This window comes from Paraburkholderia sp. J11-2, from assembly GCF_905220185.1.
GTDB lineage: Bacteria > Pseudomonadota > Gammaproteobacteria > Burkholderiales > Burkholderiaceae > Paraburkholderia.
In genome coordinates this window covers 1-56,541 of the sequence record NZ_CAJMYY010000038.1, presented here as the reverse complement: position 1 = coordinate 56,541, position 56,541 = coordinate 1, and the positions used below count along the sequence as shown (strand labels likewise).

Here is a 56,541-nt window from a genome sequence, read left to right as displayed (position 1 = left end):
CGTTTGCCATCGTGGAAAGACCTTGCCTCGCAGCTCGGGGTGGCGCGCGGGACGGTCCAAGCGGCCTATGACCGTTTGTCTGACGCGCAGATGATCGAAACATTTGGAGCGGGAGGAACGCGGGTGGCCCCGCGCCTTCGCGCCGCCACAACTCAGCGAAAGGCGGCGCGGCTCGGGTCGTTTATGAGGTCGTACGAGGAAATGAACGCAGGGCCGGCGATTTTTCAACTCGGTATTCCGGCGTTTGAAGGGCTACCCGAGAAGCTTTTTTCGCGGGCTCGCTCCTCCAACCTGCTAAAGACCGGATGCCTGTCGTCGCTGCTCTATCCTGATCCGAGAGGTGAGTTCGAACTGCGCAGAGAGATCGCGGGCAATCTCTCCATCGCGCGAAACTTCCACTGTCACCCGGAACAGGTTTTCATCACGTCCGGATACAGCGCCGGCTTAGGCTTGACGCTTCGGGTGTTAGGTTTGGATGGCAAGAAGGTTTGGATGGAAGAACCCGGTTTCATGATCACTCGCAAGGGGCTGGAACTGGCTCGCCTGAACATCGTGCCGATACCGGTAGACGCGGACGGTATAAACGTAGACTACGGCATCGAGACTGCCCCAGACGCTGCGTTAGCAGTCTTGACGCCCGGTCAGCAGGCGCCTCTAGGCTCGACTCTGTCGTTGAGGCGACGCCTTCAACTGCTTGAGTGGGCGGCTTCGAACGATTCGTGGGTCATTGAAGACGATTACCTCGGCGAACTACAACTGGAAGGCAGGCCGGCGCCTGCAATGGCGTCGCTTGATGACGGCAAGCGGGTCATCCACATCGGCTCTTTCAGCAAGACTGTTAGCCCGGCTCTACGTCTTGGATTCGTCGTGGTGCCTGCCGAATTGGCCAATGCATTCGCAGAGGTAGCAGCAACACTCGCTCCCGCGCCGTCACCCGTTATTCAAATCGCCACGGCTCAATTTATGCGGGAGGGCCACTACATCCGGCGTATACGCCGACTCAAGCGTCTATATTCCGCGCAACGAGACGGTCTATCAGAACAGTTACGTATGCGGAACGCGCAATGGGTCAATGCGGGCCTGGCCGTGCTTCTTCGCCTCCCGGAGGGCGCCTCCGATGTGCGCATCGTGCGCGAGGCGATGACTGCCGGTATCGCGCCCTCGCCTTTGTCGGCGTGGTTCGCGAATCCGTCGTGGACTGTGTCCGGCCTTTTGCTCGGGGTTGCAACGGCGCCTGAAGAACACGTCGCCAGGTCATGCCAACGATTGTTCGAGATCATTGACGGATATTGCTGACGAAGCGGGTCGCCGGGCGATTTGAGGTGGGCGTGAAGCACAAAAACGTGACGCGCTTTCGGTGTCCGTCTGGCCACCATTTCCGACGAGAACCCTATGCCGATCGCAGATCCATAATCGCGCTGGCTTTATCGTTGAAAACTTACAAATCGGGGGGCAGGGGAAACGGCCGTTAGAACGCTCGCAACGGTCATCCGACCGCCAGTGGTCCGAAGGGCAGAAGTGGGTCGATATGACCCATTCGCTCTCGGCAGAAGCACATTGGCTTTGCTGCCTGGCGGTTGGAGATCAACGCACTCACCTGGAAGTGCCGGATTCTGCGGGCACACCTGTTCGCCTGCCGAATGGTGACATTACAGATCGAATGTCGATGGCGGATCGTCGCCAGACCGATATCGGGTGCCGGCCCGGCAAGCAATTCCGGCGTGGAGCGCCCGCGCAGATCTTGTTGCGCGGCAATCGTACCTGGTATAACGAGCGCACCTGCGTCATGCCTGCGAGGCAACGCCTGGACCGATAATTTCAGACGGAAAAGAGCAGTCCGTTCGATGTATTATCCAGCGCATCGGACCGTTCCCGGTCCGTGCAGAACACAAATTCGAGCATGGCGCGTAAGCTGTTCCGGGATTCGTTGAAACTGAATGCGACGACACAGCTTGGACGCGTGACGCTCTCCAGCCCCGTCAGATAGCCGCGACGTACGGCCTGACAATCGAGACGGTCTGTGTCAGCCCCTGGGACGCGAGTGTGTCGAGGTATTCATAGGCCGACTTTGGTGGATTGCGGAGTGAGCGCCGATGGTCCGCCATTGCCCGCAGGACCAGCATCTGGTTCAGGTTGAACAGGCCGGCCACAAAATCGTCCGGATGCTGAACCTCGATGCCGAACCGCGCCAGCACGTCAGATGGAAAGTCCTTGAGGTTAAGCGTAACGATCGTCGATGCATGGCAGTGAATGGCGGCGGCCACGACATGGGCATCATCCGGGTCTGGCAACTGAACCGCAGGGATCAGCGGCTCGTAACCGGTAATCTTCGCGTCCCGCACGTGCCTGTCCATCAGGTCACGCGTACGATGGATCATTGACGGATCCAGGTCGGGACGGTCCTCGATCAGGTTACGCGTCCATTCGTCGTGTATCGCGTCCGTCCAGCGTGCGCGAAACAGATCGGTGAGCGCGAGATGCATCATCAGGTTGCGCAACGCTGCGGGGTAGAGAACGCAGGCATCATAGATCGCGGTGAAACTTGATGCCATTTATTCCAGTCCCATTTCCTGATCGAGCGCAGCAAGTTCTTCAAGCGCTGCACGACGATCGGCGTCGACGCGATTCTTGTAGGCCATCACGTCGTCGTAGCGGATGCGCCGATGTGTATTCACCTTCCGGAACGGAATCTCTCCCTTGTCCAGCAGTTGGATAAGGTACGGGCGCGAGACATTAAGAACATCAGCCGCCTCCTGTGAGGTCAGTTCCGCGTGGATCGGGATGATCGAAACCGCGTTGCCTTTTCCGATTTCCGCGAGGGCGTCGACCATCAGCCGGACAAATGACGTCGGCAGCGTGACCGTGCGAACCTCCCCCCTGTCATCCCTGAAGTCGAACTGCTGGTTTTCTGCCCGGCTCGACAGCACAACCGACAGGTCCCGGCCCGAGGTCCTCGCAAGTTCTGCTTCCTGCTCCGAGGGGAGCGTCGTAGGGTGCATGGTGGTGTTCATAGGCGGCTCCTGACTCAATACGACCAATTCTAAATCGAAATATTCGAAATCGCAACAAACGAAACTAGCGTTGCCCCACATTGCCGACGCGTCGCGCTCACGCTCCGCCCAGAAGGCCATCCTGGACGGCTAGGCGCGACATCATCGTTTCCTGCCGATCTCGTTGCACTTCATTCGTTGCCGCCGGAAGGCGCTGGTCGGGACGAGAAAAAACAGATAGTTAGTTGCATCCAATGTACCTGCCATGCGCGTTGGCACGCACGCAAAGTCGTACAACAGTGCGTAACTGGCGAGCGCCACCATCGCAATGCCCGGAGCGGGTGACGAGCAGATAGCAAGGACGCTACGCCCCGATTCAACTTGACTGGCAATACAGATAATGCCGAATGCGTAGCGTTGCCCTCCTCCCGAAATGCTTTCCGCATACAAACTTAAAACAATTTCCGCGCAAACGTTTGAATTAGTAATGCGTGGTTAAGCAATTTGAAATACTCGCCGATAATGAGGCAATGTCACCAGCCTTTCCTTCGCTGCTTCGAACCGGAAGCATGACATCAGTTGTACTAACCATGAAACGTCGCGGGGAGAACGATATCCATGAACGGCAGCTTTCATAACACCAGCATCGGCATACGACTTGGTGCGGGCTTTGGCACCCTCCTCCTGCTGCTATGCATGACAGGTGCGTTCGCAACGTACCAGGCCTCGCGAATCTACGGAGAAGGCACCGTCAAGATTGCGGATGACTGGTTGCCCGGCGTTCAGACACTTGGCGATATCCGCGCCTACGCCAACGGCATACGCAGGACATCACTTCGTCTCGCGATGGAGCCGGACAAGGCCGCGAGGCAAGGACAACGTGCCCAGCACGACAACGCGATCACGAAGCTCGAGATCGCGATGCAGGCTTATCAGAAGCTCATTGCATCGCCGGAAGAAGTTCAGCTTTATCAGCGCTTCCAGCAGGCGTGGAGCGAGTACCTGACGCACGACGCCGCGGTGCTCCAGATATCGGAGGCCGCAGATGAAGCTGCCTTTGCTCGAGCGCGCGCAATTGCGAACGGCGAAGCCGCCCACACCTTTCAGAACGCTCTGGACCTGATCGAAGAAAGCGTTCGCGTCAACAGCCACGGTGCGGAAGTGGCACGCGAAGTCGCGGCTGCGACCTATCGCACGGCATTGACCACAACAGCCTTGATGATGGCATTCGCCGCGATATTCGGCATAGCTACAGCGATTGTGGTCACCCGATCGATCACCACCCCACTGCGCACGGCGGTTACAGTCGCACAAACCGTTGCACGTGGCGACCTGACATCGCAGATCGACGTTGCGGGGCGCGACGAGACGGCACAATTACTGCACGCACTAAAGGACATGAACACGAACCTGGCTGGGCTGATCGGGCGAGTCCGTGCGGGCAGCGAAAGCATCGTCACGGGCTCCGCACAGGTCGCAACTGGCAGCGCGGACCTCAGCACCCGAACCGAAGAACAGGCGGCATCACTGGAAGAAACTGCGTCAAGCATGGAACAATTGACCGCAACTGTTCGACAGAACGCGGAAAGCGCGAAGCAGGGTAATGCGCTGGCAATCAATGCATCCGAGATTGCCGCCCGTGGTGGTTCGGCGGTAGGTCGCGTAGTTGAAACCATGCAGGAAATCTCGGACAGCTCCGCCAAGGTCTCTGAGATCATCGCCGTGATCGAGGGCATTGCGTTTCAGACGAACATCCTGGCGCTTAACGCCGCCGTCGAGGCCGCGCGAGCCGGCGAGCAGGGGCGCGGTTTCGCAGTGGTCGCCGCGGAAGTGCGCGCACTGGCTCAGCGCAGCGCCACCGCGGCGAAAGAGATCAAGACGCTGATCGACGAATCCGCTGAACGCGTCAGCGCCGGCACCAGACTGGTTGACGAGGCGGGACAGACAATCGAAGCTGTTGTGCGATCCGTCGCGCGCGTAACCGACCTGATGGGTGAGATTGCGGCGGCTTCTGGCGAGCAGCACACTGGCATCGAGCAGGTCAACCAGGCTGTAGTCCAGATGGACCAGCTTACGCAGCAAAACGCAGCGCTGGTCGAGGAGGCATCCGCAGCGGCACAGTCGATGAACGATCAGGCTACGGAACTGCGCAATGCAGTCGCTGCATTCAGGGTCACGTGAGAAGAAGGACGCAGTTCGTCGACCAGCAGCCTTTCGGGCTCGGCACAGTCGCGGCGCCCCCCACCTTCCCGGCGTCCAGAGTTAGCCTGCGTCGCCCCTCGGCCAAGGAAAACCGACAACTGGGAAACCTTCTGATTGCGCACCTGAGGCGTCCATCCGTCGCGAATGAATGGTGCAATAGCCGCCGGATCGCTTTTACCCGCACCCGGTGCCGCAACCGGATAATGTTAAGGCGTTCCTAAGGGCGTACACGTACGATCGCGGCGTTGAAATCGACGTTCACGGATACCATGAATCAGTTGCTGATCGTCATAGGCGTTTGCTTGTTTGCGCTCTCGCTCCTGGTACTACTCGCCACACTGCTCCTCGGGAGCCCGGTGTGACAGTTCTTCGCCTGCGACGGCGGTCGCGAACCCGTTCCTGGACCGATAACCCGCTATCAGCGCGCGAACAGATCGGTAGTTGCAAGGTGCACCAACAAACCGCGTTCCACTGGTAGGTAACGAAGACACGTGTACGGGAAACACGAGCCAGGATTCCTGGTCAGTCTCTGCATACCGTTGTCGAGTGAGACTATCGGGCGATCAAGCAACGCACGCGGCCACTTCTGGCTTCAGCAGCTTTCGTTGCAACCGCATCCTGTTAAGTGGCAGTCCTACCTGCATTACCGTTTTTTCGTCGTCCCGACTTCACCACGACAGCCATTCGTATTTCACGGCCCCATTTTCGCGAGACATTGCTTAACGCCTGTTTCGCAGGATCAGCTGATTCGACACCGACCTGACTCCGCGCACTGACCTTGCCGCGTTGCCGGCAAGCCCGATCTGCCGTCTCTCCGGTACCCATCCCGCGAGCGTAACGACGCCAAGGCGCGCCCTGACCCGAATCCCTGAGGCATCCACGCCCGGTGTGCGCCAGAGGGCGCTGCGGACATCACGAGTCACCGCACTATCTGGCCTGTTCTGAAGTCGCGACGTCGAGTACGCTGCCCTTTGCACAGTCGCGCCCGGCCGAGAGTTCACGCCCGTTTGCGCGTTCGCGTGGATCGCGCTACTAATCGTGATGACGATAGCGAGGATTACGCCGATCTTGCTGCTCACACCGTTCACGTTCATGCTCCCCTCTCTGCAAAAGACGACAGCCCGGCCCGCGTCAACGCACGGCGCTGGAACAAACCGGTGAGTTCCATCGTTTACTCATCAGGTAACTACGCCCCGAACGGCAGGCAACTTCGGGAGCTACCGCCGTGGCGTAATTTTGGGCACGCATACCGACGTGCTGGGTGACGCCACTCGCACGACGTCGAATGCGTCGGGAATTCATGCAGCCATTCATCATGGACAACCCGCTTCGTTTCGGGACATTGCTCGTCTGTCTCGGCCTTGCTGCGCCTGCGCTCGCTCAGACATACGACGAGTCATCCGTGTCCGACTATGGCACGAATTGCCGTGCGGTTGCCGGGCAGGCAGAAATAGATGGCACGACGCAGCAGATGGTCGGCCGGGCCTGCCTGCAGAGTGACGGGACCTGGCAGATCGTGCAAAACCCGGACGGCAGCGTGCTTTGGTATCCAGTTACGGCCTATCCCTATCCCGACCCCTGGCGGTGGGGGCCGCCGTTATTCATTGGCGGGAGCGTGATCTTGATCTTTGTTGATCAATTTCATCACTTTCACCGCTTTCGCTTTGTTCATTTCCATCAATTGGATCACGGCCATTTCGGTGCACCAATCGGAGCGGGATTTCACCGTGCCCCGTTCCCCCGCGGTGGTCTACGTAGCTTCGGTGGCATGCGTGTCTTCGGCGGAATGAGGGAATCCGGCGGTATGCACGGGGACGATGGAGTGCATCGGCGTTAGTACAATTTTCGCTTAGGGCTCCTCTCGCTAATCTCATGCGGGATCGTCCAACGGGGCCGGTCAGAATCGCGGCCCAAGGGAACTCGCATCGTCACTGCGCGTGAGGAATAAGGCGTCGACGCGCTGCGTTTGATGACTATATCAGCGCCCGCGTTCGCGATGAATCGCGCGGCGCGTCGCAATGCTCCCGCAGTTCGGCATCGTCGGTAACACTGCGGCTAACGGCTTGCGGGATATCCCGTCGCGGAAGTTCCTGCGGGCTTCCACCAGGAGGAAATCATCATGAAGTTGCTTCGAGTGGTTCTTGCGTGTCTCGTTTGCCTCGGAATGGCTGCAGCCTCTGGATCCGTGGCCGCGAGCGGCGATACGGATCAAGGCGGCAACGCTGCCTCGAGCAGTTCAACCAGCTCATCTGGGGGTGGTTACTGACCGCCGCGCGCCGTACTGCGCTGTACGTCGCCGTGCGCTCCTTGCGATCCACGGCATACGCGTTGGGCGCGCCCGGCGATGGATCCGCGGGCAGTCGAACGACATTACGTGTTTTCGAACACGTTCGCCGGACTCCGGGTGTGACCGCTTGTACGGACGTCGCTCCGCAGGCCGGCAAACAGTATTACTGCCGCCCCAACAATAGTTTGTCTTTGAACGCTGAACCCTCGCGCTGGATGACGTTGCGTGCGACGTGTTCGGTCGGGGATAGCCGAAAGGAGATAGCAGATGAATGTTACCAGGTTCAGGCGCGCCATTCGCGCGCTTGCCGGCGTCGCTTGCGCCGCAGTGGTGAGCGTGGCGCTTGCCGCGCCCATGTCATTCTCCGTACCGCTCAATGGATCAGAGCAGGTGCCTCCCATACAAACCAGGGGCATGTGTGAAGCCAGGCTCATCTACGATCCCGACACACGCCAGGTGACCTGGAACGTAACGTGCACCAACCTCTCGAGTCCAGTGACGATGGCGCATTTTCACCTCGGGACAGCAGGAAAGAACGGCGAAGCTGTCGTCTGGCTGACGAAAGTGGGTAGCACTAGCACTCCCATTGACGGCCCCATCCAGGGTGTGAGCACACTCACGCCAGATCAGGCAAAGGACTTCGTCGCCGGCAATTTATACATCAATGTCCACACGAAGGACCATCCGGATGGCGAGGTCCGCGGTCAAGTGTTGGTGCCGAAGTAGTAGCCGATGAAGGTGCCGCAGCCGAGCACGCCGGACTGTACGCTGCTCAGATGCCACTGTGCACGCAGCACCGGCAGCGCAAAGGCCAGCACGGCTGCATCCATCGCATCGAATACGTATCTTCGTAGTGGTTTGGCGAACGCGCGCTGATTTGGCGTAGGCCGTCGTTGGGCGGCATCAACGTAAGCGAATGTGCGAACACGCACAGCAAGGCTAACTGCCTGCAGATTCCGACTACATGCCGCCTACATCGGACTAACGCCCGCGGCAAGCGAGACCGAACTGGGCTGACTTTAGCGGCCAGGTCCACACCGGTCACGCTGATGACAGCGTCCCCGGCGAAACTTGGGGACGATTCGTATAGAGAATTTTCGACATCCTTCATGTAGCGGCTGCATGCAAATGCTGTGTTTTTGACCGCTGGCATGCTGGTCGGCTCTTTGCGTTCCTCGTGCACAGCGGCTCTCAAGTCGACACCCCGCCCTCAACCCTGCGCGACAGCGAACCCGGGGCGCACCCGTTGGACATCCAGCCAACTGGCAAGCGAAGACATCTCCGGGTGCGTAGCAAGCAACGCGTGGAAGCGATCGTTGAGTCCATACCACCGGTGTGCGGCCAGCGTGACGACGAGATCGGCGAGCGTAAACCGGTTCAATACCAGGTAGTCCCGCGTCCGGAGTCGCTCGTCCGCAATACGGAGGAGGCGCGCCGATTCGGCAAAGGACGCGCGAATCGCTCCATAGTCGCGTTGCGGTTCCACCGTGCGCGTCAACCCGAGGAACGCGACGCGCAATGTCGCCCATAAAGTGCCCAGTTGCCAGTCCATCCATCGTTCAACTTCCGAGCGCCCTGCTGCGTCCAACGGCAGCAGGTGGTCGGCGCCACGGGTCGCCGCGAGGTAACGAAGGATCGCGTTCGATTCCCAGACCACCTGCTCGCCATCGACAAGCGTCGGCACCAGGCCGTTTGGATTGAGCTCCCGGTACGCCGGCGTATCGACGACACCGAACTGCAATCCCGCGTCGATGCGCTGAAAATCGGCGCCTTCCGCGAGTCCCACTTCACAGAGACACCAGAGCACCTTTTGCACATTGATCGAGCTACGTCTTCCATAAAGCTGCATGCAATTCTCCCTCAATGGATCTTGCCCGCCAGTACATTCAACAGGCCCGCGGCAACGAGGACGAACAACGGATTGATGCGAGAGCGCGACATGAACACGGCCAGTGCCGCAAGCGCGAGAACCCAGATCGACCATGTCGGTGACGCTGCACGCAACACAGCCAGCGAGCTTGCCAGGATAAGTCCCGTCGCGACCGGCGCGAGCCCTGTTTGAGCGTGCCGATGCCACGGGTGGCGATTGTGCCGGCGCCACACCAGTGTTGCCGCAAACGCAAGCAGCGACGAAGGCAGAAAGAGCGCGAGCGATGCAATGACCGCGCCACTCCATCCTGCCTCCTTCCATCCGATCAGGGTGGCCAGCAACGAGCCTGGACCGGGCGCCGCGCGCGAAATCGCAAACAGGTCGACGAACTCGCGCTGCGTCAGCCAGCCGTGAATGACTACGGCCTGCTGGTTGATGTCAGCTATGACACTTTGTCCGCCGCCGACGGACAGCAGTGATAGCGGTGCGAACACCGCTATCAGTTGCAGATAAATGTTGTCACGCATCCGGCGCTGTCCTTCGCGAAAGCAGCACGCCAGCCGTGCCTGCGACGACCGCAACCGGCACGAGCGGCCAGCGCAGCACGCCGACCGCGACGAACACTGCGATGCTCAGCACGAGCGGCCAACTCCGGACACCCGTGGCGGCATGCGCCGCACGCACGCCGACCGACGCCGTCATGCCCACCGCGGCTGCCGCGACCCCCTCAAGAAATTCGTGCACAGCCGCGCCCCGTATCCATAGGCTGAACGCGCTCGTGAACAGCACGATCACGATCATCGGCGGAGCGAGCAGCGCGATGACTGCCACCAGGCTGCCCGGCAAACCGCGCATCCGGTAGCCAACGTAGACAGAAAGATTCACCACATTGGAGCCCGGCAAGATCTGCCCGAGTGTCATCGCGCTGAGAAACTCCCCTTCTTCGAGCCAGCCGCGCTGCGTGACCACCTCGCGGTAGAGCCACGCGGACAGCCCGCCGCCGAAGCTCGTCAGCCCGACGCGGGCAAACAGCGCGGCAATGTCCACGCACGAGACTTCATGCATCGGTCGGCTGATTTCCGAATTCATCAGGACTCCGATAAGCATTCTTCGAGCCGCATTCCGGCACTCAATGGCGGTCCTCGGCAAACTGGTGTTCTGTCAATTGCTCCTGGGCTTCCTGAAAAGCCTTCGGCGGTTGCCGGCGGCTCCAGATCGATGCGCCGACACTGATGCACGCGCACAACAGCAGGCCAGCGGAGATCGGACTGCGAACGAACACGGTCGGATCGCCGTCCGAGATAGTCAATGCCTGGCGGAACGATTGCTCGAGCGTATGGCCGAGGATCAGCCCGAACAACAATGGTGCCTTCGGAATGTCGAGCTTGCGGAACGCGTAACCAAGCACGCCGAAACCAAGCGCCATGTACAAGTCGAAGGGGTCGCTGTTGAACGAGTACACCCCAGCCGATGCGATCACGAGAATCAGGCTCAGCAGCACACCCGGCGGAACGTACAGGATGCGCGACAGGATGCCGACGAGGGGCAGGTTCAACAGCAACAGCATGATATTGCCGATGTACATACTCGCAATCAGCCCCCACACGAGGTCCGGCTGCGTATGGAACAGCAGCGGTCCCGGCTGGATGCCGTACATGATGAACGCGCCCATGATCACCGCGGTCGAACCGGAGCCCGGCACGCCCAGCGCCAGCAGGTGGACGAATGCGCCGCAGGTGTCGGCATTCGTTGCCGCTTCGGGCGCGGCTACGCCTTCGATCGCGCCGTGGCCGAATTCTTCGGGATGCCTGGAAATTTTCTTTTCCAGCACGTACGAGAGCATCGACGCAAGCGTGCCGCCGAGACCGGGCGCCGCGCCGCACAGGAAGCCGACAAACGTTCCGCGCAGCGCTGCCGGACGCGCGCGGCGCCATTCGTCGCGCGAGAACCACAGTTTGCCCTCGACACGCACGGTGTGCAGCGTCCCACCGAGTGTCCCCTCGACCATGCGGCCCACTTCGGAGATCGCGAACAGGCCGACTACCACGACGAGGAAGTTGACGCGGTCCTGCAGTTCGGTGAAGCCCAGCGTGAAGCGCGGAACGCCGCTTTGCAGATCGATCCCGACGGTGGCGAGTCCAAGACCGAGGAACACCGAAATCATTCCCTTTGCAAGCGACTCGCCGGTGAGCGCACTGGCCGTCGAAAGTGCGAAGCAGATCAGCGCGAAGTATTCAGTTGGCCCGAAATGCAGTGCCACGGCGGCGAGCGGCACCGCCACGAAGGACAGCAACGTCACACCGATCATGCCGGCAATGAACGAGCTGGTCGCGGCGATCGCGAGCGTGGCGGCTGCGCGACCTTTTCGCGCTAGCGGATATCCGTCGAGCACAGTCATCACCGCGGCGGCGTCGCCGGGCGTGTTGAGCAGGATTGCCGTTACCGCGCCGCCATACATGCAGCCGTAATAGATTCCAGTCAGCATCATCAATGCTGACGTCGGGTCCATGCCGAACGTCACCGGAATGAGCAGCGCGATGCCGGCCGACGGTCCGATTCCGGGCAAGTGGCTGATCATCGTGCCGATGAAGACACCGATCAGCGTATAGAGCAGGTGGGTTGGCGTGGCAGCGATCGACAACCCATGCAGAATGCCTTGCAGACTTTCCATCATGCGGGCCTCAGAATGGCAGCAAACCCGTCGGCATCGGAACGCCGAGAAGCTTGGAGAAGACAAGGTCGAACGCCAATGCCACACCAAACGCCACGATCACATTCATCAGGTGACGCTTGCGGTTAAAGTAGCTGAGCAGACCAAGAAGGAACACGCTCGTCGAGATCAGATAGCCGACCGGCTCGAAGCATGTGTAATAGATGATGGCCCAGAGGATCATTCCGATCAGCACGAGCGGCTGAACCTTGGGCGCCGGTTCGACGTGCGCTGCCACTTTGCGCGCCTCGGTGTTGGGACGCGTCCTGCGTTTGCTGCGCGTTTCGAGCAGCAACAGCAATGCCGATGCAATCAATCCTACGCCAACGAGCGCGGGGAAAGCCTTCGGGCCGAGCGGATCGCTCAGCCTGACTTCTGGTAGCCGCATGTTGAGCACCAGATAGCCCGCCGCCAAGACGATCACGCAGACAGCGAGGCCTACGTCGCCCTTGATAGATTTCATGTCTCCTCCAGTTCTGCGGCCGCACCGCGCGCGGCGTGGGTGCCGGAGACAAACCCGCCCATCATGGCGTGGTTCCTCTCCGGCGCGGGCCGGCTTACTTCTCGTTGTAGCGGCCGGGCTTGACGACCTCGGCGATCGTGCCGTCCGGCGCACGGAACTTCAGCGCGCCTTCGCCCTTCGCCGAGAGAATTTCGCCGCCGTACTGGCGAATCTTCTCAGCGGCCACTTCCTGGTCGTCGACCGTCACGCCCCAGTGATGCAGACGCGGGCCTGGGCCGGCCAGTTGCGCCTCATGCGATTCTTCACTGTCGTACTTCATGAGCGTGAAGTCGATATGGCCGTCGGTCATGTGACGCGAGATGTGCTGACGATTACGACCCGTCTTGACTTCCGTGAAGCCAAAGACCTCCGTGTAGAAACGGGTTGCCTCGTCGAGGTCGAGGACTTTGACGGCGAGGTGAACGATGCGGGACATATGATTCTCCATGTCGATATTTACAGCGATGAAAAAATAAAGCCGAAATCGGCGGCAGCCGGGGTCGGCTGCCCGACCGGCCGGCAAACCGGCCAATCCATTCCCTGACGATTAGTTCCGCGCGAGACCCAGCTCACCCATGAGCGGGCCGAGGCGCCCGGCTTCATCGTCGAGAAACTGCTTGGTCTGCGTGCTGTTGCGATACGCAGCCGTCCATTCGTTGCGTTTGACCGCCTCGGCCCATTCGGGCGACGAAGTCGCTTTCTGCAACACGTTGTCCCACCACGCGATCTCGTCGGCACTCATCCCCTTCGGTCCGACCAGCACTCGCCAGGTGGTGAAGTCCACGTCCAGCCCCTGCTCCTTCCAGGTCGGCACATCAGCCAGCACGCCGCTGTCGCGCTGACCGCCGGCGACCGCGATCATGCGCGTGCGGCCGGACTGGCTCGGTCCGATCACCGTGCCGGCCGGTGTCGCCGTCACGGTCACATGGCCGCCCATCAGCGAGGTCACCGCTTCGCCGCCCGAATCGAAAAACACGATCTTCAATTTCCTGGGATCCTGGCCGGCCGCCTTGACCACGAGCGCTGCGGCGTCGTGACTTTGTCCGCCGGGCGAACTCGATACGCCGATCGTGACGCTTTGCGGGTTCTGCTTGAGCATCGCGATCAGGTCCTTGCCGGTCTTGATTGGCGACGACGCGGGCACCGAAAACACCACCTGCTCAGTCACGAACATGCCGAGCGGTGTCACGTCGCCGATGCCGACTTTCGACAGGCCGGTGATCTGGTTTGTGACGAGCGGCAGCGCCTGGACACTGACGTAGTGCCCATCGGCATGGTGGTTATTGATGTACGCGAGGCCGACCGTGCCGCTCCCACCCGGACGGTTCAACACCGTGATCGGCTTGCTCGACAGCTTTTCCTGCACGATGGCGTTCTGCAGCGTGCGCGCCACGAGGTCGAGGCCGCCGCCCGCCGCGCTGGGCACCACGATCTCGATCGGCCGGTGCGGCGCCCAGGCGTCGGCAGCGAGGGCCGGCAACGCTTGTGCACCGAGCAACGCCGTGCACATTGCGAGTACGGCACGAGATGAAGTCAGCCTCTTTGTCATCAATCGTCTCCAGTTATATGTTGTATTGCGTATTGCGAGAGGTGTTGCGAGAAAGCCTAGAAACTAAATCCGTCAAAGGTGCTCACGGCAAACAACTGCTCAATCGGCACCGCGCCCGCGATCAGACCGTCATCGGTCGCATAGCGCTGCAGCGTGTCGATGTCGTGCCGGTTGCCGGCCATACCGTAGCGCCAGTAGTCGTCGCCCATTACCCCTTTTATTCGCTCCACTTCGGACACGATCCAGGGATGCATCACACGCAGCGTGTCGGCGGTGACGATTTCCTGCATCGCAATCTCGTGCGCCTTACGAAACGCCTGATAGACGTTCACGGGCAGCCATGGGTGCCGCTCGACCAGCGAGCGGCGAATGCCGACCATGTGCATCGGCGGGAAAAGACCTGTCTTGCGAACCCATGCTTCTTCCGCCGAACGGAAGTCATGAAACAGGCGTTGCACCTTCGCGTTGCGCCCGAAGCACGACGGCGGTCGCGGCGCGATCACGGCGTCGATGTCGCCCTCGTCAAGCAGCGCGGCGAGCGTCTGGTCCGGCCCAACCGGTTCGATGCGCAACTCGGGCGGCAGGTTCACAGGCATGCGAGCCTCACGTCCGGTCTGTTCGAGACCGCCTGTCACCCATGTCACGTCGCATCGGTCAAAGCCATATTCGTCGGCAAGCATGCCCCGGACCCAGATGCCCGCGGTCTGCTGGAAATCGGGCACGCCGATGCGACATCCCTTGAGCGCTTCGGGCGAATCGATGCCGCGGTCGCTGCGCACATAGATTGCCGAATGGCGGAACGAGCGCGACAGGAACACCGGAATGCCGATATAGCGACTCTGGCCACGCGCCGTCGTGAGAATGTGTGTCCCGAGTGACAGCTCGGAAATATCGAATTCCTCATGACGAAAAGCGCGTTGAAACAGCGCTTCCGCCGGACCGTCGATAAAGTTGATCCGGCAGCCCTCGATCCGTACGCGTCCATCCAGCAACGCGCGGCTGCGATCAGTGTTTTGGCATGCTAGCGATAGCTCAAGCATAAGAGATGGAAAGTAGCGTTCCTGGTGTGTTGACATGCCCGCCAGGCAAGCCGGGCATGAATCGTGATTCTGCTTTGCACTGCGAAGTAAATAATCGGGTCCGCGCTCGACGCCCGGACCTTTCAACCTGTTCACCGTACGCTCCAAACGGCGGAGCGCAGGTCATCGCCGGGCGACTTCGCCGATTGCTCCGCTGGCGCCTTCTGCGTTCTTCGTCATGCCGTCGAGCGAAACAAGCATGCGCTCCTTGCCCCGCGAAACATGTCCGAAGCTCGTGCGGTAGCTCAGTTCGGCGTCCTTCGCCTTCAGCGCGGCCACGATCTCGCGGTGCTCCACGTTCGACTCCAGCAACGCGCCGCGTTGCACCAGCCCGTGAACGCGAAACAGGTGAAACTCCTTGACGAAAGCGCGATACAGCCTGATCAGCCGGGAGTTACCGGTCGAGCACACGATGTAGTCGTGGAACTCGAGGTTAAGCGGATCGAAGTGCGCAAAGTCACCCTTCTCGGCCGCGTCCTGCATGTCATCGACGTAGCGTTCCAGCTGACCGGCCATCTCCTGCGTCAGCATCGGCGCGAGCAGCGACGCCGACAGTGCGGTTAGACCCGTGCGCAAGTCGTAGACCTCGATCGCGTCATCGCGCGTGACGCGCTTGATGAATACGCCGCGATTTGGAACGAGATAGACGAGACCGAGTTCGGTAAGTGCACGGCACGCTTCACGCACGGGCCCCCGACTCACAGCCAGCTTGTCCGCGACAGCTTTTTCGTTCAGACGTTGCCCTGGTGCGAGTTCGCCACTCAGGATCATCCGTTCGATTTCGCGTTGCACGACTCCCGTGAGCGTATGCGCACGAAACTCGGCGACGGTGACGGTGGAGGAATTCAGTTCAGTGTCCATGTGCAAATTCTAATTGCCGAATGAAAACTGTCAACACTTTTCATTTAACCATAGGGTCTTCCCCAAGCAACGTCGCGTACCACGACGCACGGAACCTGGACGCTCAAGCTATGACCAGCACGTGCGCATCGCCGCGAGACAGCACTGGTAGACTCGCCTGCCAACGCCCGACGTAACCGGTCGAGCGGCAAACTTCCGGCGACATCGCGGATTGCGGCCACGCAAACCCGTGACGCAGGTCCTTCGCCTGCGCGCATATTTGTCGCCAATCGCACAGGTCCCGGGACGTCGAGACCTGCGGTGTTTCCCGCTCAAAAAGCCCGACACTACTGCCCGATACGTCACGCCCTCGCCTGCTCCGATCAAAAAAGAAAAATGTTGACAGTTGGCGTATTGCATTTTACATTGCCGCATCGAGACCCAAGACCGTTGTTCGGGATCGGCCACGCCCTCTCGAGTCAGTTCGCGCAGCAAGCGCCTTGCGACTTAATACGTAGTACGAATTAACTATTGGAGCACCTGATTTGCAGTAACTAACGCGCGAATCACCGATCTCGAAACGAGATCGCTCTGATTCGCCTCAATAACATTGGAGACAACATGCGACCTTTCTTGCGGATGGGACTTTTTGCCGTTGTTGCGGCTTGTACCTTGTCTGGAATCGCGAAGGCGGAGGGGCAATCGCACTACAAACTTGTGAAGACCATCGACTTGCCTGGCAAAGGCGGCCACGGCGACTGGGTGGTCTATGACTCACCCGCCAATGAGGTTTGGCTGGCGCAAGCGCCTAACCATTCCGTGGTGGTCATTGACGCAAACGGTCTCAACGTGAAGGCCACTATTGGCGGCATAGAGGACGCCAACGGGATCGCATTGAGCGACCGTTACGCGTTTGTCGCCGACGCGACAGCGAACAAACTGGTAGTGATCGACAAGAGGTCCTACAAACAGGTGGCAAGCGTCGACACAGGCGGGAAGGGCTCCGACGGGGTCAGTATCGACACTCGTGCGGGGCGCGTCTATGTGGGCAACGACGACAGCGATACCGAGTCCGTATTCATGGATCGGCCGCCATTCAAGAAGATCGGCGACATTGCCCTGACGCCCAATCCCGCGAAACATGGGCCCGACGTCAATCTGTACGTGCCAACTCTCGCACGCGTCTACCAACCCGTCGACAACGTCGTCGATGTGATCGATCCGAAGACGCAAAAAGTAGAAGCTGTCTGGGACTTCAACCTCAAGAAAGATGCAAAGCCGATGGTCTACGACAGTCAAGGCAAACATCTCATCATCGGAAGCCGTGACAAAAAGGTCCTTGTGGCCGATCCCGATGGAAAACTCGTTTCAAGCATCCCGTTCGAGGGTGGCAATATCGACCAGATCGCGATCGATGTAAGCGCGCGGCGCATTTTTCTCGGAGATAAATCCGGCCAGCTCGAAGTGATCGATCTCGACACGAACCAGGTCGTGGATCACCTACCTGCGGAAAAGGACACGCATACGTTGACAGTCGATCCTCATACGCACCGGGTCTTCGTGTATCTGGACTCGAGCAACAAGGTTGCCGTCTTCGAACCAGCATAAATTTTCGACCATACATTTAGTAATCCAAAATATAAAGGAGACATGATGGACCGTCAGAAAATCTTGGCAGGCATAGCGACTATTGTACCGACGCTAACACTTGCGCCGTGCGCTCACGCCCAAAGCACGGTCACGCTGTACGGCGAACTCGACGAGGCGCTAACCTACTACAACAAGGTCGGGAATCATTCGCTGATTGAATTGCAAGGGGCAAATCTGACTTCCAACAAGTGGGGGATGCTGGGCAAGGAGGACCTCGGCGGCGGGTTGAAGGCTATTTTCAAGCTGGAAAGCGGATTCAACATCAACACGGGAAAGTCGAGCCAGGGTGGGCGGCTATTCGGAAAAGACGCCTGGGTTGGTTTGGCTAGCGACAGCCTCGGGACCCTGACGATGGGCCGACAGCTGGATACCACCGTCGATCTTGTTCAACCGCTGACGGCTGATAACTACGGCCCGGCATTCACAACACCGGGCGATGCCGACAACAACGACAATTCCTTTCGTCTTCAGAACGCGATCAAGTATGCCAGCCCAACCTATCGCGGCCTCCAGTTTGAGTTGATGTATGGATTAGGCGGCGTAGCCGGCGATTTCACGTCGCAAGGCGCATCGTCCGCCTCCGTTGCGTATACGAACGGGGGCTTTGGCGCCGCAGCGGGTTATGTCTATGCGCGCAATGACGGCCCTGGCGGCGTGGGCACAGCGGATCAGACCCAGAACAGCTCGGTAACGCCACTTTTCGGCGACACGCCGTTTGTCGGTTCGCGGATGATCGTCCACGTCGCAACGCAGTACGAATTTGGCAAATTCACCGCCAACGTTCGTTATAGCAATGCCCAATGGAAACCGTACGTCACCTTCGCGGCATTCAATCGTACGCAGACGTTCAATACGGCGGCGACCTCGCTGGCCTACCAGATGACCCCGGCATTCCAGATGATGGCTGGGTATACATACACAAAATCGAGCGGTGGTTCCTCGGCGACCTATAACAATGTCGCGCTGGGTGCCGAGTATTCTTTGTCCAAACGCACCATGCTTTATGCGATCGGCGCGTACTCGCATGCGCATGGCACCACGTTCAGTGAAGACGGCAACAGCCTTGTCGCCGCTGGCGGTACGGTCGGCGACCTCACGTCAAGCTCGAGCACGCCGAACCAGATTGTCCTTATGGTGGGCTACACAACAAAGTTTTGAGGTGGTGTAACAGGTTAATGATCGACGCCTTCGCACCCGACTCGTGACGGGACCCATGCTACGTGCCCGCCCGGACACGTAGCGGCCGGCGAAAGGGAGCGACTGTCTGCGTCGCCTGCTCCGGGGCGCAAGTGCGGCGAACCCGTACGGCAGGAATGCTTTCGTGAGCGTCTCCCCTCTCACGTCCGAAGCCCGCGCCGGTCTAATGCCGGGAACCGGCTGGTGCAAGATGCGCAGAAAAAGTAAAGTGTTGACATTTTCCATGCGCACTCATAAACTCCGGCTATGGATATTGAGAACCCTTCGAGTACCGTCTCCCTCGCCGACTTCCGGGCGCACACGCTGACTGGCGTTGTGCAGCATGAGATCGAGCGAATGATTCTGAGCGGTGAGCTAAAGCCGGGCCAGCGACTCAACGAAAAGGCCGTCGCCGACAAGCTTGGCGTGAGTCGAGGTCCCGTACGCGAGGCATGTCGCACCCTGGCCGAACTGGGGCTCGTTTATTTGATTCCGCAGCGCGGCGTCTTCATTCAGCGTGTGACGCGCGACGACGCTGCCGAGGTTTATGACCTGCGCGCGGGGCTCACTGCGTTGTCTGCCTCCCTCCTCGCTCCGCTTTTGACGACGTCAATGGAAAAGCAACTCGACGGCTATGTCGACGAGATGCAAGTGGCCGCGGAAAAAGGTGACTTCGCCCGGTTTGATCACGTGAACCAGGAGTTTCACGATTTCATCGTTCGCTCAACCGGCAATTCCCGTCTCCTCAAGGTTTACCGTGCGTTCGTGAAAGAGTTTCATCTCTTCCGCGTGCATGGACTCGTTCAGAGCGGCGCTTTGCTGGAGTCCAACGAAGAACATCGACAAATCGTGAACGCCCTGAAGTCGCGCAACGTCGACCTCAGTTATGAAACGAGCTTCAGCCATGTGTCAAAGGGTAAGGAGCGGATGCTGCAGGCACTTGATCGTATGGCCAGTATCGACGCCGACGTCGATGAGCGCAAGGTCGGTGCCGACGTGGACTAATCTTCGCGAGAGGCGAACGGGAAGGCGGATGCGCAGCACGTATTCCGCTGATCTGACGCCGCTCCAATACTTTCCAGACGCGACCAGATAATTTCGTGATCCGGTTAATGCGCCGGCAAAGCGCGACCTGGACGTTCCCCATACTCGGTCAGGAGCGGCGCAATCGCCGCAAGGCCGCTGGCACCGCGCACCGCCAACTCGATTGGCGGAGTCGACCGGAATAAAAGGGCTGCGCATCTTCAGGCCGGTTGCGGCGATACGCCACCATGCGCCCGAGGGCGTGCCGTATGGGTTTCAGCGACAACGCCCAATTTGGACGCGCAGTACCAATCCTGTATCCTTCGGTCATTTACGCGCGCTCCCCAAACCGCTGCGTACTCCTTGACCCCAAGCCCTCTTCCGCTGAACCCATGCCAGGAATTCGCAACTCAGGCGACCAGCCGCTGTATGAAATCGTCCGCGCAGGGATTCTCGAGCAATTACGCATCGGCAAATGGGCGGCTGGGGAGAAAATCCCCACCGAGCCACAATTGGCCGAGGCGTTCGGCGTCGGCATCGGCACCATCAGGCGGGCGGTCGAGGAACTGGTGGCGGAGCGCCTGCTGATCCGCCGTGCGGGCCGTGGCACGATCGTCGCGAAGTTCGCCGACGAGCACGCGTTCGATCAATATTTTAACTTCGTCGATCGCGATGGCAACGCCGTGCATGTCACCGCCCAGTTGTTGCGCTTCGGCAAGGAGCGCGCAACGCCCGCGCTCGCGTCGGTCCTGAATCTCGAGCGCGGCGCACGCCTCGCGAGCGTACAGAACTTGCGCCTGCGCGACGGCGTGCCTGTGATGCTCGATCTTCTGTGGATGCCGTTCGATCTCTTCCCGGATCTCAGCGCCGAGAGTTTCGCCGCGCGTCGCGGTTCAATCTACGGCTTCTATCAGGAAAGCTTCGGCATTTCGGTCGTGCGCGTGGTCGAAGACCTGGGCGGCGCGATCGCCGACGAGCCGATCGCGCTCGCGCTCAACGTACCGGTCGGCACGCCCGTGCTGCGCATCGAGCGCACCGCCTACACGTTCAAGGACAAGCCGGTCGAGTACCGCGTGCGTTTCGTCGAATCGAGTCGGTGCGTCTATCGCAACACCCGCGGTTTGCAGGACTAGGAAGCGGTTCGAGCGCCTGGCGCAGCTTCGGCAGCACACGCGCACGCCCGCGCCGCCGCTTTCCGGTCGACCACTCCGGCATCCCAACGCAGGCGTGAGAACGTCGCCAGGGTAAAGCCCCGTGTCACGATGCGTCCATCTGCGGCGCAAGTGGGCCCGCTGCGTGCTCCGCGTTGGCCGTCCCAGGCTCACCGAGGTACGGACGGTCCGGACGAATCCAGTTCGCGGCAATCGGCCCGAGCGCAAGAAAGAACATCGAGAGCGCAAACACTGGCTGCCACGAATGCGTTACGTCGACCAGCCAGCCGACGAGCGGCGGCGACACGGATGCTGCGATGCCGAGGCCCGTATTCATGATGCTGCTGGACGTCGCCGCGTGATTCGGCGCGAGGTCCATCGCCACGGCCCACAGTGGCGCCGTCACGAGTTCGGAGAGAAATAGCGCGGTGGCTAGCGAGAGGCCGGCGACCGTCGCCGATGGATGCAGGAACATCGGCACGAAGAACACAATCGGCGCGAGAAAGCCGACCGTGATCACGGTCTGCCGCGAACGCCGGATATTGCCTGTGCGCCTGAGCAGCAAATCGCTGAGCGTCCCGCCGAGCGTCGTACCGACCACTCCGCTCAGAAAAATGCCGGAACTGAAGATCGCTGAATGGCGGATGTTCAGATGATAGGCCTGTGCGAAAAATGACGGCATCCAGTTCAGAAAGAACCACAAGATCCACCCGTGGCAAAAACTCACGACCGTCGCGGGCCAAAGCGAGCGTAACAGCGGCTTCCAGCGCATCGGCACGCGCGCTTTGCCGACTTTCGCGGGCAACCGCGCGATTTCCTCCACTGTAATGGCGGGATGGTCGGCGGGATGGTCGCGGTAATACCAGATCCAGAGCGCGACCCACGCGAGACTCGCCACGCCGAGAATCACGAATGCCGCATGCCATGAAAACGCGCCGATGAGGGCGGCGACAAGAATGGGCGTCGAGGCGTTGCCCAGACGCGCGCATGCGTGCGTGATGCCTTGCGCAAAACCGCGTTGATCAGGCTTCATCCATGCGGTAAGGGCGCGCGCGGTGGCTGGCACGATCGGGCTTTCGCCGATGCCGACGACAAAGCGCGCCAGCAGCAGCGTAAAAAAGCCCCCGGCGAAACCCGTGAGCAAGGTGCCGACGCCCCAGAGCACGCCGCAGATGGCGAGCATCTTGCGCGCCCCGAGCCGGTCACCAATAAAGCCGCCTGGGATCATCGCGACTGCGTAAGTCAGCGCGAACGCAGAAAACACGAGCCCCAGCTGGACGTTGCTCAACTGGAGATCGCGCTGGATTGCCAGTGCCGCCGTGGAAATATTGGTGCGGTCCACGTACATCAGGAACGACATGATGCACAGTACGAACAATACGCCGTTCGTGGCGCTCAACCGTCTCGTGGAACGGGTGGATGCCATCGTCTGTCTCCTGTCGACAGGACCTGGCGCCCTGGCGCCTGGCCCTATCCCATGCTACGCCTGCGCGCCCATTCTCGAGGACGCGTCGTTGTGGCTACGCGCTCACGCCGATGTCGTCGCGACGCGGGCGGGCGCGCCGCGAAACCGCCGTTATTCGAGCACTTCGCCGTGAACGCCGGCCGCGAGCGTGTCCTTCTCCCAGCGCTTCATCGGCACGACCTCGGCGACGGGGCCATTCGGCGAGCGAAACTTGACTGGCAAATGGCCGGGCTCAGTAAGAATCTGGCCGCCGTTGGCCTTGATCTGCTCGATAAATGCCTCGAGATCTTCCACTTCCATGCCGATGTGATGAATGCACGGCGCCGCGCCCGCGAAATCCGCTTCGTCCGAATTCGATGACTCGTAGTGGATCAGGGTCAAATCCATGTAGCCGTCGCTCAGATGATGGGAGATGTGGTCGCCATTTGCGCCCTTGCGGCGCACCGTATTGACGTGCTTATAGCCAAACACGTTCTCGTAAAACGCACGCTCTTTCTCGACGTCCTCGACCTTGAACGCGATGTGCTTGATGAAATTCGGCATCGATATCTCCTGTGGGTGGCGCGCGGAGCAGGTCCCGCGATGAAGGCAGTCTAGAACTATGGCGCGCCAACGTCAATCGAATCATTCGAATGATTCGATTGACGTTGATTGAACCTGGATACAGCGTTCAGAACTTGGTCCGGGAACAAGTAAATTCGCGTTTGCGTGCCGCCGTTCGCTGGCTAGGTAGCATCGATAATGGGGTTTATCGCGGTCAGCTGTACCAAAATTTGGCCTCGGTTTCTACGTGTCCTGGCTATCTATAGACGTTATGTTTTGACCTCTGGCCTCTTGGTTGGCTCGTGAGAACTACGGAGCCGGCCATGCAACCAGACGAACTAGTGACACTGACGAAGCGTGAGCGTCGCCACCCCCAGGGAATTCAGGCCTCGAAGCAAATCCCCTTCGAGGCCGCAATCGATTCAACGAAACGAGAGAGATACACCGACTTCTCGACCGCCGCTAGCGGCACCTTCGAGCACAGAAGTGCCTTGATGCCCTGCTGGACGACCTGGCCGTCCTGATTCACGACCTGCACATCGAAGAGCGCGATGGCCTGCGTGGGTTTGGACTTGCTGTCGCGCAATTCATTGATCGTGTAGTTGACGAACATCGTGTCGCCGACGAACAGCGGCGCCACGAACTTCCACTCGTTGATGCCGAGAAAGGCAATGGCGGTCTCGCGTAGCTCGCCCGTACGCGCCCACATCAGTCCATGCGCATAGGCGAGCCCCAGCATTCCGTGTGCGACACGCCGCCCAAACTGACTGTTCTTCGCATACACGTCGCTGGTATGCAATTCGGAAAAATCGCCGGTCAGCCCTGCGAAGCCGACAAGGTCGGCATCGGTGATGGTTCGACCGGGACTGCGAAACTGCATGCCCACGTAGAGATCGGGGTAGCTATACCCAGTGCGTCTTGCATCGCTCATGATTCGAGTTGACGGCCGCCTGGTTGACGCTGGTATGGTCGGCGACCATGCGTTCGGCGAACGCCTTGACGTCTTTCGACTGCGTTTTCGACCCGGCGAGTCTGCCGGCATCGATATCGGCCTGGTTCGCCGCGACGACGATAGCGGCAATCTGGGGATCGGTCGGGCCAGAACCCTGCGCCAAACCGGTAGCGCTTGCGAGCGCAAGCGCGGCGAGCAACGGCCAGCGGAAGCTTTTCATCTGAGTCTCCTCGACGGGCGGACGGCTCGTCCGGCGCACTGAGCGTTCGACGACCATCCTGCACTCGAGGAAATAGATGTTGCGAGCCGCAAGGCTGTTCCCGAATCCGGCACGATCGAGCTATGCGGTTCGACCGGCTGAAATAGAGCGCAGCGCGAATCGCTTATTGGGTTCCGTATTCGGGGACAGGCTCGTCGGTGCGATCGCCCTCAACTTCGCCCCCCCTTCGAAACCCTTGTGGCCTTCGCGTGGCGCTTCGCAAACGAATGGACGCGCCAGGAACCCGATCAATGGGGTAGCACGCGCATGAGAAATTCCTTCGCTCGCTCCGATTGCGGATCCTCGAAAAAGGCGTCCTTGTGAGCGTCCTCGACGATAATTCCCTTGTCCATGAACAGGACACGGTGCGCCACCTTCTTCGCGAAACCCATTTCGTGCGTGACGCACATCATCGTCATGCCTTCCCGTGCAAGTTCGATCATCACGTCGAGCACCTCGTTGATCATCTCGGGGTCCAGCGCGGACGTCGGCTCGTCAAACAGCATCGCAATCGGATCCATCGACAGTGCCCGAGCAATCGCAACACGTTGTTGCTGGCCGCCGGACAACTGCCCGGGATACTTGTCGGCGTGTGCCCGAAGCCCAACCCGGTCAAGGAGCGCCAGGCCCTTCGCGGTCGCGGTCTCGCGATCCCGGCCGAGAACCTTGATCTGCGCAAGCGTCAGGTTTTGCGTGATAGACAGGTGTGGAAACAGCTCGAAATGCTGGAACACCATGCCGACCTTCGCGCGCAGTTTCGACAGGTTTGCACGCTTGTCCCCAACCGACTGACCGCCAACGACGATCTCCCCTTGCTGGAACGGCTCGAGGCCGTTCACCGTCTTGATCAGCGTCGACTTGCCGGAGCCAGACGGACCGCATACGACAACCACTTCGCCCTTGTTGACTTCGGTCGTGCAGCCAGTCAGAACCTGAAACGATCCGTACCACTTCGACACATCTTTCAGTGCAATCATCAAAATATCCTCGTGATCCGCGGGCAGCCTGGTTTCCTCAGCGCACATGCGCCTGCGCAAGCCGTGCTTCTACGTGACGCTGGCCCCACGACATAGCGGTACTGAGCAGCCAGTAAATCGCCGCCGCTGCCAGATAGAGTGGTAACGGCTGAAACGTGGACGCAATGACTTCCTGTGCCGCGCGCAGCATCTCAGTCACGGTGATCACTGAAACCAGCGACGTGTCCTTGATCAGGCTGATCAATGTATTGCCAAGACTTGGCACAGCGATCCTCAAGGCCTGAGGGCAAATGACGTACCGCAGTGTCTGCAGGTGACTCAGGCCAAGGCTGTGTGCCGCACTCCACTGACCTCGACCGATACCGAGAATCGCACCGCGCATACTTTCGGAAAGATAGGCGCCAGCGTTGGCCGTCAACGCAAGAATGCCTGCGCTCGTCGGATCCAGAGAGATGCCTAGACCGGGCAACCCGTAGTACACGAGGAAAATCTGTACGAGTAGCGGCGTGCCGCGCATGAGGCTGACGTATCCACGGGCGACGCCGGCGACCAGCGGCTGCCCACTGATTCCCATGATAGCGACGACGACACCGACGCACAGGCCAAGGACAGCGGCGGCCAGAGCGAACTTCAAGGTGACCATCGCGCCCATCAAGAGAACGGGCAGAGCGTGAATGACAAGATCAATTGGTGTCATGCGATAAATAGCCTAACGTGCGCGCCACTCCGGCAGGAAGCGGAGCGGCGCAGCAAATTGAAGGGGCGCTTACTGCGAGACGGGTTGCGTTACATCAGTGCCAAACCAGTGCATGGAGATCTTCTTCAGCGTGCCGTCCTCCTTCATCGCGCTGAGTGCACCGTTGATTGCCTTTTCGAATTCCGGATTTCCCTTGCGGAACGGAATGCCCATTTCCTGGTCGGCTCCCTTGAGCACTGCGCCAGCACGCAGCGGCAGATGCGACGTCTTGATGATGTACGGCAGCATCAACCGGTCATCGAGCGTCGCATCGATTCGATTCGACGCGAGATCACTCAGCTTTTCCGCCGCACCCGGGTACGTCTGCGCATTAATACCTGTCACGGCCCTCGCCATCTGGTCATAGTTCGTGCCAAGGGTCACTCCCAGCTTCTTGTCCCCCTTGAATTCATCAAGGGACGTGAAGTCGCGTTTGTCATTGGCCCGCTGGATCAACTGGGCGGCGGAGAACGTATAGGGCTGGCTGAAATCGAGCGCCTGCTTACGCTGCGGGGTGATGGTGACCTGATTGACGATCACGTCAAACTTTCCAGCTTGCAGGCCCGCGAGGATGCCGCTCCACTCGGTGGGTATGAATTGCACCTTGACACCTAGTCTGTTTGCGAGCGCCTTTGCGACATCCACATCGAAGCCTTCGAGTTCGCCGGTCGCGTTGCGGTAATCGAACGGCGGATAGGTACCCTCCAGGCCAACGCGCAGCATGCCGTTCGATTTGACTGTTTCGAGCAGGTTCTGGGCGTGGGCGCTTGCGCCTACGAAGCTGAACGCAGTCGCGACGACCGCACCGCGCAAAAGCTGATTGATAAGGCGTTTGAAGTTCATAGTCTCCTCCTGAGTGTTGGTTACTCGTTCTACCTGGTATGCCGAACGCGGAATACCCTCTCCAGCTCATTGACAGAACCACATTTCGGCTTGAATGCAACGACAGGCCGAGAAGCCAGGCATTGACACGACAGGTGTACGGGTACTCGCGGTGCGCTCGATGCTGCCACTGAGCCGCTGAAACGTTAGAGGATTTGTCAACCATATTCAAACTCAGGTTAAACCCTCATTCGGTGGCGCTCTCACACCTGCGCAGCGAACGAATTGCGTAGCGCTCCTGGCATCAACTCGTGTCTTCGCGCTGGCCTTGTGTGGAAGCAATCCTAAGGGGGCCGAGAGAGAATTTTTTTTTAAATACCGTCCTGTTTATCCCCTAAGAGGAAGAACGAAATTCTCCCTGTCGCAGATGGGGGAATCTGGCAACTGCAACGGGAACGACGAACGGTGAGGCCTGCTCGTGCGCCTGCGTCGTCGTCACATGATGTCTGGACGCGGACTGAAGCAAGGCATCAGTTTCGGTGTCAACCATCACCATTCAATTGGTCCAGCACGCGCGACCCTGATCCAATAGAGAACTATTTCCTTCAATTTAGGGGGAAGATGGTAGGAAGAACAAAAAAATATTCTCCTTTTGCTTTCGTACGATAACGGACTTCGAAGGTTGGATGCGATGCAGCGAAGCGGGAATCGCATCCGCCGACATTGCCTGACGACAAGCGAAGAGGTCTCATCCATGATCACCCTGCTCCGACTTTTTCGCGAGCATCCCAACTCGGTCGACGAGACGTACTTCCAGCACATGAGGATGTCGTTCTCGTTCAGCGTTCCCATGTTTCTCGCATCTCTTGCCCTGTTCGTCCACGCGCTGTTTCCTTTCCTGTTCGTGTGTACGGGCAGCAAGGTGGTGACCGCACTGCATGACCGCATGGTGGCATCAAGGAAAAGACGCGGTTCAACAGACTGAGCGATAACTGTCGCTCCTGCCGCGCATGCGCAATACGGTTGTGACAAGGCACGACTGCGTGCGAGCTTTCGCTGGGTTGCCTCGCGAACTTTAATATTTTGCAGATCCAACGAATAACAGTCGGCCGCCGAAATCGTTCGACAAGGAACAAACATGCATTCTGAAACCGTTTTACTCCATGGTGCCTATGATCCGGAGACGTTCGGCGGTGTGGTGAATCCGCCTGTTTTCCGTGCATCGACTATCGTCTTCCGCGACATGGAAGACATGGAGACGAGAGCCAGAGCCATGTCCAGCCCGGACGGGCAGGAACTATGGTACGGGCGAAAAGGCACACCGACCACGTTCGCACTCCAGGAGATGCTGGCGCAACTCGAAGGCGGATACCGTTCGTTGCTGGTTTCATCGGGCCTTGCTGCCTGTACTAGCGCGATCATGGCATTCGTCAAGTCCGGTGATCACGTACTGATCTGCAACAGCGTGTATGGGCCGACACGGCATTTTGCCGATACTGTCCTGCGACGCTGTGGCGTCACGGTGACCTACTATGACTCGACGGCAGGATCCGACATTGGCGCGCTGTTCAGACCCAATACGACTCTCGTTTTTCTCGAGTCACCGGGCTCCCAGACCTTTGAGGTGCAGGACGTCCCGGCGATCTGCGCTCAGGCTCGTAAGAGAGGCGCAAAGGTTGTGATGGACAACACGTGGGCGACGCCACTGTTCTTCAAACCTTTCGAGCACGGCGTCGACGTATCTGTGCACGCGGCAACGAAATACATAGTGGGCCACTCAGATGCGACGATGGGCGTAATTACCGCCAACCGTGAGGCGTGGGCGACCATACGCGAGTATGTGTATGCCGCGGGACTTCACGCCGGACCCGATGACGCCTACCTCGCCCTGCGGGGTCTACGCACGATGGCAATTCGCCTGGAGCGGCATTTTCGCCATGGCGTGGATATCGCTAACTGGCTGGCCAACCGGCCGGAAGTCGAGCGCGTACTGCACCCCGCGCTGCCAGATGCGCCGGGACACCTGATCTGGGCGCGTGACTACAAGGGCGCTTCGGGGCTGTTCAGTGTAGTGCTAAAGCCGACGTTTTCCCGCGACACATTCCGCTCGTTTATCGACAATCTTCACCTGTTCGGGCTGGGCTTCTCCTGGGGCGGATTCGAGAGCCTCGTGATGCCGTTCGATCCCCGCCATGAGCGACCAGACGGCAACTGGCCGTACGATGGATTTGCGTTCCGCCTGCATATCGGCCTCGAAGCAAAGGAGGATCTGATCGCCGACCTGGAGAATGCGCTGCGCTTTCTGCACGCGCAGTAAGTCGGCGAACACAACACACTACTCACCCTCTCGATGGAATCCTCGCCTCGATATCGCTTCGAGATAAATAACATTCGGGGGCAAGCCGACGCATAACCGTCGTCAGCATGTTGCCCCCTCATTCATTTGCCTGATTCGACTGCCATGTCTCTCGACCCACTCCAGCTCGCTGCGCTCGCCGAACGCCACCGCACCCCGCTTTGGGTGTACGACGCCGAGACGATTCGTGACCGCATCTCTCGCCTGCGGCAATTCGACGTGATCCGTTATGCGCAGAAGGCATGCTCGAACATTCACATCCTGAAACTCATGCGTGACGAGGGAGTACTCGTCGACGCAGTATCACTGGGTGAGATAGAGCGTAGTCTCGCTGCAGGATTCCGGCCGGACGGTGACCCCGAAGGCGTTGTTTTCACAGCTGATCTGATCGACATGCCAACGCTTGAGAAAGTGCTGGCTTGCGGTATTACGGTCAACGCAGGCTCTCTCGACATGCTCGCGCGCATCGGCCAGCATTCGGCTGGCCACCGCGTCTGGCTGCGCATCAACCCAGGCTTCGGGCACGGGCACAGTCGCAAGACCAACACCGGCGGGCCGCGGAGCAAGCATGGGATCTGGTTTGAAGACGTCACGCGCGCTATCGCAATGGTGCGTCAGTATCAGCTAGAGCTGGTCGGCATTCATATGCACATCGGCTCGGGCGTAGACTATGAACATCTTTCGGAAGTGTGCGATGCAATGGTCAACATCGTCGAAGCGCTCGATCACGACATCGAGGCGATTTCGGCAGGTGGTGGTCTTTCGGTACCGTACCGCGAGAGTGAGCCAGGCGTTGATGTTGATCACTATTTCCGCCGGTGGGATGCCGCGCGCAAGCGGATCGAGCGGCATCTTGCACACACAGTGCGAATCGAGATCGAGCCGGGTCGTTTTCTGGTCGCCGAGGCTGGCACGCTCGTGACGCAGGTACAATCGATCAATCATCGGCCCGATCACGACTTTGTTCTGATTGACGCAGGTTTCAACGACCTTATGCGGCCGGCAATGTATGGCAGTCATCACGCCGTGACCGTTTGCGCTTTGGACAGCACCTTTGCCGAAAGCCGACAACTCGCGAGCGTCGCGATTGCGGGCCCGCTCTGCGAATCGGGTGACGTGTTCACGCAGGACAGTACTGGAGTCGTTACGCACCGGCAGTTGCCGCGCCCCCAGATCGGCGACCTTCTGTTCTTCGGTAACACCGGCGCGTATGGTGCGTCGATGTCGTCTAACTACAACAGCAGGCCACTCGCGGCCGAAGTGCTCGTGGACCGGAGCGTGCCTCGGCTCATCCGACGTCGCCAGACTATTGACGAGTTGCTTGCTCTCGAATTGCAGGTGTAACACTACGCTAACGCGATGCAGCCCTGGCGTTACATCGCTCGCTGTGGGTTTGCTGTGATTCGTGTGCAAACGCCACGGCCTCCTCGAACAATTGGTCAAGCGCCTCGAAGGCCGGGCTTGTCACCGTGAAGGCAAGCCAATGCGGTGATGCCATTTGTCCGAACGGCTGGAGCGATCGGCAACCGGGCGTCTGCAGTAATGCAGCGACCGAGAGTTCGGGGAGCTTGAGGGCGATCAGATTTCCAAAAGCGCAGGCCGTTATGCCCCCATGCAGACTGAACGCAGTGCAGCCCGCCATTCTGAGTTCGCTGATACCGTTATATTTTCCCGCTTCAGCCCTCAGCGCGACCAGCAACCGGAGGTCTTCCTGTTCGTTGGATTCCTTCATGGCACGCCCCTTTTCGTCCACTTGCTAACCGCTTCCGAGACTCGAGCACTGCGTCTTCGCGAAGTGCTTCAGCTATACGAACCATCGGGCAGCGTTATTCCAGCCATGTGTTGGCGTGACCACATTCGGCCTAACGGAACGCGGCGCAAGCAGGTTGATGAGCCTGACAAAAGTGCGCTCATGGTCGTCCGGCAATCTGAGCTGCCAGCGCGACGCGCGGCCACGACATCCTTCCTTAAGACGGCGAACAAGCCGTCGCAGTGCTTTGGCTTCTCATTGGATGAGGTGGAAGCGTTGCTGTCTCTGCACCACGGTCAGACGTCAGGACAGCGCGCAGGGTTTGCAGTGGCCGCTCGATGCAGCATTGATGAAGCGCGGTCTCTTCAGACGTTTGTCGTATTAGGGTCGCTACACGTCGGGCAAGCAGTCTGGGCGTTCGGCGACCGGTGCTGGCGAGCGACGGCGTGGCGCTGAAGTGAAGTGGCAGCTCGAAGCTTCCCGCCTTACGGCGACTTCCGGTCTCGGCCAGGATGGGACATTCGATCTAGGAGGCAAGTTCGTTAACAATTTGATGTGCCCCTTTGTCTGTCCCTGCTATTCTTGCTGCCGGGAATGTGAGAAAGCGATCACCCGATTCAAATGCATACGAGGAAAAATAATGCTCCATCGACGACTTGTTGCAATGGCGAGCGCGGTGGTCTGTTTCGTCGGATACACGCTTGTCGCACATGCACAGCCCGACCTCGTGCAGTTCCGGGAGCATACAGAACTCGCCCAGAACCGATACTTAGATCGACCGGAGATCAACCCGTCTCCGAAAAGAATCCTGGTTATCCAAGTACACAAGGATCCACGTATGGAGCTTTGGCTCGACTCGGACTATGGCACGACGAAAGATGAATGTATGAACCAGACGTTATTTGCAAGCCTCGTGGGCGCTCCTGATGTCCCGCAAGTTGTGTACGATTCGGTTCGGCTGCAGGCGGGCCAAAGCGACTTTACCGTACGCTTCTTTCTTGATCGCTATTTGCCCGGTCGGTGCAACTGGCAACCGATGGGAATTGGTCACGCCGAGTTTCTGCCAGAAATCACTGATCATCCGAACGTCCATAGTGGAATCGTCGGAATAGCCCATAGAGAGTTAACCCCATGGGGACCTGCAGGTCTGAGCGAAACGGACGGTGCCTGGGTTTGCCATCGCGGGGAGAATTCTGGAACTCACGCGGAGGAGCTCTTTTGCATGGCAAGACCCGGTCAGGCTGAAAAACAGACTATGTCAATCGACGGCGGCCTTGTGAAAATCGAGTTTGCATTGACCCCGGATTGAAATCAGGTTTTCGACGCTCGGCCCTACGCCGGACATCGGTCACAACCGGCTCAGCGAGCGTCGGCTTTCAAGACATGCGAGTGGCTGATTCGGGTCGAACTAGGACGGACAACCAAACTACGGTTTCAAGTGATATTTTCCTGGCGGAACAAGAACCCTGTCGAACTGCCTCGCCTGTCTGCTTGTCACTCATGTGAGCCGTGTTGCACGTACACGGCATCCGTCCTTATCTGCTTCATTCCAGCAAGATAATCAGGGTTCCTTTAGATATGCAGCGCAGCGCACATGGAGCCGTTGTACGATACCCGATCGACAAACATGAGTACTCGGAGTCCTAACGTCTGGGTCCTTTCATCCACTCCGTCTCCATCGCCGCGTTTTGCTCCTCATTCGCCTCGATGGGGTCTATCTCCTCATCGACCAATCCCGTCGCACGTTCAGCGGCTCCTTTCATTTCAGCCTCAGCCGGATCAACATCACCGTTGTCGTCAATTGGGGGCTGCAGCATATCTCTGAGCATCGCGCGCAGTTCCGCCGTATCCCAGGGCAACCCGTGCTGCGTTCGGACCTTGATATAGTGCCGTACTTCCGCGTCCTGCTCTGGTGTAAGCGGTAGTCCTCGGAAAGTGCTTTGGGGGTCAGAATTGATCATCTCCGCCTCCTGTATCCATCGCAAGTTGCAGTGTATCCCCTCGCGAGCTCGGCAGTCATGATGCGTAGCGGAAGTTGTCCGGCACATCAACATCCGTAGAGCACATTAAGTCTGTCTCCTTGAACACCGCATTTGCGCCAGGTCTCCGTGGATTCGACGAACAGGATCGATTGCAGGTCTACATTCGGCCTCGTTGCAGCTATCTTCGTACGCCTTCAGGATGTGGGGCGTTTATTTCGAGGCTCGGTGCTAACTGCACGCGCTCTGCGATTGAACGGCGTGATGAAAGTCTTTGGCAACGGATCCATCGCTTCACGCGGGGGCTTGTCGGCCTTCTTCCCGGCCTTCTACGCGTTCTGGTTGTGGATGTCAGCGTGCTCCAGACTATCGGTCAGCGATCCCTGCTAGTGCACGTTCTCATCCAGCACAAGCAGATTGTCGTGCGAAAAGCCAAGCGCAACTGGCTGCCCGCGTTCGGGCAGGATCCGGTTCGGATCGTTGAAGACATCGAGGGTGACGATTGCGCTGCTGACCCGCGCGCGAATACGCACCACGGAGCCGAGGAAGCTGATCTCTTCAACCCTCGCCGCCAGCGAGTTGCGGTCGGTCGATGGCGGCTCCAGCAGAATTGCCTCGGGACGCAACGCCAGCACACGCTCCTTGCCGGCATCGTCTGATGGGAGCGGCCGCGATGTCACGAGTTCCTGACCGTCAACGGCAATGCGTCCCGTTGCAGGATCGATCACACGCCCGGCCAGGATATTGAGCGTTCCCACGAACGTCGCGACAAAGCGCGTGCGCGGAAAATTGTATATATCGAGCGGTGCCCCCACTTGCTCGACACGCCCGTCGTTCATTACGACGATGCGGTCCGACATTGACAACGCTTCTTCCTGATCGTGCGTGACGAAGATCGACGTGATGCCAAGTTCACGCTGCAGTGCCCGTATATCTTCGCGCAGTGCGACGCGAATTTTTGCGTCGAGCGCGGAAAGCGGTTCGTCGAGCAGCAGCACTTGAGGCTTGCTCGCGAGCGCACGGGCCAAGGCCACACGCTGTTGCTGCCCACCGGACAATTGCCACGGATAGCGCCCGGCGAGATGCGGCAATTTGATGAGTTCCAGCATCTCTGCAACACGCCCGCTCGTCTCCTTCTCTGAACGCTTTGCGACCTTCAACGCGAAGCCGATGTTCTGCGCCACCGTCATGTTCGGAAACAACGCATAGGACTGGAACACCATGCCGACGGCGCGATCGCGTGTGCGCACACGCGTAACGTCACGTCCGTTCAGACGGATCGCGCCGCGCGTGGGCGTTTCGAATCCGGCGATCATGCGCAGTACGGTCGTCTTACCGCAGCCCGACGGGCCGAGAAAGGTGATGAATTCGCCTTGGGCGATGCTCATGTCGAACTGATGCACCGCAACATTCGCCCCAAACGCCTTGTGGAGATTGTCGATCTCGAGAAATGCCATGGGTCGCGGCCTCACCGGCTCAAGTTTTATGGCCGGCCAGCGCGCGCGCCGAGCCGAACACCTGGATCAAACCCATCGATGCCCACGTGACAATGAAGGCGATGATCGCCAGCGCCGAGGGCTCGTAAGCGCGGTTCGCGCCGATCAGCTGCAAATACGGTCCGAACGCCGGGCGATCGAGCAGGCTCGCGATCGTGAATTCGCCGATCACCACGGCGAACGTCAGGAACGCGCCAGACAGAATTCCCGAGCGTACGTTAGGGAAAATCACGCGGAAAAGGATCGTGGTCCAGCCCGCGCCGAGACACTCGGCAGCCTCGGTCAGCGAGCGTACATCAACGGCGCGCATACCCGCATCGACGGCGCGGTACATAAAAGGCAGCGATAGCGTGACGTAACCGAATACGAGTAGCAGATCGGTTGCGCGTTCGTTACTGGTGAACGGCAAAATCGAACTGCTGCTGTAGATGCGCAGGTAGCCGAAGACGATCACGATGGCCGGTATCACGAGCGGCAGCAAGGTGATGAACTCCACGACCGGCCGAAGCTTCGGCAAGCGCAGTTGCACCCAATACGCCGTCGGCACGACGAGCAGCACGCCGATCACGATGGTGAGCAACCCCATCAATACCGAATAGCCGAACGAAGCCTGAAAATGGGGGTCTCCCATGACAACGCGGTACGCATCGAAGCTGTACGTGCCGCGACGCATCCGCAGACTGAACTCGAAGGTCGCGGCGAGCGGAATCAAAAAATACAGTGTGCCGATGATCACGGTGACCCACGCGCCCGCGCGCGATTGCGATTTCATCAGCGTCCCCTTTCGGCTCGTGCGCGCAACCAGATGTAGCCGCCGTTGGACAGGCCCGTGACTACGATCATGCCGAGCGCGAGGGCGTAACCGAGGTTCTGGTTATGCAGCACGTCGCCGCGAATCTGCGCAAACAGCAGGATCGGAACGATGTTGAGGGAACTGCCAGTCAACGCGTAAGCCGTGGCGACCGCGCCGAACGCGTTGGCAAACAGCACCAGGGCCGCACCCAGAAAGCTAGGCCAGAGGACCGGCAAACCAACGTAGCGCCAGTATTGCGCCGCCGTGCCGCCGAGGCAGTCGCACGCTTCGCGCCACTCGCGTTTCAGGCCATCGAGCGCCGGCGTGATGATGAGCACCATCAACGGAATCTGGAAGTAAAGGTACGTAATGGTCAGCCCGAGGAAGCTCAGAATGCTGAACCCGGTGGAATAGAGATTGAAGCCCAGATATTTCCGTGCGAGCACCGTCACGAGACCCACGCGCCCCAATGTACTGATGAACGCGAAGGCGAGCGGCACTCCCGCGAAGTTGGACGCGACGCCAGAAAAGGTCATGAGCGTTGGGCGGATCCACGCGGGTAACCGACCATGCACCGCGGCCCACGCGAGCAGCGCGCCGAAGATCGCCCCGCCGGTCGCGGAGGCGACGCTCACCTTCACGCTGATCCAGTAGGCATCGAGTACGGCCGGTTCAAACAGCTCGCGAAGATTCGCCAGCGTGAAGTGCCCCTGCGCATCCTGAAACGCGCCGATCATCAGAAGCGCGGTGGGCAATAAAAGAAATAGCAGCGCGAATGCGAAAAACGGCACGACGCCCGCATAAGTCAGCCAGCTTGCACCGCCGCTGTCGCGCACGGGACCGGATTTCGGCGCGGGCCCGGCAGGCGTCAGCAAGTCCGGGCCCGAGGCGTCTGGCTGCGGAGATGCGCTCATCCCGGTGGTCTCGCGTGCCTACTTCACGTTCGCGCCAACGACCTGATCCCAGCCTTTGGTCACGACGTCCTTCGTGGCGTTCTGCTGATCGAGCGTCGGAAAGACCGCGTTGCCGTAGGCCGATGCAGGCGGCAGCTTCGCGAGCAGCGCTGCCGGCACCTTCTTCTGCGCGACGAGTTCGTTGTAGCGCATCGGATGACAATAACCGGCAAGCCAACCGAGCTGTCCTTCGTCAGAGTAGAGGAATTCCATCCACAGTTTCGCGGCATTCGGATGAGGCGCAAAGGCACTGATCGCCTGCACGTAGACGCCCGCCACCACGCCTGTCTTCGGCACAATGACTTGTACCTTCGGGTTGCCTTTGAGCGTGTCCCGATCGGCAAGCGCGTTGTAGTCCCAACGCACGATTATCGGCGTCGTGCCCTGTGCCAGTGATGCGGCCTTGCCGATTACCGGCACGAAGTTGCCGCTCTTGTTCAGATCGGCGAAGAACTTGAGGCCCGTCTGGTCCGCCTTCGTTGCATCGCCTTTGCTTTGCGAAAGGCCGGCGGCATAGACGGCCTGAATGGCCTGATTCGCCGAGCGCGGGTCACCGGCGAGCGAGACCGCATTGCGGTAGTCCGATTTGAGCAGATCGCCCCAATCGGCCGGCGCCTTGTCGATCATGTCCGCGTTGACTTCGAACGCAAGCACGCCATAGTAGTCGCCGTACCAGTAGCCTTCCGCGTCCTTGGAAGCTGCCGGGATCGAGTCCCACGTCGATACCTTGTAAGGCTGCAACAGGCCTTCTTTTTTCGCGGATGGTCCGAACGACAGGCCGACATCGATCACGTCGGGCGCTTGTGGTCCCTTGTTGCCTTTGTTCGCCTTGATCGCTTCGATCTCGTCCCCCGAGCCTGCGTCAGGGTTGAGTTCGTTGACATGGATACCATACTTCTTCTGGAATGCGGCGATCAGCGCGCCGTACCCGCACCAGTCATGCGGCAGGGCGATCGTGGTCAACTGCCCTTCCTGCCTGGCGGCTGCCACAAGCGCGTCCGGTGGCGCAGCCGATGCAGGGTCACTGCCGCCCGCAGCCAGTCCAGCCGTTGCAGAGATCGAAAGGACACGGCACGCCCAGATACGCTTCATCGTCATCGCTGTTCCCGGATGGAAGGTAGTGCGTTGAAGAGATCCGCCGATTGCTGGTGCAGGCTAGATTTAAATCCAGAATTTTGCAAGCTGTCGAAAACGTGTAACTTCGCGTTTTGGCGGATGCGGGCTGCATACCGTCGCGCCGACGGAACCCCGATTGCCAGATCCCACGATTGAGCTGTTCGTACGCGCAGATATGCGCCGCTTGTCGATGCTCGGCCGTGTCTCGAACGAGAGGATCATGGTGGATCCCGGCGTGTCGCGCAAAACGCTGCGCCGCCACCTCCTCGACCTGGAAAAGGGCGGCGCATACATGGCGGCGCCATGCCCGCCGATAATGAGGCGCGGGTACCTACGCACACACCTGCATGCGCGTCCGGGTGAAGACGGTGGTTGCCAGGCCCGCGGTCGGCAGCATTCACGACGGTCAGACAGTATTCGCCGATGCCGGTACCGCAATCGCCATTCTCGTTAGTTTGCGAAGCTCACCAATCTCACGATCGTCACGTACCCGGTCGGCGTCGCGCTCCGATTGTGCAGCACATCACAAACGCCCGAGCGCGCACGGGCCGCGAATCAAGTCATCTTGACTGGCGGCACGCTCAATGATCGCGCGGCCACCGGTGCGACAACTGTGCTGGACATTCAGCCCTTGAACGCTGCGTGCGGTTATGAAGGGACTACGCAGGTGTGTGGTCAACTTCCGATGCCAGCAGGAACGGATCAACGGCCCACATTTCGCCGGTGCTTTGATACGGCTGCAATTGAACGAGCCGCGCTTCGAGCGGCATCAGACGGTAGGTGGATGCTCCGCTCAGGGTAGCCTTAGGCGTGCGACATCGACTCTTGCGTCTCGCGACATTGGAGCTTAAAGCCACGGCGTGAAAGTCGCCCCCCAAGCGGTCATTCGACAATGATGACTGGATCGTCGACAATCGTCCACGGCTCCAGGTTTTTAGTCGCTGGTGGCCCGCAACGATATACCGCCCTCCAAACCGTCCCGATTTCAGAATGCCAATCTCGCTTGTCCTGTTCGACATGGACGATGTCCTCGCGCACTATGACCGATCCGCCCGTGTCAGATGCCTCGCGTCGCTGTCGGGTCGCCCATTCGATGAAGTCACGCAAACGATATGGGGTTCCGGACTGGAAGCGAAAGCCGACGCTGGATTGATTGATGATGATTCATATCTGCGCGAAACCGGCAAGCTGCTCGGGTGCAGGGTGTCGCGTGACGACTGGCTGCTGGCCCGTCGCGAGTCGATGTCACCGAACTTCGAGGTACTCGCGCTGGCTGAGACGGTATCCAGGACGTGCAGGATCGCCGTTCTGACCAATAACCCACGACTCGTGACAGACAACATCGCCTACCTGTGCCTACCTATCGCGGAACTCTTTGGCAGCAACGTGTTCGCGTCGGCATCCTTCAGTGCCGCGAAGCCATCGACCCAAACCTTCCTGAAGTGCATCGACTCGCTGGGTGCGGCTCCTTCGGAATCGCTATTTATTGACGATCTTGAAGCGAATGTGGCGGGCGCCCGTAAGGCAGGCCTGACCGGACATGTCTTTACCGGGCACAAGGTGCTTGCCGAAGAACTCCGCCAATGCGGGCTGTTGAATCGCTGACCACTGGATTCAAAAATCGGGGCCGCGCAGGAGGTTGACACGTCTGAACGGGCTCCAAACTTGCCATTTCGGCCAACTGCGGCCGCTCACCAGGAGGCTTTGATTGACATTCAAACGTCAGCTCAAGTCAGACAGCGGACTTTTTGCAGTTCGTCCGCTGCCAGTAGCGCCTGTTTAATCTCGGCGTGTATCGGACTTCACGCCGCGCCGCTCCGGCCAGCCGCCGACATGATTCGCCGTCACCTCTTCAACAACCTATAGAGGCAGGTCTAGGTCTGCATGGCATCTTTATAGATGCGCCCATCCTTCATGATCAGCTTCAGGTTCTTGTCGGGATCGGCGAGCAGTCCCACATTGTCGAGCGGGTTGCCACCGACGACCAGCAAATCGGCCCATGCACCCTGCTCCAGCACACCCAGCCTGGCGGGATAGGGGTTACGCTTTCCTGAGAGCTCTAGCAACTCCCCGTTGCCCCCTGTCACCATCCGCAAAATTTCGGAGCCGTTGTACCAGCGCGTCATATTGCCAATCATCAAACCCTGGCGTGCCGCCACCGCCGGCGAGAAGATCAAGTCGGTCCCGAACGCCACCTTGAGTCCGTGCTTGCGTGCGAGTTTGTACATGTTGTTGGTCCCCACGATGACTTCCCGGAACTTGTCGAGGATCGGTCCCGCTAGCGGCCCGACGTCGTCTTCGTTCACGAATGGCTGGGTACTTAACCATGTCCCGTTCTTCGCCATGATCTCGGCTGCATGATCGTCCATCAGATGACCATGTTCGATACATTGCGCGCCTGCTGCCACCGCTCGCTTCACGGCTTCTGACGTGTACGCATGAACGGCCACATAGGTCCCCCAATCGCCCGCGGTTTCGACGGCTGCTCGCAGTTGCTGCTCGGTGAAGGTCAGCATGTCGAGTGGGCTGCGCGGCGTGGATACGCCGCCGGCTCCCACGATCTTGATCTGCGTTGCGCCCTGCAGGAACTGCTCGCGCACGCGTAACCGCACCTCGTCCGCCGAATCGGCGATCGCATTCGCGCCGGTCCTTTCCTGCGCACTGACTTCGCCCGTCGTACGCGGGATGTCCGTGAGCGGGCGAAAATCGCCATGACCACCTGTCGTCGTGATCATCGCACCGGACGGATAAATACGCGGGCCAGGAATCATCCCTGCGTCGATAGCCTGTTTCAGCGCGAATGCCGGGCCGCCCACATCGCGTATCGTCGTGAAACCACGCAGCAACGTACGCTGGGCTTCCGCACTCGCAGCCAGATACACCAGGCCCAGGTCGGCCTGCAAGATCGTCTGGATCGGGAGCGAGGCGAGCATGGCGTGCCAGTGCATCTCGATCATCCCCGGCATCATCACCTTGCCGCCGCAATCGATTGTGCGGTTCGTGCCGGCAGCGGGTGGCTGGCCTTGCCCAAGCTGTGAGATGCGACTTCCTTCGACGACGAGATAGATCCCATCGCGCAGACCGGCGGACTTGCCGTCGAACAGTCGGAAATTTGTAAACGTGACGGGCTGCGGCGCAGCGGCGGCGGGACTCGCACCCTGCGCCCGAACGAGTTCTGGGAGCACGGCACTTAGCATGGTCGCCCCCATGCCGATCAGGAATCCGCGTCGCGCGAGGTCGGCGCCGATGCGGCGATTCGCATACTGGGCAAGCGCCTTGTTACAGAAGCAGGAATACGTTGGGCTTGTTCGGTTGACGCCGCTGTTTTTTCCGGAAGCCATATCCGCCCCCATTTGAGTTGAACACCATGCACGGAACCGCTGCTTGCGGCCTTTGAACAGGTAACGGGAACAACCAGCGGACAGTAACGACATTCTCACGGAAGTATGGCAAACAACTAACGCTCGTGCGTTCAAAGCGACGAACCATCGCTTGCGTAAGAGGTAGTGGCCTGTCGGGCGGAGACGCATCTGGGAAGCGAAACGAGTCCCACAATGGCGGTCCTGCGTGCAATGACGGATTTCGCCAGCAAGTAGCACACGCTCCCTTGGGTGAGTGGCCGATGAAGTAGTGAGAACGGTCCTCGCCAACCTTATGGACCGGGTGGCGGCCAAGGGGTCGACTAGCGCCTGCCACCTCGCTAGTGAGCGGTCATTCGTCTCGACGTGCCCGCGAAGCGCAGCTATATCGCTAACGGGCATTTTCAGTCCGGCATCGAATTCTCGGGCAAGCGGGCACGACGAAAGCGCGTGAGCCTCAATCGCTCGACACAACTTTCGGCCTCACGATCCGCGATGCCGGGCGCACAACGTAGAACAAGGAACGCCATCGTTGATTGGCCGGCCCGGAGAAAGCTGTTGCGCAGCGGAATTGCGTCGGGCAGGGCTCATCCTGTTTCTGCCGTTCGCCAATTGTACTTTGACCGTCCGATGTCATCGCGTGAAGCGATCCTTCATGCCATCGCTTCGGCCCACCCGCCTCCCATTGAGCAGGCGTAACGCAGTCCGGGCCGTTCATGCTGATCAGATACTTGCCGCCCCCTGCCTCGTGGAGCGAAAGTCACCGAATTTTGGCTCAGCCAGGCACAGCTCGAACAACGGTAATATGTGTCATTTGTGTGACGGAGCGAGCGGCGCACCGTCAAACCCGAGGGGACACCCTATGTTCGGCCGGTTCATGCCCAGAGACGGTAATTTCTTTGAGCTCTTCAATGCTCACGCCCGTTATATCGTGGATGGCAGCCAGGCTCTCGAAAAGCTGATCGAGAATCTTGAGGACGCGGAGCGTCACCGGCGCAACATAAAAATCATCGAAAAGTCCGCCGACAAGCTCACGAGTGAGTGCAACGACCTGTTGCACAAGACATTCATCACGCCACTTGATCGCGATGAAATCCAGCAGCTTATCAACACGCTGGACGACATCATCGACGTCATTGAGGACGTCGCGAACACCATCACGCTCTACGACGTGCAGGCGCTGCCCGATGACGCGATCGAGTTTGCGCGCCTGAGCACACGAACGGCAATTCAGGTTCAGCAGGCGGTCAGCATGCTTTCTGACATGAAGCAGGCGCAACAGATCCTGCGATGCTGCAAGGAGATCGACGAGCTTGAATCAGACGTTGACAGGTTGCTGCGCATCGCGATCTCGCGGCTCTTCCGGGAGGAGGAGGATGTCAAGACACTGATCAAGCTGAAAAGCGTCTATGAATTGCTCGAGACGATCACCGACAAGTGCGAGGCCGCGGCCAAGATAATCCAGGGCATCGTGCTCGAAAACGCCTGAGCAGGTCCGAACATGCACACGATTCAACTCGTCATCTGGACGGTGATCCTGCTCGTCGCGATAGCCCTCGTCTTCGATTTCATGAACGGGTTCCACGATGCAGCGAACTCCATCGCGACCGTGGTGTCCACCGGTGTTCTAAAGCCTCATCAGGCGGTTGCATTCGCAGCGTTGTTCAATGTCATTGCGTATTTTGTCTTCCACCTTGGAGTCGCCGCCACGATCGGTAAGGGCACGATCGACCCGGCAATAGTCGACCACTACGTGGTGTTCGGTGCACTTGTCGGCGCGATTGGCTGGAACTTCATTACCTGGTACTACGGCATTCCCTCCAGCTCATCTCATGCGCTGATCGGTGGACTGGTCGGCGCGGCACTCGCCAAATCCGGCTGGAGCGCGCTGAACGTCAACGGCATCATGAAGACCGTGGCCTTCATCGTCATTTCGCGGTGCTGGGCTTCGTGCTCGGCTCGTGTTTCATGCTGTGCATCGCCTGGATCTATTTCCGTGTGCCACAAGGCAAGGTGGATCGCCGGTTCCGGAAACTGCAACTGCTCTCGGCGGGTCTTTACAGCCTCGGACACGGCGGTAACGATTCGCAGAAGACCATTGGCATTATCTGGATGCTATTGATTGCAACGGGATATGCCTCGCAGAGCGCCGATGCGCCGCCACTGTGGGTGGCCGCGGCATGTTACGCGTCGATGGGCCTTGGGACCCTTTTCGGCGGTTGGCGCATCGTACGGACGATGGGTCAAAAGATCACGAAGCTCAAGCCGGTCGGTGGTTTTTGTGCAGAGCTGGGAGGGGCACTCACGCTATTTCTCGCCTCGGGGTTCGGCATTCCTGTATCGACCACGCACACCATCACGGGGGCGATTGTAGGAGTCGGTGCAACGCGCAAGCTGTCCGCCGTGCGTTGGGGTGTTGCGGGCAATATCGTCTGGGCCTGGGTTCTCACGATCCCCGCTTCAGCCGTGCTGGCCGCAACGGGATGGTGGATCGCAACCCGGCTGCTTTAACGCGCGAGCCTGGTTTCCGGTCCAGTCGAATATCGTCAAACCATGTGGCACTATTGCCGCATCAAGCGCTGTTATGGGGTTGCCCCCACAACAGGGCGCACTAACCATGCTGTAGCCGTCGACTATCGTGTTGATCCTTCTGAATCTGCTCTCCGGTGTGTCACTCCTCGTATGGGGTACACACATCGTCCGTACCGGCATCCTGCGCGTGTTCGGCGCGGACCTTCGCGCGATACTGGGTCGTAGCACGGGTAGCCGGCTGAAGGCCTTCCTCGCCGGACTGGGCGTCACCAGTCTCGTACAGAGCAGTAATGCCACCGCCGTTATCATCACGTCGTTTGCCGCACAAGGCATGGTATCGCTGGCGAGCGGACTGACCATCATGCTGGGCGCGGATGTTGGCACCGCACTCATGGCGCGGGTGCTGACACTCGATCTGTCCTGGCTCTCGCCGCTGCTGATTCTCGTTGGGGTGCCCCTTTTTCTCACCCGCAAGCAAACGCGCGCAGGTCAGACGGGCCGAGCGCTTATCGGACTCGGCTTGATCCTGCTGGCCCTTCATCTGATTGTGGAAGCCGCGCAACCCATGATGCAGGGTGCAGGAGTCAGGGTGATGTTCAGTGCCCTGACCGGCGACACCGTGCTCGATGCGCTAGTCGGCGCGGCCTTTGCAATGCTCTCGTATTCGAGCCTCGCCGCTGTTCTGTTGACCGCGACGCTCGCCTCTTCCGGCGTCATTTCGCTGAAGGTCGCATTGTGTCTTGTTGTCGGCGCAAATCTTGGCAGCGGACTGCTCGCGCTGATCAGTGCATGGCCTCAAAACGCAGCGGCCCGTCGCCTCTCCGCGGGAAGCTTCGCATTCAAACTGCTCGGTGCGCTGATTATCCTGCCGTTCGCATCGCTACTTGCACGCGCATTGCCGGTAATCATCGCGAATCCACGTGAAGCGGTAGTCGGCTTCCACCTCATCTACAACACCGTGCGATGCTGCGCCTGCCTCACCATGGTCGACAGGGTTGCCGCCATCAGCCGGAGACTGTTGCCTGACCGTCCATCGACGACAGCTGAACTGCGCCCACTGCATCTCGATCCCGCTGGGCTTGTCACGCCCGGCCTTGCCCTGGCGAACGCCTCGCGTGAGGTACTCCGGATTGGCGACATCGTCAGTGTGATGCTGGAGAACGTTTCTGAACTGCTCAGGCGCAATGATCTCGCCCTCGCTCGCGAAACCATGCGAATGGACGATGACGTTGACCACCTGTACGCCGAAGTGAAAAATTACCTGACGCTGATCTCGCGTGAACAGCTGGACGAGGCCGAGAGCCGTCGCTGGACCGACATCATTTCCCTCACAATCAATCTCGAACACGCCGGCGACATCATCGAGCGCATCGTGGGCGACATCGAAGAGAAGAAGATATCCCAGCGACTCGCCTTTTCTGAGGAAGGGTTGGGGGAACTCGATGATCTGCACGCGCGACTTGTGAGCAATCTGCGGCTCGGCCTGTCTGTTTTCCTCAACAACGACCTGCGTTGTGCGGAGCAGCTTCTGGCCGAAAAGGAGCGTTTTCGCGATCTGGAGCGAGTGTATTCTCACAAGCATCTGGACCGGCTTGCGGGACAGGCGCTTCGCAGTGTGGAAACCAGCGCCCTGCACCTGGATCTGATCAGCAACATGAAGAGGCTGAATTCGCTCTTCTGTTCGACAGCCTATCCCGTACTCGACGCTGCGGGAGCGCTTCACGAAACCCGGCTGCGCAAACGTTCGCTGGACAGTCTGCACACGAAGGAATGACGATGGGCACAAAAGCGGCAGATTAGCCGGCGTGACGTCATCCGTTCGGTCACACCTGTCCATGCCGGGCGCCGCATGGAATTTACCAGCAGTTTGGGGTGTTCGCGCCGCATGCATCCGGGCAGCGAGCCCCCGAACTCCAGGCAAGCTGGAGTCGCCTGGCAGCGCGCTTGCCATGCCAGCGACATGCTCCCGCGAGCATCATGTCGGGGAGACGAAACCCGAGGCAGCCACTTCTGAACCGAAAAGCAACGCGACGATTGCCCGCGTTGGCACACTGGCCACGAGTGTCCCTACCTTGCGAGGACTGAACCAGCGACAGCGCACGATTTCATTGCACGGACGCGGTCTTGCATCATCGGGCAGAACGCAGAAGAACACGTGATGGCGTTTGTTCAGGCCGCCGAACTGGAACAGGTACCCCAGCTCGTGCCCTCCAAGCGCGGTTTCTTCGCTGAGCTCGCGTCGGGCAGCATCGACCGGCGACTCGTCGCGCCGGATCGTACCGCCAGGTAGCGACCACCTGGTTCGCCCGCGCTCCACGAGGAGAATTCTCTCGCGCTGCCAGCACACAACAGTTGCTCGCTCTTTCATGCTTTCAGGTTTCAGTGCACGTGCTAAATTTTTCTGACAAATCGAAACGTCGCTCAGGGAGTCGGGCCCCAGCCACAGGCTGGGGCATACCGGCAACGGGTGCTCCTGCCACACCACGACAATGTACCAGCGCTTCAGGCGTAGTCTGGCTGTGAAAAGAGGAAATCCGCTCGGCCCGCGAGATCCGCGCGCTGCCCGCCATCCTTCGACAGGGCTTCTTCCGGCTTTGGTCCGGATAAGCCTCCACGGGTGCTGCCGCGGCTACCACTTGTGGAACCATCGATGTCCGTGTCTGATCTCCCTTCCGGCATAAACAGCCAGAAAGGCGCCGACAACCATTGCTGCCATCGCAAGCGATTCATCGAAGAAATCGCCGGGTTGCGATGCCTTCACAAAGACCCAGATGCCAATCCCGATCGCCATCAGGAGCATCCCCATAATCAGCCCCCAAACTGGCCCGGCCGGATCAGACCGCAATCTGTGAGACATTTTCATTTGCGTACCTCCCGACACCGTCGCTGTTCACTGCGAGCAGTCCGTGAAACTCACAACCGGTGCCCCGCTTTCAGGATGGGTGGCTCCCGTTCCGGCTTCAGGTCGCAATGAACTCCCGGTCATAAGCCTGATTCGAAACCGCAGCATGACCGGCAAACTGCTGCGGCGGGCACCCGCAGTCAATGCCTCGCGAATGCAAAAACAGCAATCAACACAGCAATGAGTGCGGCAAGCCATTTCACCAGAACAACCAGACTTCCCACTTTCTCACCAAGCAGGCGAACTGCTTCGGCTTCCTGAGCGCCACTGCCGCCGGGTAGCGCATCATCGTCACGTGGCCGGATTCCATCCGACTCGCAAAGCCTGAGCTTGGCCTGCTCGAATGCCATATGCGTGACGTATCCTGTCGCGACTTCGGGCAACCCGGTTGCATTGACGCTGTCTGGCCTGAGAAACACGCAGGGGTCACCATGCGTAACTGCGGCTTCCGGTGCGTTCGAATAGAGATGCCTCATGGACAGCGCGAGTTTGACGTCCGTGAGTCGCGCGGCGTCGATACCCTCGATAAGGCCCCGCATGCTGCTTGCCGGCACGTGGAACGATGCCCACCACTGGCCGGGCTCCTGTATCTCAGGATCCGCTGCGTTGTAGCCAAGTCTGGCCGTGCCGAGCGGGACGTCGGAAAACGCGATGCCCAGTTCATCCTGCCATTCGCGAAGGCCCTGATGATCCCCTTGGTTGAGCTCACGGACTGCGAACGTGACACTGACGGCGTGTTGCCTGGTCTGCGGTTCGCCGACCACACACAGATCTGCGTCGTCCAGATGCGCAGTCCCCTGTATGTATGTCGCCAGGACCGACTGCCCCTCGTCTCCTGTCGGTTCCGCCTGCCGGACGATCCGGAGGTCCTGCAGTGTCAGCCAGACCGATCGGGCGGGCTCGTACCTCATACACACACTGCGGTCCGTTGTAACGTCCACCGTACGGCGCCCATTTTCAGGAAGGCCACCCCTGACGCGCGGTGTGGACGTGTCGCGCATTTCAGGTCCTGCGTGGGCATTGTCTCGCCGTCCGTCCTCTGCATCCTGGAACGCGTCGCGTGACGGCAGCCGGTCCCGTCCGCCGGAGTCGCCACGATCCAGTACGTCCGTGCGACACGCATCTCTGCCGGGAACGTGATCGCGCTCTCGCAAACGCTGAGGGAGCCCAACCAGCAGTTCTCCTGGATCGGCGCCGATGCGCAATGCCGGGCGCATTGGACGGTCATGTGCCTCCGTCGTGACCGGCATACCCGTCTGATCGCGATGAGCCGATCCTGCCGGGTCAGTGACCTTGATGAATGCCGGCATCAACCGGCCGAGGAGGTTGCCATACGGGGACAGCAGTGGCAGGAACAGCACGGCCAGAACTGCATTGAACAGCGTATGGAAGTCCGCGACCACACGTCCATTGTCGGGTTGCACGGAGACCATGAACCGTCCGATCGGCCCGAGCGCGGCAAGCACGAGAGCGGCCCCGATCAGCAGGATGAGCAGGTTACCCACCGGGAGCCGCCTTGATGCAGGATCGTCAGGAACAGCCGATTCGAGCACCGGCTTGATCGCGGCGCCCAGGTTTGCACCCAGCACCAGCGCGAAAGCGGTATCTGGCGGCACGACGTTTTTGGCGCACAGGGACGCGACCAGCAAGACGGCAGCAACGGTCGAATCCGCAGCCCAGCTCAGGCTCGCGGCGAGCAGCACATCCACCAGCGGGACAGTCGACGCGGCGCCCAGCAGCACACGCAGGCTGGGCGCGTCTTCGTACTCGGTCATCAGATCGAGCAGTTCGTGCAACGCAATCAGCATCAGGCCCAGTCCGATGAACGCGCGCCCCAGATCGTGTGCCCGCGTGTTCGACGCCTTGCGGAACATCAGCACTCCGACCAGTACGAGTGCTGGCGAGACCGCCGCCACATCGAAGGACAGCACCTGCACAATCAGCGTCGCACCGACGTTCGCCCCCAGCATGACGGCCAGCGCTGGAACAAGGTCGACGCGCCCCTCTGCAGCAAGACCGGCGGTCATCGAGCCGGTTACCGCACCGTTTTGCAATACCGCGGCGGACCCCATACCGGCAATGAATGCGTGCCCCCGGTCGTGTAGCGAGCGCGCGAGAAGCGACTGAAGCGCCACACCGAACGCCCGCTGCATGCCCGTCTGGACCATCTGCGTGCCAAGCACAAGCAGCGCGATGGAACCCGCGAGATCGATCAGCGTGAATGTCGTCGGCATACCCATGCTCCACTTGTACCGTCACATTGCCGGTTTTCCCGCACGCTCCGGAGTGTCGCGGCCCTCCGTGTACATCTGCGCCGCAGGCGGCACGGAGGAACACTCACCATTGTTCAGAAAATTTCGGGTGGCATTGGTGCGCAAGCGCACAGCCAGCCTGTCAACGCGCAGGAAGCGTTGGGGTCCGGTTCCGGAGATCAGCAGGGCGCCACTGCACAGCCACGGCACCAGGTCTCGACTGTCGCATGCGTGACGTGCAGAAGCGCTCCGCCACAATGGCGCGCCTGGGATGGCCTCAATGAGTCAGGGCTTCCCGCTCAAGCTGGGCGCGCGAAACGTGACGGACATCCTTGCCCTTGACAACATAAATAACGAGCTCTGCCAGGTTCTTTGCATGGTCGCCGATCCGTTCGATGGCCGACGCAATGGACACATAGTCGAGTGCGGAAGAGATGACGCGGGGATTCTCCGCCATGTACGTCGGCAGCTTGCGCACAAACGCGCGGTACTCCTCATCGATCGCCTCATCCGCGCGCATGATCCTGGCTGCCTCAACCGTATCGAGACGGGCGAATGCCGCGAGCGCGTCGTGGAAGATGATTGCCGCCCTCTGACCGGATGACCGGATTTCCGCGATATTCAGATTCCGGCCCGTCGCGTCATTCGCGATTTTCCTCGTCCGTTTTGCGATCTTGCGTGCTTCATCGCCTGCGCGCTCGAGATTGCTGATGCCCTTGGAGAAGGCCATCAGCCGCCGCAGGTCGGATGCGATGGGCTGGCGCCGCGCAATGACGTTGCTGCACTCGGCGTCGATCTCGACTTCCATCGCATTGAGCCGGTGCTCCTCATCAATCACCTTCTCGACCAGATTCATGTCGAAGCGTCTGAGCGCCTCCATCGCATCGGCCAACTGTGACTCAACCAGTCCCCCCATCTCGAAGAATCTCGACGACAGGTGTTCAAGTTCAGCATCGAACTGGCTGGAAATGTGCTTGTCTGGCATTGAAAAACTCCCCATACCAGAAAGACGATAAACTGTTTATACGGTTTGTCAAACCTGAAAAAACCATGAAACAACAGGCAACCAGGAACAGAAGCGGCAAGCGGCAGGGTACGCCCCCGGGCGAAGGGTCCGCTGAGGCAACGGCAACCGGGGAGGCCGGGCAACCAGCAAAGGCCCGGCGTGGGGGATCAAAGCCACAGGGCCAGAAGGCAGCGCCCGTGGAAGCGTCTCCCGGACGCGTTGCCGGGCACCGCAGGGAGCATGTCAAACGGGAAAAGGTCGTACGCGACATCTTCACGATGCCCAGGGCGGACTACGAACAGCTCTCGGTGCTCAAACAGCGATGCCTCGACGCGGGTATCGCCGTGAAAAAGAGCGAACTCGTCCGCGCAGGGCTGCTTCTGCTGGCATCCGGGCCGACGAAGCGCCTGCTTGCGGCCGTCAAGGCGGTCGAGCCGGTCAAGACCGGCAGGCCACCGAAATCGAAGTAAGCCGCGCCGAGGACCCGGCGGCCGTACCGCACCAGGCTCACCGTCCGGAACCGGCGAGGCGACGCCGCAGCTGTGCTGTCCGGGCTGCGGGGGCAGGAACGATAGCGGGGCCGCGCTCCGGTGTGAAAGCGCCGACAAAACGCGATACGGATCGTGCAGGTGCGGGCGGTCGATGTTGCGACGTCTGCGCCTGCGCCAGCACCGGCTACAGTTGCGTCATGTGAGCTTCCGCAGGCGGTACCCAATACCCCGCACTGTCACGATCCGCTCTGCGCCGATCTTCTGCCGAAGGCGATGCACATGCACCTCGAGCGCATTGCTGTCGATTGCGTCGTCCGGGCCGTACATCTTCCCTGAAAGTTCACGATGGGTGAAGACCCGGTGCGGTTCTTCGATGAGCGCCCTGAGCAGACTGAACTCGCGCGGTACCAGGTCGAGCGCCACGCCATGGAGGCTCGCCTCATGGGGAAACCCGGTTCAGCAGAAGTCCATTGTGTGCACAAACTTGCGCTGCAAGACTGGTTCGATGACGCATCAGAACACGCACACGCGCCGCAAGTTCCTCAAGGTCGAACGGCTTGATCAGGTAATCGTCCACACCGACGTCGAGCGCGCGAATACGGCTTTGCACCGCATCCCGCGCCGTCAGGATGATCACGGGGACGCGGCCACCGCGCGTCCGGTACTGGTTCAGCAGTTCGAGCCCTGCGTCTCCGGGGAGCCCCAGGTCCAGCACAAGCAGGTCGTACGTTTCGTCGCAAAGCGACAACTCCGCCTCGCATCGGTCACGCACCCAGTCAGTCGCGTAGCCCGCGCACCGCATCGCCTCCACCACGGACCCGGCGAGCACACCGTCGTCTTCTAGCAGCAACAGGCGCATGGCGTGACCTCTACAGAGACGTCGCCATTCTCGAACGGCATCGCTTAACGCACACTTAAGCGTCCCTTAAGCTCCTGCTGCCGACAATCCGCCCGAATACTGAGGCCAGCCGTTTGTTCGAGCGGCCTTCACGTCCCCCTCGGGAAGAACATCAGAAGGTGGCGAGCTCAAACCTCTTGCGCCGGAGACCTGGACATGCCCAGCAGCAGCAAGCCCCGATCGCTTCGCCAGCCGTCTTCCAGGGCGCTTTCGAAAGCACTGCTCCTTCCCATGTCCCGAAGTGAAGCGGCCAATCTGGCGCTGCGCACGCGGATTGCGCTCGAGCGATTGCGTAACGGCGAGGCCAGCCGGTCGCTGGTCAATCACATGTGCCAGATCGTCCTCATCACCAGCTACATCACCCGTGCCGGATTCGGCAGGCTCGATCTCCACGACATTGACCGCGTCGAGCACAATCTCGGCGAGGTACTCTTCGAGGCAGACAGGACGGGAGAATGGAACCTCCCTGATTCGTTGATCAGTGAACTCACGACCGTGGTGAACGAGTACGATCGCCAGCTCGCCACGACCCGCGTCGAGATCGTCGCCCGCGCCAGCGAACACCTCGAAAGGCGCTTGCTGCTCACTGCAAGCCAGCGCCCTGCCGCCGCGGATGACGTCCGCGACCGTGCGCACGCGTGACACACTTGCGCTGATCATCCCGCAGCCACGAGTTTCAGGAGCAACGCGCTATTCCGCACGTCGTGTAGACCGGTTGGCGCGCCGGCCGCGTCCCGTTGCGAAAAGCGGCGCGTCTGCGAGCGCCCCGTGTCCGGAGTGCCGCTGGTCGCCAGTCAGCTGACTCGCGCAACCTGTCCTCTTCTGGTTCGAGCTCGCGGTCTTGAACGTCCGCGACCGTATTGCGCGGTGGCGCCTCACCGCCACCCACTACGGCTGCGAGGAACTGCATCCATCTCGTACGCATCTGTCTCCCACATGCTCCATCCGTCGTGCCCGCGTCGTTGCGTCATCCATGGATGAAAAAAAAAGCGCCTCGAAGCGCGCGTACGGAATCGCTCCATATGTCTGCGTTTCGAGACGCCGTTGTCCCGTCTGCAATCTTTCCCCTACACAAGGCAGGGACTACATCTGTGGCCATCGTCGACCAGCCAGTCTAGAGGCAAAAAATACGCCATTGCGCCGGGCGAGATGAATTCCGGCGCCTCGGCGTCATCCACAGGGCTGTCCCTTGTGAGGATGCCCCACACGCGAGCAGATGCCTCCCGTCTGGTGCGTAGCGAGGCCACAATGCACCACGCCGCCGCACGCGCCCAAGGCCCACCACGTTGAGAAAATACCTGCAGGCGAGGTGTCAACAACCCTCACCGGCGTCATCCGTTCGCAGTCCAGACTGATCTGGCAGATGGTCCAGGCGGGAAAGCAGGTCCCTCGCCTGTCTCTCGATGTGAATGGGTAGCAGTGGCATGGCCAGAACGGCCTGTATCCTGGCCCGCCACCAACGTAAGTCAATCGCTGCCCCGGTTTCACACGCGTGCAGGTAGCCGGCTGAGTGCTCGAGATAATTGAGCACATTGCGGATGTGCGCCAGATCCTTTTCTACGAAATCGTAGCTCACGATGGATTCCCCGTTCTTTGCGTGTTTGTGCACCGCCGCGTTGGCCGCCCCTCCCGCGTCTGGCGTGAAATCACCGGCCTGCAGTGTTACTTCTTCAATGAAAATGCATGGCAAAGGCATTCAGTGCCGTGACCGGGTCCAGCGACACCACTCATGGTGATCCAGATTGCGCAGAAGGTCGGCGCGACGCCGTTCACGGCGATAGTGCGCGACGACGCCGCATGAGGCGATCACCAGAACGATTGCGCCGACAAGCATTGCCAGCCAGGATGGATCCACGTCAACCTCCTCAGGTTCGTCAGGGTCGCTACCCGATCGCGTGGGCGGCACGCTTAACGAATATTGGCAGATAGACCGACTGGATAATGGGCTATGTGTCCTTGAGTGTCGGTCAGCGCACCCGCGCGATCGCGCGCAGAAATGCGTCGCCATGCGGTGTGACGCGAGGCACCGGAAAGCCCGGTTCTGGTGGATCGTTCGCAATCAACTGGAGCGCGCGAAGCGCGCACAGTTCGGCACGATCCGCCTCGATCCGCTCAGGCGCATCCTTGACCAGCAGCAACGTGGCCAGCTCGTGGGGGCTCAACACGGCGTTTCCCTCCCGAAGGGGACTCAATGAACGGTAATCCGGTCTGGTAGGCACCGCGCGGCGTGCGACCAGACCGGGGCAGACATTAAGGAGCGTCGGCTAACTGGACTTCTGTCGTCGACCGGGGGATCGACTTCGTTGTGTCGCCGCGGTCGATGTTTTTGAAGCACCGTCGGGAATGGCGTGTGCGATATCCCGTGAATCTGCACGCGGCTGGCTTGCCGGGACACCATCCTTTGCAACGGGGAGCGGATTCATCGCTCGCAACATCGCATCGACTCCGCGTGCGCACCTCGCCATACCGTCGAGCGTGGTGTTCAGGTGGCGCATGTGCCCGTCATGGCTGTCGCTGGCACCTCGGCCGAAGTTCGCTGTCGCTTCCGAAGCGATGTCCATCCAGCCATGGGTGTACCCGGCGAACTGCGTGGCAAGCCAGGGCCATGTGGCGGCCTGACGGCAGGCGAACTGCTCAGGCGTCTGTGCCCGCAGCACGTTTTCCCAATGCAGGCCGGCGCCAGACAACACCAGCCTGCATGTCTCGATGTTCAGTCGCGCCAGCGCATGGAGGCTGGCAAACAGCTGGCCGTTCAGGATGGCCAGGTTCACCGCGCTGGATTCGTGTGTCGTGGCAAACAGCATCTGCTCAGGAGTGCTCAAGGAATGTCTCTCAGGTTCTTGCGGACGAGGCCTGGCCGCTGCCACTGCGGCTGGTGACCGGCATGGACGCGCGCGACAGAGCCCCTTCGGGCGGTGTCGCGCCGATCTAGAGTCTTTATTCTAACTTTGTTAAATCAATGCCAATATTACACATGATCCAGGAATTTCCCCAATATGTGGGATCCAAGAACGATGGTGGCAGGCCGCAACGCCGGGGCAACGCGCGTTCGTCGATGCGCCTCTGACCGGGTCGAATCTGGTCTTGCGTGCGTTGAAGTTACGCCGTGTCCCGGACAGGGTGAGGTCCGGCGCCAAGCGGACGTCCTCCCGCCTGCCGAGCCACGCTCAATGCCGGTCCTGGCAGAACAGGTCGTCGATGATCTTGCGCGCCGCACTGTATCCGCCCATGAGTGCGTCGGCCTCCGTTGCGAAGGGACGGCCACCCGCTTCACCGAAGCGCAGGGGGGAAAACACCGCGACGGTACTGGCTGCCTGAAATATCCTGACAACAGCGACGTACCCCGGCCGGATTGGTTCGGCCCTTGCCGGCCCAATGCGGATATCGGACTCAACGGCGATCTCGAGCGTAAAGCCCTCGTAATCGTAGCTTCGCGTCATGGCTGTCTCCCCGCCTTACTTCTCACGCCGGCACTCCCGGACGCCCGACATGGCTTCGAGCCGCGCGCAGATCGTCGAAAACTCGTTTGCCGTGACCCGCGACAGTGCAATCTGCGCGTCGTCGAGATCGGCGTCATCCTCCGACTGCTGGACGATGAACTGCCTGACGCGCACGCTTCCCGTGCCAAGGGCCTGATGCACGTTATCCAGCGAGACGCTACCGCGCTCGGCCAGCGACTGGATATTGCGCTGCTGACGCACAGCAATAAAGCGCCGCTCCAGGGGCTTCACACCGACCAGGATGACCATGATGATGGCCGTCGCGCCAATCGCAGCCGTGTACATGCCGCCGCCGACTGCCAGCCCGATGCCCGCGACCGACCAGAGGCTCGCCGCCGTCGTCAGCCCGCGCACCACTTCGCCACGAAGCAGTATCGACCCTGCGCCATGAAAGCCAATACCGGAAACCACCTGGGCGGCGACCCGCGACGGATCAAGCACGACGTTCTTCTCGCCCGGCACGTCGGCAAATCCGAACGCCGAAACCAGCATCATGAGCGCGGCCCCGACGCAGACCAGCATGTGCGTCGCGGGCCCGCCACCCAGGTCAGTCTTTCGCGCTCAAACACGATCACGTTGCCGAGAAGTGCCGTAATCAGCAGGCGCGACAGAAGCTCGAAGTTCCCGATCTTTTTCAGGTCCGGTAGACGTCTGCGAGACAGGGGTCTTGCACGTTGAGCGCTGGGTTGTGGCATTTTCGTGACATCAATGTTGATACCAGTCCAATGTCCGAGCACGCCTCGCGGTGTCCCGGTCGCGCCCGGGGCGCGGTCGACCGGCGATTGCTGGGAAGCACTACCCTGGCTCTCACCCCCGGAAGTCGCTGCCATGCAACCGCACCCGCCTGATCCCCCCTCCTCCCGCTTCCCCAGCGACACCGAACTCGCTGCGTTGCGCAGCTGGTATGAGCGCGTCGGCGCGCGCGGCGGTCTGCCGATATCTCGATCCCCTACGCGTCACGGACGCCTCCGCGCGCAGCACGCTGGGCTGGATCCGCCGGCGACCGGTCGACCACGCGCGGGCGCGCAATCGCGCCGGGCTGGCAGCCCCACTCCTGGAACACCCAGCACTCGGCAACGGCCCGGCCGTCTCGCGTAAAGCGTATTGAATGCGTCAACGTTTCGACATTAATTGTGTCTACATGAAGCTGTTTCTGCCCAACGACCGTCACGCCGTCACGCAAATCATCAAAGCGCGCTCTTCATCGCGAACGCCTCTGCCGCGGCCACCGTATCCAGCGCCTCCCGCAACAGCGCGATCTTGCCCTCGCGCGCCACGAGCCGCCCCGCGTACATCTGCCGATAGATTTTTCCCGTCGACGGCACGAGCGCTTCAACTTCATATTCGGCGAAGACCTGCTCCGGCGTTTCGATCAGAATGCGCACGTTCTTGAACGCGAAATCCGGCACTTTCGCGAGCAATGAAGCGATAAAACCTTCAATCGCTTCGGGGCCCTGCGCACGGCCGTCGATGCCGAGCGATTTCAGATACGGCAGTTCCAGCACACCATCGTCGGCGAATAGTGCGGCAGCCGCGCGCGGGTCGCGAATCGATTCGAGGTAAGCGGCAAGCAGTTGTCTGGCGTTGTTCATGATCGGCTTTCGATATCTGTGTTGATGGGTGCGCGTTATTGCAGACGCGTCTTCAATGCCATCGCCATCTGCTGCATGGCGGCGCGCGTCGGTGCGTCGGCGGCGAGCACGTTGAGCAGGCCGAAGTCGTGAATCGTGCCTTTGTATTGCGTCGTCGTCACGTCGTTGCCCGCCTGGTCGAGCCGATGTCCGTAGGCTTCGCCTTCGTCGCGCAGCACGTCGAACTGCGCCGTCTGGATCAGCGCGGGCGGCAAGCCCTTCAACTCGTCGAGCGTGGCGCGCAGCGGCGATGCGTAGCGCTGGTTGCGCTCGCCTGCGTCGGTCGTGTACGCGTTCCAGAACCACTTCATCATGTCGCGGCTCAGGAAATAGCCGTTTTCGAAAGCGTCGTAGGAGGCGTTGTCGAATGCGTGGTCCGTCACCGGCCACATGAGGCCCTGGAAGCGGATCGCCGGGCCGTGTCGGTCCTTCGCCATCTGGCTGACGACCGCGGCCATGTTGCCGCCCACGCTGTTGCCCACGACCGCGAGCCGGGCGCCATCGACGCCGATTTCCTCACCATGCGCGGCGACCCACTTCGTTGCGGCGTAAGCCTGGTTGATCGCGACCGGATAGCGTGCTTCGGGCGAAGACGTGTATGCGACGAACACGGCCGCCGCGCCCGACTGCACCACGAGGTCACGCACGAGACGCTCATGCGTCGGGTAGTCGCCGAGAATCCAGCCGCCGCCGTGTAAGAACATGAACACGGGCAGCACGCCGCGCGCATGCTGCGGCCTGACG

55 protein-coding genes and 4 pseudogenes (1 of these 59 only partly in view) are annotated in these 56,541 nt (G+C 60.2%); 19 read left to right on the top strand and 40 right to left on the bottom strand.

What is annotated here, in order from left to right; translation table 11 throughout:
• A protein-coding gene (locus U5A57_RS36410; protein ID WP_415774700.1) for a PLP-dependent aminotransferase family protein crosses the window boundary here: on the top strand, positions 1–1,296 show its 3' portion. The gene continues 204 nt to the left of window position 1, outside the view; 1,296 of the gene's 1,500 nt are visible here — the last part of the coding sequence; the start codon falls outside the window, past its left edge; it ends in the stop codon at positions 1,294–1,296.
• Positions 1,297–1,528: 232 nt separating this feature from the next.
• Positions 1,529–1,816, top strand: coding sequence for a hypothetical protein (locus tag U5A57_RS36405; RefSeq protein WP_321916662.1), 288 nt, complete (start codon positions 1,529–1,531; stop codon positions 1,814–1,816).
• 163 nt (positions 1,817–1,979) lie between these two features.
• On the opposite strand, the gene U5A57_RS36400 is transcribed toward U5A57_RS36405, so the two are convergent.
• Positions 1,980–2,552 carry a PIN domain-containing protein gene (locus tag U5A57_RS36400; protein WP_321916660.1) on the bottom strand — a complete coding sequence of 191 codons (573 nt, stop codon included), beginning with the start codon at positions 2,550–2,552 and terminating at the stop codon, positions 1,980–1,982.
• Positions 2,553–3,011 carry a helix-turn-helix domain-containing protein gene (locus U5A57_RS36395; protein WP_321916658.1) on the bottom strand — a complete coding sequence of 153 codons (459 nt, stop codon included), beginning with the start codon at positions 3,009–3,011 and terminating at the stop codon, positions 2,553–2,555.
• A 597-nt stretch (positions 3,012–3,608) separates the two neighbouring features.
• Between U5A57_RS36395 and U5A57_RS36390 the strand changes: the two genes are divergently transcribed.
• Positions 3,609–5,171: a methyl-accepting chemotaxis protein gene (locus U5A57_RS36390; RefSeq protein WP_321916656.1), complete on the top strand. Its 1,563-nt coding sequence runs from the start codon at positions 3,609–3,611 to the stop codon at positions 5,169–5,171.
• A 740-nt stretch (positions 5,172–5,911) separates the two neighbouring features.
• Here U5A57_RS36390 and U5A57_RS36385 read toward each other — a convergent pair.
• Positions 5,912–6,286 (bottom strand): BON domain-containing protein, encoded by a 375-nt coding sequence (locus U5A57_RS36385; protein ID WP_321916654.1) that lies wholly within the window; start codon positions 6,284–6,286, stop codon positions 5,912–5,914.
• A gap of 221 nt (positions 6,287–6,507) precedes the next feature.
• On the opposite strand from U5A57_RS36385, the gene U5A57_RS36380 reads away from it, so the two are divergent.
• Positions 6,508–7,029, top strand: coding sequence for a hypothetical protein (locus tag U5A57_RS36380; protein ID WP_321916652.1), 522 nt, complete (start codon positions 6,508–6,510; stop codon positions 7,027–7,029).
• Positions 7,030–7,746: 717 nt separating this feature from the next.
• Positions 7,747–8,205: a CHRD domain-containing protein gene (locus U5A57_RS36375; RefSeq protein ID WP_321916650.1), complete on the top strand. Its 459-nt coding sequence runs from the start codon at positions 7,747–7,749 to the stop codon at positions 8,203–8,205.
• On the opposite strand, the gene U5A57_RS36370 is transcribed toward U5A57_RS36375, so the two are convergent.
• The 10 genes from U5A57_RS36370 to U5A57_RS36325 all read right to left on the bottom strand — a co-directional run bounded on the left by U5A57_RS36370 (position 8,184) and on the right by U5A57_RS36325 (position 16,050).
• Complete coding sequence (locus U5A57_RS36370; RefSeq protein WP_321916648.1) at positions 8,184–8,309, bottom strand: hypothetical protein; 126 nt, start codon at positions 8,307–8,309, stop codon at positions 8,184–8,186. The genes U5A57_RS36375 and U5A57_RS36370 overlap by 22 nt on opposite strands.
• Positions 8,310–8,689: 380 nt before the next feature.
• Positions 8,690–9,328: a glutathione S-transferase family protein gene (locus U5A57_RS36365; RefSeq protein ID WP_321916647.1), complete on the bottom strand. Its 639-nt coding sequence runs from the start codon at positions 9,326–9,328 to the stop codon at positions 8,690–8,692.
• An 11-nt stretch (positions 9,329–9,339) separates the two neighbouring features.
• The gene (locus tag U5A57_RS36360) at positions 9,340–9,876 is read right to left on the bottom strand and encodes a chromate transporter (protein WP_321916646.1); all 537 of its coding nucleotides are present in this window, start codon (positions 9,874–9,876) and stop codon (positions 9,340–9,342) included.
• Positions 9,869–10,438, bottom strand: coding sequence for a chromate transporter (locus tag U5A57_RS36355; protein ID WP_321916644.1), 570 nt, complete (start codon positions 10,436–10,438; stop codon positions 9,869–9,871). The genes U5A57_RS36360 and U5A57_RS36355 overlap by 8 nt, the downstream gene beginning before the upstream one ends.
• A 40-nt stretch (positions 10,439–10,478) precedes the next feature.
• Entirely contained in the window at positions 10,479–12,023 is a 1,545-nt protein-coding gene (locus tag U5A57_RS36350; protein ID WP_321916642.1) for a tripartite tricarboxylate transporter permease, read from the bottom strand.
• 7 nt (positions 12,024–12,030) lie between these two features.
• Positions 12,031–12,522 carry a tripartite tricarboxylate transporter TctB family protein gene (locus U5A57_RS36345; protein ID WP_321916640.1) on the bottom strand — a complete coding sequence of 164 codons (492 nt, stop codon included), beginning with the start codon at positions 12,520–12,522 and terminating at the stop codon, positions 12,031–12,033.
• A gap of 94 nt (positions 12,523–12,616) precedes the next feature.
• Positions 12,617–12,997, bottom strand: coding sequence for a VOC family protein (locus U5A57_RS36340; protein ID WP_042263311.1), 381 nt, complete (start codon positions 12,995–12,997; stop codon positions 12,617–12,619).
• A 111-nt stretch (positions 12,998–13,108) separates the two neighbouring features.
• The gene (locus U5A57_RS36335; RefSeq protein ID WP_321916638.1) at positions 13,109–14,110 is read right to left on the bottom strand and encodes a tripartite tricarboxylate transporter substrate binding protein; all 1,002 of its coding nucleotides are present in this window, start codon (positions 14,108–14,110) and stop codon (positions 13,109–13,111) included.
• Between the two features lie 56 nt (positions 14,111–14,166).
• Positions 14,167–15,285, bottom strand: a complete 1,119-nt coding sequence (locus tag U5A57_RS36330; RefSeq protein ID WP_321916636.1) for an ABC transporter substrate-binding protein — start codon at positions 15,283–15,285, stop codon at positions 14,167–14,169.
• Between the two features lie 27 nt (positions 15,286–15,312).
• Complete coding sequence (locus tag U5A57_RS36325) at positions 15,313–16,050, bottom strand: FCD domain-containing protein (protein ID WP_321916634.1); 738 nt, start codon at positions 16,048–16,050, stop codon at positions 15,313–15,315.
• 600 nt (positions 16,051–16,650) lie between these two features.
• Here U5A57_RS36325 and U5A57_RS36320 point away from each other — a divergent pair.
• The 4 genes from U5A57_RS36320 (at position 16,651) to U5A57_RS36305 (ending at position 21,011) form a co-directional block, all read left to right on the top strand.
• Positions 16,651–17,637 (top strand): YncE family protein, encoded by a 987-nt coding sequence (locus U5A57_RS36320; RefSeq protein WP_321916632.1) that lies wholly within the window; start codon positions 16,651–16,653, stop codon positions 17,635–17,637.
• Positions 17,638–17,679: 42 nt separating this feature from the next.
• Entirely contained in the window at positions 17,680–18,837 is a 1,158-nt protein-coding gene (locus U5A57_RS36315; RefSeq protein WP_321916630.1) for a porin, read from the top strand.
• 285 nt (positions 18,838–19,122) lie between these two features.
• A complete protein-coding gene (locus tag U5A57_RS36310; RefSeq protein WP_321916629.1) occupies positions 19,123–19,860 on the top strand; it encodes a GntR family transcriptional regulator in 738 nt (245 codons plus the stop codon).
• Between the two features lie 410 nt (positions 19,861–20,270).
• Complete coding sequence (locus U5A57_RS36305; protein ID WP_321916627.1) at positions 20,271–21,011, top strand: GntR family transcriptional regulator; 741 nt, start codon at positions 20,271–20,273, stop codon at positions 21,009–21,011.
• A 124-nt stretch (positions 21,012–21,135) separates the two neighbouring features.
• Here the strand turns inward: U5A57_RS36305 and U5A57_RS36300 are convergent, their stop codons facing one another.
• The 7 genes and pseudogenes from U5A57_RS36300 to U5A57_RS36270 all read right to left on the bottom strand — a co-directional run bounded on the left by U5A57_RS36300 (position 21,136) and on the right by U5A57_RS36270 (position 26,804).
• Positions 21,136–22,455, bottom strand: coding sequence for an MFS transporter (locus U5A57_RS36300; RefSeq protein ID WP_321916625.1), 1,320 nt, complete (start codon positions 22,453–22,455; stop codon positions 21,136–21,138).
• Between the two features lie 150 nt (positions 22,456–22,605).
• Positions 22,606–23,037: a VOC family protein gene (locus tag U5A57_RS36295; protein WP_321916623.1), complete on the bottom strand. Its 432-nt coding sequence runs from the start codon at positions 23,035–23,037 to the stop codon at positions 22,606–22,608.
• A 382-nt stretch (positions 23,038–23,419) separates the two neighbouring features.
• Entirely contained in the window at positions 23,420–23,968 is a 549-nt protein-coding gene (locus U5A57_RS36290) for a MaoC/PaaZ C-terminal domain-containing protein (RefSeq protein ID WP_321916621.1), read from the bottom strand.
• Positions 23,964–24,209: pseudogene (locus U5A57_RS36285) on the bottom strand (DUF4142 domain-containing protein); the annotation flags it as partial. The pseudogene U5A57_RS36285 and the gene U5A57_RS36290, both read right to left, overlap by 5 nt.
• A gap of 287 nt (positions 24,210–24,496) precedes the next feature.
• Positions 24,497–25,225 carry an amino acid ABC transporter ATP-binding protein gene (locus U5A57_RS36280; RefSeq protein ID WP_321916620.1) on the bottom strand — a complete coding sequence of 243 codons (729 nt, stop codon included), beginning with the start codon at positions 25,223–25,225 and terminating at the stop codon, positions 24,497–24,499.
• Between the two features lie 37 nt (positions 25,226–25,262).
• A complete protein-coding gene (locus U5A57_RS36275; RefSeq protein ID WP_321916618.1) occupies positions 25,263–25,922 on the bottom strand; it encodes an amino acid ABC transporter permease in 660 nt (219 codons plus the stop codon).
• A gap of 69 nt (positions 25,923–25,991) precedes the next feature.
• Positions 25,992–26,804: a transporter substrate-binding domain-containing protein gene (locus U5A57_RS36270; protein WP_321916616.1), complete on the bottom strand. Its 813-nt coding sequence runs from the start codon at positions 26,802–26,804 to the stop codon at positions 25,992–25,994.
• Between the two features lie 733 nt (positions 26,805–27,537).
• Between U5A57_RS36270 and U5A57_RS36265 the strand changes: the two genes are divergently transcribed.
• From U5A57_RS36265 to lysA, 3 genes are all read left to right on the top strand, one after another.
• Positions 27,538–27,768, top strand: a complete 231-nt coding sequence (locus tag U5A57_RS36265; protein ID WP_321916615.1) for a DUF6356 family protein — start codon at positions 27,538–27,540, stop codon at positions 27,766–27,768.
• 153 nt (positions 27,769–27,921) lie between these two features.
• The gene (gene metC / locus U5A57_RS36260; RefSeq protein ID WP_321916614.1) at positions 27,922–29,100 is read left to right on the top strand and encodes a cystathionine beta-lyase; all 1,179 of its coding nucleotides are present in this window, start codon (positions 27,922–27,924) and stop codon (positions 29,098–29,100) included.
• Between the two features lie 144 nt (positions 29,101–29,244).
• Positions 29,245–30,483, top strand: a complete 1,239-nt coding sequence (lysA, locus tag U5A57_RS36255) for a diaminopimelate decarboxylase (protein ID WP_321916613.1) — start codon at positions 29,245–29,247, stop codon at positions 30,481–30,483.
• A gap of 7 nt (positions 30,484–30,490) precedes the next feature.
• Here the strand turns inward: lysA and U5A57_RS36250 are convergent, their stop codons facing one another.
• The gene (locus U5A57_RS36250; protein ID WP_321916611.1) at positions 30,491–30,871 is read right to left on the bottom strand and encodes a hypothetical protein; all 381 of its coding nucleotides are present in this window, start codon (positions 30,869–30,871) and stop codon (positions 30,491–30,493) included.
• A gap of 856 nt (positions 30,872–31,727) precedes the next feature.
• Here U5A57_RS36250 and U5A57_RS36245 point away from each other — a divergent pair.
• Positions 31,728–32,198 carry a hypothetical protein gene (locus U5A57_RS36245; protein WP_321916609.1) on the top strand — a complete coding sequence of 157 codons (471 nt, stop codon included), beginning with the start codon at positions 31,728–31,730 and terminating at the stop codon, positions 32,196–32,198.
• A gap of 334 nt (positions 32,199–32,532) precedes the next feature.
• On the opposite strand, the gene U5A57_RS36240 is transcribed toward U5A57_RS36245, so the two are convergent.
• The 5 genes from U5A57_RS36240 to U5A57_RS36220 all read right to left on the bottom strand — a co-directional run bounded on the left by U5A57_RS36240 (position 32,533) and on the right by U5A57_RS36220 (position 37,208).
• Entirely contained in the window at positions 32,533–32,850 is a 318-nt protein-coding gene (locus U5A57_RS36240; protein ID WP_321916607.1) for a hypothetical protein, read from the bottom strand.
• A 404-nt stretch (positions 32,851–33,254) separates the two neighbouring features.
• Positions 33,255–34,325: an ABC transporter ATP-binding protein gene (locus U5A57_RS36235; RefSeq protein WP_321916605.1), complete on the bottom strand. Its 1,071-nt coding sequence runs from the start codon at positions 34,323–34,325 to the stop codon at positions 33,255–33,257.
• Positions 34,326–34,344: 19 nt separating this feature from the next.
• Positions 34,345–35,136: an ABC transporter permease gene (locus U5A57_RS36230; protein WP_321916603.1), complete on the bottom strand. Its 792-nt coding sequence runs from the start codon at positions 35,134–35,136 to the stop codon at positions 34,345–34,347.
• Entirely contained in the window at positions 35,136–36,071 is a 936-nt protein-coding gene (locus tag U5A57_RS36225) for an ABC transporter permease subunit (protein ID WP_321916602.1), read from the bottom strand. Before U5A57_RS36225 ends, U5A57_RS36230 begins: the two co-directional genes overlap by 1 nt.
• 18 nt (positions 36,072–36,089) lie before the next feature.
• Positions 36,090–37,208: an ABC transporter substrate-binding protein gene (locus U5A57_RS36220; protein WP_321916600.1), complete on the bottom strand. Its 1,119-nt coding sequence runs from the start codon at positions 37,206–37,208 to the stop codon at positions 36,090–36,092.
• Between the two features lie 1,008 nt (positions 37,209–38,216).
• Between U5A57_RS36220 and U5A57_RS36215 the strand changes: the two genes are divergently transcribed.
• Positions 38,217–38,831, top strand: a complete 615-nt coding sequence (locus U5A57_RS36215; RefSeq protein ID WP_321916599.1) for an HAD family phosphatase — start codon at positions 38,217–38,219, stop codon at positions 38,829–38,831.
• A gap of 269 nt (positions 38,832–39,100) precedes the next feature.
• Here the strand turns inward: U5A57_RS36215 and U5A57_RS36210 are convergent, their stop codons facing one another.
• The gene (locus U5A57_RS36210) at positions 39,101–40,567 is read right to left on the bottom strand and encodes an amidohydrolase family protein (RefSeq protein ID WP_321916597.1); all 1,467 of its coding nucleotides are present in this window, start codon (positions 40,565–40,567) and stop codon (positions 39,101–39,103) included.
• 880 nt (positions 40,568–41,447) lie between these two features.
• On the opposite strand from U5A57_RS36210, the gene U5A57_RS36205 reads away from it, so the two are divergent.
• From U5A57_RS36205 to U5A57_RS36195, 3 genes and pseudogenes are all read left to right on the top strand, one after another.
• A complete protein-coding gene (locus tag U5A57_RS36205; protein ID WP_321916595.1) occupies positions 41,448–42,074 on the top strand; it encodes a DUF47 domain-containing protein in 627 nt (208 codons plus the stop codon).
• A gap of 12 nt (positions 42,075–42,086) precedes the next feature.
• A pseudogene (locus U5A57_RS36200) lies at positions 42,087–43,096 on the top strand (inorganic phosphate transporter).
• Positions 43,097–43,223: 127 nt separating this feature from the next.
• Complete coding sequence (locus tag U5A57_RS36195) at positions 43,224–44,891, top strand: Na/Pi cotransporter family protein (protein WP_321916594.1); 1,668 nt, start codon at positions 43,224–43,226, stop codon at positions 44,889–44,891.
• Positions 44,892–45,092: 201 nt separating this feature from the next.
• On the opposite strand, the gene U5A57_RS36190 is transcribed toward U5A57_RS36195, so the two are convergent.
• From U5A57_RS36190 to phoU, 4 genes are all read right to left on the bottom strand, one after another.
• Positions 45,093–45,485 (bottom strand): NUDIX hydrolase, encoded by a 393-nt coding sequence (locus U5A57_RS36190; RefSeq protein WP_321916591.1) that lies wholly within the window; start codon positions 45,483–45,485, stop codon positions 45,093–45,095.
• 261 nt (positions 45,486–45,746) lie between these two features.
• Positions 45,747–45,980 (bottom strand): hypothetical protein, encoded by a 234-nt coding sequence (locus tag U5A57_RS36185; RefSeq protein ID WP_321916589.1) that lies wholly within the window; start codon positions 45,978–45,980, stop codon positions 45,747–45,749.
• A 179-nt stretch (positions 45,981–46,159) separates the two neighbouring features.
• Complete coding sequence (locus U5A57_RS36180) at positions 46,160–48,253, bottom strand: Na/Pi symporter (protein ID WP_321916588.1); 2,094 nt, start codon at positions 48,251–48,253, stop codon at positions 46,160–46,162.
• Positions 48,254–48,548: 295 nt separating this feature from the next.
• Positions 48,549–49,256 (bottom strand): phosphate signaling complex protein PhoU, encoded by a 708-nt coding sequence (phoU, locus tag U5A57_RS36175; protein WP_321916586.1) that lies wholly within the window; start codon positions 49,254–49,256, stop codon positions 48,549–48,551.
• Between the two features lie 65 nt (positions 49,257–49,321).
• On the opposite strand from phoU, the gene U5A57_RS36170 reads away from it, so the two are divergent.
• A complete protein-coding gene (locus U5A57_RS36170) occupies positions 49,322–49,747 on the top strand; it encodes a hypothetical protein (protein WP_321916584.1) in 426 nt (141 codons plus the stop codon).
• A 216-nt stretch (positions 49,748–49,963) separates the two neighbouring features.
• Here U5A57_RS36170 and U5A57_RS36165 read toward each other — a convergent pair.
• Positions 49,964–50,627, bottom strand: a pseudogene (locus U5A57_RS36165) (response regulator).
• Between the two features lie 195 nt (positions 50,628–50,822).
• On the opposite strand from U5A57_RS36165, the gene U5A57_RS36160 reads away from it, so the two are divergent.
• Complete coding sequence (locus U5A57_RS36160) at positions 50,823–51,308, top strand: hypothetical protein (RefSeq protein WP_321916583.1); 486 nt, start codon at positions 50,823–50,825, stop codon at positions 51,306–51,308.
• 670 nt (positions 51,309–51,978) lie between these two features.
• Here the strand turns inward: U5A57_RS36160 and U5A57_RS36155 are convergent.
• The 8 genes and pseudogenes from U5A57_RS36155 to U5A57_RS36120 all read right to left on the bottom strand — a co-directional run.
• Complete coding sequence (locus U5A57_RS36155; RefSeq protein ID WP_321916580.1) at positions 51,979–52,242, bottom strand: hypothetical protein; 264 nt, start codon at positions 52,240–52,242, stop codon at positions 51,979–51,981.
• A 120-nt stretch (positions 52,243–52,362) separates the two neighbouring features.
• Positions 52,363–52,521, bottom strand: coding sequence for a hypothetical protein (locus tag U5A57_RS36150; protein ID WP_321916578.1), 159 nt, complete (start codon positions 52,519–52,521; stop codon positions 52,363–52,365).
• Positions 52,522–52,633: 112 nt separating this feature from the next.
• Positions 52,634–52,804, bottom strand: coding sequence for a hypothetical protein (locus tag U5A57_RS36145; protein WP_415765665.1), 171 nt, complete (start codon positions 52,802–52,804; stop codon positions 52,634–52,636).
• 126 nt (positions 52,805–52,930) lie between these two features.
• On the bottom strand, positions 52,931–53,488 hold the full coding sequence (locus U5A57_RS36140; RefSeq protein WP_321916575.1) for a phasin family protein: 558 nt from the start codon (positions 53,486–53,488) through the stop codon (positions 52,931–52,933).
• Positions 53,489–53,833: 345 nt separating this feature from the next.
• A complete protein-coding gene (locus U5A57_RS36135) occupies positions 53,834–54,106 on the bottom strand; it encodes a hypothetical protein (RefSeq protein WP_321916574.1) in 273 nt (90 codons plus the stop codon).
• A gap of 15 nt (positions 54,107–54,121) precedes the next feature.
• Positions 54,122–54,795, bottom strand: a pseudogene (locus tag U5A57_RS36130) (MgtC/SapB family protein).
• Positions 54,796–55,353: 558 nt separating this feature from the next.
• Complete coding sequence (locus tag U5A57_RS36125; RefSeq protein WP_321916572.1) at positions 55,354–55,758, bottom strand: nuclear transport factor 2 family protein; 405 nt, start codon at positions 55,756–55,758, stop codon at positions 55,354–55,356.
• Between the two features lie 35 nt (positions 55,759–55,793).
• On the bottom strand, positions 55,794–56,541 hold a 748-nt coding region (locus U5A57_RS36120), incomplete at its 5' end, for an alpha/beta hydrolase (protein WP_321916571.1).

What these genes read in the sequence shown, in the direction of transcription:
- U5A57_RS36405 (WP_321916662.1), top strand. Translation starts at nt 1,529, where the DNA reads ATGACCCATTCGCTCTCGGCAGAAGCACATTGGCTTTGCTGCCTGGCG.
- U5A57_RS36400 (WP_321916660.1), bottom strand. Translation starts at nt 2,552, where the DNA reads ATGGCATCAAGTTTCACCGCGATCTATGATGCCTGCGTTCTCTACCCC.
- U5A57_RS36395 (WP_321916658.1), bottom strand. Translation starts at nt 3,011, where the DNA reads ATGAACACCACCATGCACCCTACGACGCTCCCCTCGGAGCAGGAAGCA.
- U5A57_RS36390 (WP_321916656.1), top strand. Translation starts at nt 3,609, where the DNA reads ATGAACGGCAGCTTTCATAACACCAGCATCGGCATACGACTTGGTGCG.
- U5A57_RS36385 (WP_321916654.1), bottom strand. Translation starts at nt 6,286, where the DNA reads ATGAACGTGAACGGTGTGAGCAGCAAGATCGGCGTAATCCTCGCTATC.
- U5A57_RS36380 (WP_321916652.1), top strand. Translation starts at nt 6,508, where the DNA reads ATGGACAACCCGCTTCGTTTCGGGACATTGCTCGTCTGTCTCGGCCTT.
- U5A57_RS36375 (WP_321916650.1), top strand. Translation starts at nt 7,747, where the DNA reads ATGAATGTTACCAGGTTCAGGCGCGCCATTCGCGCGCTTGCCGGCGTC.
- U5A57_RS36370 (WP_321916648.1), bottom strand. Translation starts at nt 8,309, where the DNA reads ATGGATGCAGCCGTGCTGGCCTTTGCGCTGCCGGTGCTGCGTGCACAG.
- U5A57_RS36365 (WP_321916647.1), bottom strand. Translation starts at nt 9,328, where the DNA reads ATGCAGCTTTATGGAAGACGTAGCTCGATCAATGTGCAAAAGGTGCTC.
- U5A57_RS36360 (WP_321916646.1), bottom strand. Translation starts at nt 9,876, where the DNA reads ATGCGTGACAACATTTATCTGCAACTGATAGCGGTGTTCGCACCGCTA.
- U5A57_RS36355 (WP_321916644.1), bottom strand. Translation starts at nt 10,438, where the DNA reads ATGAATTCGGAAATCAGCCGACCGATGCATGAAGTCTCGTGCGTGGAC.
- U5A57_RS36350 (WP_321916642.1), bottom strand. Translation starts at nt 12,023, where the DNA reads ATGATGGAAAGTCTGCAAGGCATTCTGCATGGGTTGTCGATCGCTGCC.
- U5A57_RS36345 (WP_321916640.1), bottom strand. Translation starts at nt 12,522, where the DNA reads ATGAAATCTATCAAGGGCGACGTAGGCCTCGCTGTCTGCGTGATCGTC.
- U5A57_RS36340 (WP_042263311.1), bottom strand. Translation starts at nt 12,997, where the DNA reads ATGTCCCGCATCGTTCACCTCGCCGTCAAAGTCCTCGACCTCGACGAG.
- U5A57_RS36335 (WP_321916638.1), bottom strand. Translation starts at nt 14,110, where the DNA reads ATGACAAAGAGGCTGACTTCATCTCGTGCCGTACTCGCAATGTGCACG.
- U5A57_RS36325 (WP_321916634.1), bottom strand. Translation starts at nt 16,050, where the DNA reads ATGGACACTGAACTGAATTCCTCCACCGTCACCGTCGCCGAGTTTCGT.
- U5A57_RS36320 (WP_321916632.1), top strand. Translation starts at nt 16,651, where the DNA reads ATGCGACCTTTCTTGCGGATGGGACTTTTTGCCGTTGTTGCGGCTTGT.
- U5A57_RS36315 (WP_321916630.1), top strand. Translation starts at nt 17,680, where the DNA reads ATGATGGACCGTCAGAAAATCTTGGCAGGCATAGCGACTATTGTACCG.
- U5A57_RS36310 (WP_321916629.1), top strand. Translation starts at nt 19,123, where the DNA reads ATGGATATTGAGAACCCTTCGAGTACCGTCTCCCTCGCCGACTTCCGG.
- U5A57_RS36305 (WP_321916627.1), top strand. Translation starts at nt 20,271, where the DNA reads ATGCCAGGAATTCGCAACTCAGGCGACCAGCCGCTGTATGAAATCGTC.
- U5A57_RS36300 (WP_321916625.1), bottom strand. Translation starts at nt 22,455, where the DNA reads ATGGCATCCACCCGTTCCACGAGACGGTTGAGCGCCACGAACGGCGTA.
- U5A57_RS36295 (WP_321916623.1), bottom strand. Translation starts at nt 23,037, where the DNA reads ATGCCGAATTTCATCAAGCACATCGCGTTCAAGGTCGAGGACGTCGAG.
- U5A57_RS36290 (WP_321916621.1), bottom strand. Translation starts at nt 23,968, where the DNA reads ATGAGCGATGCAAGACGCACTGGGTATAGCTACCCCGATCTCTACGTG.
- U5A57_RS36280 (WP_321916620.1), bottom strand. Translation starts at nt 25,225, where the DNA reads ATGATTGCACTGAAAGATGTGTCGAAGTGGTACGGATCGTTTCAGGTT.
- U5A57_RS36275 (WP_321916618.1), bottom strand. Translation starts at nt 25,922, where the DNA reads ATGACACCAATTGATCTTGTCATTCACGCTCTGCCCGTTCTCTTGATG.
- U5A57_RS36270 (WP_321916616.1), bottom strand. Translation starts at nt 26,804, where the DNA reads ATGAACTTCAAACGCCTTATCAATCAGCTTTTGCGCGGTGCGGTCGTC.
- U5A57_RS36265 (WP_321916615.1), top strand. Translation starts at nt 27,538, where the DNA reads ATGATCACCCTGCTCCGACTTTTTCGCGAGCATCCCAACTCGGTCGAC.
- metC (WP_321916614.1), top strand. Translation starts at nt 27,922, where the DNA reads ATGCATTCTGAAACCGTTTTACTCCATGGTGCCTATGATCCGGAGACG.
- lysA (WP_321916613.1), top strand. Translation starts at nt 29,245, where the DNA reads ATGTCTCTCGACCCACTCCAGCTCGCTGCGCTCGCCGAACGCCACCGC.
- U5A57_RS36250 (WP_321916611.1), bottom strand. Translation starts at nt 30,871, where the DNA reads ATGAAGGAATCCAACGAACAGGAAGACCTCCGGTTGCTGGTCGCGCTG.
- U5A57_RS36245 (WP_321916609.1), top strand. Translation starts at nt 31,728, where the DNA reads ATGGAGCTTTGGCTCGACTCGGACTATGGCACGACGAAAGATGAATGT.
- U5A57_RS36240 (WP_321916607.1), bottom strand. Translation starts at nt 32,850, where the DNA reads ATGATCAATTCTGACCCCCAAAGCACTTTCCGAGGACTACCGCTTACA.
- U5A57_RS36235 (WP_321916605.1), bottom strand. Translation starts at nt 34,325, where the DNA reads ATGGCATTTCTCGAGATCGACAATCTCCACAAGGCGTTTGGGGCGAAT.
- U5A57_RS36230 (WP_321916603.1), bottom strand. Translation starts at nt 35,136, where the DNA reads ATGAAATCGCAATCGCGCGCGGGCGCGTGGGTCACCGTGATCATCGGC.
- U5A57_RS36225 (WP_321916602.1), bottom strand. Translation starts at nt 36,071, where the DNA reads ATGAGCGCATCTCCGCAGCCAGACGCCTCGGGCCCGGACTTGCTGACG.
- U5A57_RS36220 (WP_321916600.1), bottom strand. Translation starts at nt 37,208, where the DNA reads ATGACGATGAAGCGTATCTGGGCGTGCCGTGTCCTTTCGATCTCTGCA.
- U5A57_RS36215 (WP_321916599.1), top strand. Translation starts at nt 38,217, where the DNA reads ATGCCAATCTCGCTTGTCCTGTTCGACATGGACGATGTCCTCGCGCAC.
- U5A57_RS36210 (WP_321916597.1), bottom strand. Translation starts at nt 40,567, where the DNA reads ATGGCTTCCGGAAAAAACAGCGGCGTCAACCGAACAAGCCCAACGTAT.
- U5A57_RS36205 (WP_321916595.1), top strand. Translation starts at nt 41,448, where the DNA reads ATGTTCGGCCGGTTCATGCCCAGAGACGGTAATTTCTTTGAGCTCTTC.
- U5A57_RS36190 (WP_321916591.1), bottom strand. Translation starts at nt 45,485, where the DNA reads ATGAAAGAGCGAGCAACTGTTGTGTGCTGGCAGCGCGAGAGAATTCTC.
- U5A57_RS36185 (WP_321916589.1), bottom strand. Translation starts at nt 45,980, where the DNA reads ATGAAAATGTCTCACAGATTGCGGTCTGATCCGGCCGGGCCAGTTTGG.
- U5A57_RS36180 (WP_321916588.1), bottom strand. Translation starts at nt 48,253, where the DNA reads ATGCCGACGACATTCACGCTGATCGATCTCGCGGGTTCCATCGCGCTG.
- phoU (WP_321916586.1), bottom strand. Translation starts at nt 49,256, where the DNA reads ATGCCAGACAAGCACATTTCCAGCCAGTTCGATGCTGAACTTGAACAC.
- U5A57_RS36170 (WP_321916584.1), top strand. Translation starts at nt 49,322, where the DNA reads ATGAAACAACAGGCAACCAGGAACAGAAGCGGCAAGCGGCAGGGTACG.
- U5A57_RS36160 (WP_321916583.1), top strand. Translation starts at nt 50,823, where the DNA reads ATGCCCAGCAGCAGCAAGCCCCGATCGCTTCGCCAGCCGTCTTCCAGG.
- U5A57_RS36135 (WP_321916574.1), bottom strand. Translation starts at nt 54,106, where the DNA reads ATGACGCGAAGCTACGATTACGAGGGCTTTACGCTCGAGATCGCCGTT.
- U5A57_RS36125 (WP_321916572.1), bottom strand. Translation starts at nt 55,758, where the DNA reads ATGAACAACGCCAGACAACTGCTTGCCGCTTACCTCGAATCGATTCGC.